Genomic DNA, 57,671 nt, shown 5'->3' on the forward strand with positions numbered 1-57,671 from the left:
TCCCCGGTCTTCCTGTGCCCGGTGTTCGTGTCTCCGTTGTTGCCGCTGCCTGAGTTGTGGTCGCCGATGTTTCCGGACCCGGAGTTGTAGTTGCCGGTGTTGGTGTCACCGGAGTTGCGGTCGCCGGTGTTGGTGTTCCCGGAGTTGTGGTCGCAGCGGTTGGTGTTGCCCGAGTTGGCGTTGCCGGTGTTGGTGTTCCCCGAGTTCAGGTCTCCGGTGTTGGTGTCCCCGGAGTTGAGGTGGCCGGTGTTGGTGTTCCCCGAGTTCAGATTTCCGGTGTTCGTGTTGCCAGCGTTGAAGTTCCCGGTGTTGGTGCTGCCGGAATTGTCGTGGCCGGTGTTCGTACCACCGGAGTTGTAGTCACCGGTGTTCGTACCACCGGAATTGTAATGGCCGGTGTTCGTACCACCGGAATTGTAGTCACCGGTGTTCGTACCACCCGAGTTGTAACTCCCGGTGTTGGTGCCACCGGAGTTGTAACTCCCGGTGTTCGTACCACCGGAGTTGTAGTCACCGGTGTTCGTACCACCGGAGTTGTAGTCGCCGTAGTTGGTGCCACCGGCATTGCGGTTGCCGGTGTTGGTGCCGCCAGCGTTGTAGCTTCCGGTGTTGGTCCCGCCGGCGTTGTGATGGCCGGTGTTGGTGCCGCCCGCGTTGTAGTTTCCGGTGTTCGTCCCGCCCGAATTGTGCTTGCCGGTGTTGGTGTTACCGGAGTTGGAGAAGCCCGTATTCGTGTTGCCCGAGTTCCAGCACCCGGTGTTGGTGTCTCCCGAGTTGTAGCAACCCGTGTTGGTGTTCCCTGAGTTCCAGAATCCGGTGTTGGTGTCACCCGAGTTCCAGAACCCGGTGTTCGTGTTGCCGGAGTTGTAGAAGCCCGTGTTGGTGTTTCCGGAGTTGTAGAAGCCCGTGTTGGCCTTCCCCGAGTTCCAGAACCCGGTGTTGCCGCTGCCCGAGTTCCAGAAGCCGACGTTGCCGTCACCGGAGTTGAAGAAGCCGATGTTGTAATTTCCGGAGTTGCCGAAACCGATGTTGCCGACGCCGGAGTTGCCGAAACCGATGTTGAAGTTTCCGGCATTGCCCAGGCCCAGATTGAACCACCCCGAATTGAACCCGCCGATGCCGATCAGGTTGTCGCCGACGAGGCCGATCCCGAAATTGTTGTTGCCGGTGTTGCCGAAACCGACGTTGTTGTTGCCCTTGTTGCCCAACCCGATGTTGTTGTTGCCGATGTTGCCCCAACCCGGGTTGGCATTGCCCGTGTTGCCGCCGCCCTGATTGTCGGCGCCGATGTTTCCCGAACCCTGGTTGCCGCTGCCGATGTTGCCGGACCCGGAGTTGCCGGAACCGATGTTCCCCGAACCCTGGTTGTTGTCACCGATATTGGCGTGCCCGGAATTGTCGCCGCCCTGGTTGGCATGTCCTGTGTTGTCGTTGCCGATATTGCCCGAACCCGAGTTGCCGCTGCCCTGATTGCCGCTGCCCGAGTTGTTGTCCCCGCCGCCCAGGCCTGTGCCGCTGTTGCCGCTGCCCGAGTTGTTGTCGCCCTGATTCCCGTGACCGGTGTTGTGGTCACCGATGTTTCCGCTGCCGGAGTTGTCATCACCGCGGTTGCCGCCGCCGGAGTTGCCGCTGCCCTGGTTGCCGCTGCCTGAGTTGTGGTCGCCGATGTTTCCGGACCCGGAGTTGTCGTCTCCGATGTTTCCGTCTCCGCCGTTTCCGTCGCCGATGTTTCCGGACCCGGTGTTGTCGTCGCCGCGATTGCCGGACCCAGTGTTGTCGTCTCCCGTATTGCCATGGGCGCCAGGCAGATTGTTGTCTCCGATGTTGCCGTCACCCTGGTTTCCGCTGCCGGAGTTGCCGTGCCCCGTGTTGGTGTTTCCGGTGTTGCCGTGCCCGGTGTTGCCGTCACCGTCGTTGCCGGACCCGGTGTTGTGGTCACCGATGTTGCCGTCGCCGGCGTTTCCGGTGCCGGTGTTGCCGTCGCCCGCGTTGTTGTGTCCCTGGTTGCCGTCACCGGTGTTGCCGCTGCCACTGTTGCCACTGCCGGAGTTCCCGCTTCCGGCATTGCCGGAACCTGTGTTGAGATCGCCGGCATTGCCTGAGCCGGCGTTGTTGTCGCCGATGTTGCCGTCGCCGGCGTTCGTGCTGCCCTGGTTCCCGTGGCCGGTGTTCCCGGTGCCGGAGTTGCCGTCGCCGACGTTGTCGTCGCCCTGGTTGCCGTCACCGGCGTTCCCGTTGCCGGTGTTGCCGTCACCGACGTTCCCAGTGCCGCTGTTGCCGTCACCGACGTTGGCGTTGCCGGTGTTCCCGTGGCCCTGGTTGTCACCACCCTGGTTACCGTCGCCGACGTTGCCCGCGCCTTGATTGCCGCTGCCGGGGTTGGAGTCCCCGGTGTTACCGTCGCCGGCGTTGCCCGTGCCCGTGTTGCCGTCGCCCGCGTTGCCCACACCGGTGTTGCCGTCACCGGCGTTCCCGTTGCCGCTGTTGCCGTCACCGACGTTGGCGTTGCCGGTGTTCCCGTGGCCCTGGTTGTTGCCACCCTGGTTGCCGTCGCCGATGTTCCCGCTGCCGGTGTTGCCGTTCCCGTCGTTGTTGTTGCCCGTGTTGCCGTCGCCGGCGTTGCCGGTCCCCTGGTTCCCGTTCCCGGCGTTGCCGTCACCGATGTTCCCGTCGCCACCGTTGTTGTTACCCGTGTTGCCGCTGCCGGTGTTGCCGCTGCCCTGGTTACCACCGCCGACGTTCCCGCTGCCGATGTTGCCGAGTTCTGGGTCGTCCTCGGCGACATAGGCGTTCGCGAGTTGAGCCGCGGCCTGCGCGGTGCTCAACATCGCGATGCTGTTGATCTGCTCGGCGATCTGACCGCGCTGGTGGGTGTCGGTCGCGCGTGTCACCCCTGCCGCCGTGAGCGCGTTCTGCCGCCGCGTCCACGCCAGCAGCACCAGGTCCAGAGGCGCCTCTGTGGGCACATCGGGATTCGGCGTCGCGCCGAAGGGGCGTAGGCCGATCGCACCGCGCAGCTGTGACCAGACGCTTTCCGCCCTTTCACGAGGCGGTGACGCGGTGGGGGTGGCCGTCGAACTGGTCAACGACTCCCTGGCCGGCGCCGACTCGGCGGGGACGGACGACGGTGCAGCGGCCGCTGCCGTCACCGATGGACGGCCCGCCTCGAGCGGGTGCCTGCCGGGCCCAGAACGCTGGGGCCGCATCTGGACATCCGATCGCTCGGCCTCGACGTCACGCAGGTGTCGGCCGGGTCGCTGCTGAGTCGGGCGCGCGTCGCGAGTCCGCGGCCGGCGGGGGTTCGAGTCCGTGTCACCGCGCTCAGTGTCGAGGCGGGCAAGTGCCTCTCTCACCCCCCTGGTCAGATGGTCGATCGAATCACGCACCGCCGCTGAGGAATCCGACCGATCCCGTGACCGCGGACGCTTTCCCGTACCGACGTCCTGCGCCGAGTCAACCGTGTCACGCGCTGCGCCAGAGGTTCTCGAGGGGCTGGATCCCGGCTTGGCTCCTGGCGACGCGTCGCCACCCCCACCGGGGCCGGCGTCCGCCTGTGAGGGTTCGGCCCATGCCGTCCCGGGAGTCGAGGCGACTGCGGCCCCTACGCCAAGCGCGACCGCGAGCGCACCAATCCGTCCGACGAATCTGCCAGCATCCATCACGCATCCCTTTGGGGCTCCGTGCGCCGGCCGAGGTATGCCGCCGCCATCAGCACACCTGTGACTTGTATCACACGCACTGTGGGAAACGTGGCGGTTTGGGCCGCACGTGAGATTAGCTTCGGCAACCAAGTGTCATATCACGACGAGATACCCGTGCCGGGGGACTTTCGGTCCGAACCCGCACTCAGCCGCGCAGCACCGGCTCAGACCCGGTCCATCACGCCTATCCCAGTCGGCGATCGGCCCCTGATGGCAAACCAGAATCATTAGCCGCGTGAATGACCTCGCCGGCGCCACTTCGAGCGGCCGAGGTTGCGGAGTGACTCGCCACAGTGGCCTCAGCCGTCGGACGACTCCGCGGTCGCCTTCTGACTCGATGACGCCCCGCCCGCCATGATGGTCGACATCCTGGCCTTCATCTCGCCATAGGTGATGGCGTGCACGCCGGGTTTCGGAATCCGATCCACATCGACCTTCGGTGTGGACAACCCCTTACCTTCGACTCTTTGGCGCAGTGCGGCAACGGTGCAGTTCTCCCGACCGAGCCGCTCAACTCCGCGATAGCCGAATGCCCGCGCCGCGTTCCGCCACGTGATCGCCTCGACTTCGTCGGCCGAGCATCCGTCGAGTTCGGCGGCGAGCTGTTCGGGAGCGTCCGGCCAACTCGAATCCGAGTGCGGGTAGTCCATCTCCCAGCAGATTGTCTCGACTCCGATCCGATGCCGGTTCTCGATGCCGACGCGGTCGCGGATGAAGCACGACAAGAAGTTCCTCCGGAAGACATCGGTGGGGGTGTTCCCGTCACCGAGGTCGTCGCCGGTCCAGGCGCGCTGCCTGCCGTAGACATCCTCAAATCGCTCCAGCAGGAAAGGAATCCAGCCGATACCGCCCTCCGAGAGAGCGAACGTGATCGTCGGGAAATCCTTCAGGACACGCGAGAAGAGCAGGTCAGCCGTGAACCTGCCGGTGTCGAGTGCGAGCATCGCGTTGTACGCGAGGTAACTCGTCTGGTCCGAGGGAACCGGCACCCCGCCTCCGGTGCCGATGTGGATGTTGACGACCGTGTCGTTCTCGCAGACGGCCTCCCACAGCACATCCCAGTGGTTGTCCTGCCATGGTGGCTGCCCGTAGTTGCCGATGTGCTGGGGCACGGTCACTGCGTGGCAACCCACCCCCGCCAGTCGGCGGACCTCGGCGGCCGCCTGCTGCGGATCCCACAGCGGAAGGATGCCCATCGGGATGAAACGGTCCGGGTGCGCACCGCACCAGTCTTCGACGTGCCAGTCGTTGTACGCCTTCACCATCACGCCGGAGATCTGCCTGTCTCCGCGAAAGGTGAACAGTGCGCCCGAGATCGTCGGGAAGGAGGGGAAACACACCGAGGCGAGGACTCCGGCCGCATTCATGTCCTCGACGCGGGCATCGATGTCGTAGCACCCCCTGCGCATGTCCTCGAACCGCGACGGCTCGAACCCCCACTCGTCGTTGGGCCGGCCGGCCACCGCGTTGAGACCGATGTTGGGCAGCTTCATGCCGTCGTAGACCCAGGCGACCGAACCGTCCGCGTCCTCGACGATCCGCGGGGCGTCATCGAGATAACGCGCCGGCACCCTGTCGACGAACATGTCCGGCGGCTCGACGGTGTGGTCGTCAACGCTGATCAGTACGAGATTGGACGGATCAATCAACGGAGGCTCCTTGCACCCTGGACGGGACAGATGTACACACTGACGGGAGTTCAGCTGCGCCGCAGCAGCATCATGGTGGTTCCGCTGTTGGCTCCACCGACGCCGCACGCAGCCAAGGCGGCGCCGTCGACCTGACGTTCCCCGCCCTCCCCGCGCACCTGGACGCAGGCCTCGTGCAGGTGCCCAAACCCATGCAACCGGCCACCGGAAAGCTGTCCGCCGTCCGTGTTCATCGGCAGTTCCCCTCCGAGCGAGAATCGCGCAGGATCGGCCACCCACTCCCCCGACTCGCCGAACCCGCAGAAGCCGAAATCCTCGAGGAAACACAACACGAAGACACTGAATCCGTCGTACAGCGAGGCGCAGTCGACGTCCGAGGGCGTGAAATCGGTGCGCTCCCATATGGTCGACCATCGAGAGTTCAACCGCGCGACGTCCCGACCGCCCTCCCACAGGAACCTGTCGTGATGCGCGCAGTCGAGAGCCTCCACCACGACACCGGGGTGGTCCAGCGCCGCGGCATGCTCGGCCCGGGAGATCACGAAAGCCGTCGCACCGTCGCAGGCGATGTCGCAGTCATACATGCACAGCGGCTCCGACACCATCCGCGCCGAGAGATAGTCGTCGAGGACGATGGGGTCGGTGTACACCGCCTTCGGGTTCAGTTTCGCGTGGGCACGCTGCACGATCGCGATCTGCCCCAGCTGTTCTCGAGTGAGCCCGAAACGCTCCATGCGAGAACGAATTTGAAGCGCCGCGAGACTCGCCGCCGAGGCGCCGTACGGCAGTTGCCAGCTGAGTTGGCCCGCCGCGCGCGAACCCGCCGGAACACTGTATCCCCGCCGGCGGTCACCCCCCTGGGCGGTGCCCTCCCAGATGCTTCGCCAGCACAGCACATGGTCTGCCATCCCACCGGCCACCGCGAGCATGGCGTCCACCACCGCGCCGAGCTGACCGGGGTACTCGACACCACCGGCCACCCAATTGGGCCGAAGACCGAGCGCATCGTGCAGTTCTCGCACTCCGGCACCGGAGAATCCTCTGCCTGCCATCGACGCACCCGGATAGGTGGTGAGCCCGTCGATGTCGGCAAGGGTGAGGCCGGCGTCCTCGACCGCGGCCACGCATGCGTCGACGGTGAGTTCGAGGGGATCCCGCCGCAGCCGCCGCCCGATGTCGGATTGGCCGATGCCACTGATGATCACGTCATCGGTCAGGGGGCCCGCCATCACCGCTCCGGGGTGAACATCGGCAGGTACACGTCCTCATCGACACCGTCGGAGCCGAACTCGAACGTCACTCGCACCGGCATGCCGGCATGGATCCGCTCCGGATCGACGTCGACGAGGTTGGTCAGGACACGCACCCGCGGGTCCTCGACGGGGTTGACGAACGCGATGACATACGGCGTCGGAATCCCGGGGAAGAAGGGATGGTGATTGACGGTCCAGGACTCGACGGTGCCCCGGCCCGACAGCGCCACCCACTCGGGAACGGCATGGTCGTGCTGACAGCGCAGCGCCGGCGGATGGATCAGGCGCTCGCAGTCGGGACAGCGCTGCAACCGCCACACCCGGTCGGCGCCTGACGTCCAGTACGGCCGGTTCAGGGCGGTCAGCGCCGGCAGTGGGCGGCCGCCGACCGCAGCGTCAGCCATCACCGACACCGCCCGCCTCGACCCCGAACAGGAAACGGTCGGCGATCGCGTGCTCGTTGCGGATCGACATCTCCTGCGCGGTGTTCAGCCAGAGTCCGTCGAATCCCCGCGAATGCATTCCGGCGTGAATGGCGTCGATGTTCTTCAGGTCCTGGGTGGGCAGCTCGCCCCAACCGTCGTGGTCCTGCCAGCGCTCGACCTCCAGCCAGCTGGTCTCGGGCACTTCACCGGGAGCGAAGTGTTCCAGCGAGAACATCTCGAACACACAGCGATTGGGATCTTCGGCATCGGGAAGCATGCGATACCCGAGCACACACGACTTCTCCACGAGGATCACCAGGGTCGGGAACACGTGCCAGTCGCCGTTGCCTGCGAAGTACTGCTCCATCGACATCTGCGGGAAGTCGACGCCGTCGGCGAGCGCCAACTCCTCGCAGATCTGGTGATACAGCACAAAGGGCGGGGTGTCGCCGCAGTCCATGGTCGCCAGCTGCTGCGCTGCACGGAAGTCCCGTTCGGTGACCAGGGAGCCCACTTCGAGGTAGTTGTACTGCATCGCGTTCGCGAAAACCTCGGGCCGGGCCGCCTGCGCCTTGCGAGCGCTGTCCCGGTCACCGGTGTCGGGGCGCGCGGTGTAGACGAAGCGTGAGTGATTCCGGTACGGAATTGTCGGAGTGTATGGCGCGTAGACGAACTCCTGAGGAAGCGCGGGCTCGGCGGATGGGCGCGGCCCCTGCGCGGCGCGCAGTGTCTGGGGATGAGTGCCCGGGGTGTGGTAACCCTCGATGAACGCGTCGATGACCGTCTTGTAGTTGGCGGCCAGCCTGGTGCGTTTGCGCCACCGGAAACGCATGTCCTGCAACCGGAACGGCTCCAGCGCCGTGGGCAACGGGTCCAGCCAGTCCAGCAGTTCGGGTGGGTTCTCCGCCATGCTGATGAACACCCATCCGCCCCAGGTGCCCACGGCCACCGGCCGCAGTGACCACTGATCCCTGGGCCGGTTGAGAAACTCATCGCGGGACGGAACGAACGATGACCGACCGTCGAGCGCGAACCGCCACCCGTGGAACTCACATCGCAGCTCGCCGTTGACGGCACAGCCGGATCCGCGCGCCAGCTTCATACCGCGGTGCGTGCACGCGTTGTAGAAGGCCTTGATGGAGTCGTCCTTCTGGCGGACCACCATGATCGACTGCCTGCCGATGGTGTACTCGTAATAGGCTCCCGGGTCGGGAATCTCCTCCTCACGGCATGCGGGTTGCCAGACCTGGGTGAACAACCGGTCGAGTTCGAGCTGAAGGAACTCCGGATCGATGTAGCGGCTCTTCGGTACGAAAGTGTCGCCGCAGGCGTAGCGGGGCGGCACCTTCCCGGTCGCCGCCGATTCAGTCGGATCGTCGATGGCGGTCATCGCACACCCCTTCCGGTGTCTCAGCTGGCAGGCGGCTTATCGAAGATGTTGGGGTAGAGCACGGCCTCCTTGAACGACGTCTCGATCTCCGTGAAGGCGGTGGGAACGTCCCAGGTTCCCGACGCCGAGACGATCTCGCGTTCCACCACGGGATTCGACATCAGGCTGATCCGCCCGTTACCCGCGAAGATGACGCGGCGGTTGAGCCATTCCGACTGCTCACTCGCCAGATAGACCACCGGCGGCACGACGTTCTCGGGCGCCAGCCGCCTGTTCTCCGGCGAGTAATCCATGCTGCCGCCACCCTTGATGCCCTGAGTCATCCGGGTGCCCGCAATGGGTGCGATGGCATTGGAGCGCACGCCGTACCCCTTGAGGGCGTTGGCACAGGAGAATGTCAACCCGACGATGCCCATCTTTGCGGCAGCGTAATTCGGCTGGCTCGGCGCACCCTGCAGTCCCGACATCGAGGTGAAGTTGATCAGCCGATACTGACCACCCCGGTTCTCCCGCCACCAGGCGGCGGCATGCCGGGTCAGATTGAACGTGCCCTTGAGATGGACTTCGACCACTGAGTCGAAATCCTGCTCGCTCATCTTGAAGACCATGCCGTCGCGCAGGATGCCCGCCGCGTTGACCATGATGTCGAAACCGCCGAGCGTGGTGGCCGTACGGTTGATCAACTCCTCACAGGCGGCGAAGTCGGTGATGTCGGTGGTGTCGGAGAACGCCTTGCCCCCGCGTTCGTTGATCGCCGCGGCCACCGTCTCGGCCGGTCCCGCATCATGGCCGCTGCCGTCGACAGCGACACCCGCATCGGAGACCATGACGGTTGCCCCCTCGGCAGCCAGCCCCTCCGCAACGGCGGCGCCGATTCCACGGCCACCACCGGTCACCAGTGCTTTTCGTCCGTCAAGAACACCCATCGTCACTCCCAAGTCGGCGGCGTCGCCTCAGCCTACAGAACACTTAGACACTACCTGTTTATCTGACTATTCGAATCCCCACTCGGCGTACCGGCGCTCAAGTTCTGCCATCGCCTCCCGGCCGCCGCGCGACGTCCGCTCCTTCATGAAGTTGAACTCGTCGTCTCGCCAGGACAGATTCGTGAACACGCTGTGCCCCATGGGAACCCAGTCGGCGAACTGCGCCATACCGACCGCATTCCAGAACGTGATCAACGCATGCTTCCCGATCATCAGACCGTCTGCGGAATGGTGAGCGATGGCGCGCGCATACCGCATCGCCTCGTCTCGCAGTCCGTCCACCGGCACCACCGATGCGGCAACGCCCCACTCCTTGAGTTCGGCGGCACGCACCTTCCTGCCCGTGATCATGGCCTCATAACCGCGGTTGGGCCCGAGCTTGAGCAGGGCCAGCGGCATCGCCGTCGAGAACCCGGCGAACCCGATGCGCGCCTGCGGCCTGGCGAGGTACATGTCCTCCGAGACCACCAGAATGTCCGCCGCCAGCGCCAGGTTCATCCCGGCCCCCAGCGTGGCGCCCTGACAGGCCGCGATGACGGTCTTCGGAAACTCCAGCCAGTTCGTCAGGTGGCGGTGCAGCCGCCGCGCGTTCCCCAGTCGGGCCGTCTGCGGCAGCTTCTTCCCCCTGGTCAGCCCGGCCTGTTCGACGGGCAGCCTCCGCACGTCGTCACCACTGGAGAAGTCTTTCCCCTCGGCGAGCAGTATCACCACCTTGACGTCGTCGTCAGCCTCGGCGCGATCGAGTCGCTCCTTGAAGAGCACGTGCATGTCCGGGGACAGGATCGCGTTTCGCCGGTCCGGCCTGTTGATCGTGATCACGGCGATATGCGGCTCGACGACCTCGTAGCGAACCCACTCCTCGTCGATCTCGAACTCGTCGGCGCCCTGCGGACTGTCGCCCATGCCTCATCGCCTCCCGTCCCGAACAGAACTGAACACCGGAACACTATCCGAATAATTGTTCACCCAGCTGCTAATGTGCGTCCATGCCTCGAATCGTGATCGCCAAAGAGGTCGAAGCCCCGGTGGGGACGGTCTGGGCGCTGCTCGCTGATTTCGCCGATGTCAGCTGGATACCGGTGGCCGGCCGCGTCGATGTAGACGGGTCGGGAGTCGGCATGCGCCGAGCGATACACGGCGCCGGGGATCGCCCGGTGGTCGAGACTCTGACCCACCTGGACGGCGACCGGATGGAGCTCGGGTACTCGATCACCGACAATCCGCTGCCGGTCTCGCGATTTGAAGCGCTGGTCTCCGTGCACCCGTCGCCCGGTGGCGCAGCCGAGATCACCTGGACCGTGGACTACGACCCCGCGGGCCCGGCAGAGGCCGACGCCGACGCCGCGCGGCAGGCCATCGAAGCCGTGTACGGGATGATGGCGGGGTGGCTGGCCGACGCCGCGACCCAGGCCCGCACATGACCGACCGCGCCTACGGCGTACCGCTGTCGGCCGACGACCGCCGATTCCGCGACGAAGTCGTCGGTTTTCTGGCATCCGCACTCACACCGGAGATCCGTGCCGGCGCAGACACTGATGCCGGCCGGCTTCACCGAATGCGACTGTGGCAGCAGCGCCTTCATGAAGCCGGACTTGCGGCCATCTCCTGGCCCACCGAGTTCGGCGGCCGCGGCGCCACACCGGTGCAGCAGCTGATCTTCAATGCCGAGATGGCTGCGGCGCGCACCCCCGAGCCGATCAACCGAAGCGCCATCAATCAGCTGGGGCCGACGATCATCCAGTGGGGCACGGCCGAACAGCGCGCATACTTCCTGCCTCGCATCCTGTCGGCGCAGGACGTCTGGTGCCAGGGCTTCAGCGAACCCGACGCCGGCAGCGACCTCGCCGCACTGCGTACTCGCGCTGTCATCGACGGTGACGATCTTGTGATCACCGGACAGAAGGTGTGGACCTCGAAGGCGCACTACGCCGACCGGATCTATCTGCTGGTCCGCACCGACCCCGACGCCGAGCCGCGCGCGGGAATCAGCTATGTGCTCGCCGACCTCGACGCCGACGGGATCGACGTGCGGCCCATCAAACAGATCACGGGCGGCGCCGAGTTCAGCGAAGTGTTCTTCGACGGCGTACGCGTGCCGCTGTCCCGGGTGCTCGGACCACTGCACGACGGCTGGCGCGTGGCCAAGTCGACGCTGGGGTACGAGCGGGTCGGCCAGAGCCGCACACACCGGATCGAGCGCAGGCTGCGTATCCTCGTCGACCTCGCGAAGGAGCCGAACGCACTGAGCACCAGTGGGTTGGAGGACGAATACGTGGCCGACAAGCTGGTGGGTTTCGCCGCCAGGGTCGAGGCGCTTCGTCAGATCGCCTCCCAGGCGACGGCGGCGGGTGTGCGAGGTGTCAACCCCGGACCCGAGGCCTCGATGGCCAAACTGCTGACCTCCGAGGTCGATCAGGAGATGGCCAACTTCGGCCTCGACCTGGCGGGGCCGGAAGGCGCGCTCGAACACGGCTCGCCCTCTGCCGCCAAGAACGGCAGGGTGGCCGAGAGTTACCTCCTGATGCGCGCCGCCACCTTCGGTGCCGGCACCTCCGAGATTCAACGCAATGTCATCGCCGAGAGACTGCTGGGGCTGCCCCGTGACCCGTGAGCCCGAACCATCGCTGGACGACATCGCCGACACCGCAGCAGAACTCGACCGCCTTCGGCGCACCGCCGACGACATCCTGAGCCAGGCATGGGCCGTGGAGCGAACCCGGAAGCTCCTCGAGGGGCCGGGCCCGGCCTTCGACGCGCAACTGTGGAGCACGGTCCTCGATCTGGGCTGGCCGGATGTACTTGTCGACGAGGGGCGTGGCGGCGGTGGGGTGGGACTCCGTGAGTTGTGCGTGCTCACCGAAGCCGCTGGGGCGGTGGCGCTCCCCGTGCCGCTGGCCTCCGCTGCCGCCGCCGCGTGGTGTGAGCAGCAGTGCGCGACCGGGCTCACCCTGGTTCTCGACGATGTGGGCGCGGTGGTCACTGCGGGCCAGGCCACGGGTGCGTGGTCGGCGGTCCCGTTCGGCGCCGCCGCGGATCGACTGGTGGTGCTCGCGCGCCAGGGCGGCGATCCGGTGCTCGGCGTCGTCAGCGCCACGAGCCCGGCGGTGCGACGCGAGGCCGAGCAGCCTCTCGATCACAATCCGGCCGCGAGCATCACCGCCAGGGCCGCGCCGATTGACGTCTTCGCGACGGGCGAGGATGCGCTCGTGCGATATCAGGCGGCTCTGAACAGAAGCCGACTGGCCACGGTGGGCGAACTGATCGGCATCGCGTCAGCGGCCAACCAGGCTGCCGTCGAATACGCAAAGGTGCGCGTCACCTTCGGCCGCCCGATCGGCGCCAGGCAGGCCATCAAACACCGTCTGGTGGACCAACGTTCGGCGATCGAAGTCGCACGTGCACTGGTGAACCGGGCCGCGGACGCCACCGAGCTGTGTCACCCCGACACCGAAGCCCTGGTGTCGCTGGCCGCCTTCTGGGCCATCGACTCTCTGCGTCGGGTTCCCGAGGGAGCCACGCAGGTGTTCGGCGGCGTCGCCTACACCTGGGAACACGAGGCACACGTCCACCTGCGCCGCGCCGCCACCCGCATCGCCAGCCTGGGCTCACGTGACCACCATCGCCGAGTGGTGTCGCGGTGGCTCGCGTCGCGGTGATCGACCGGCCCGACGGCCGCAGATGTTATACATATAATCATTGTGTGTTCTACTGTGTAGCGTGATGTCGGGGTCGATGAAGCCCACAGCCGAGGGAGGCGGAATGACATTGGGCGGGGGCGCCAGCCACTCCGAATTCGGCACCGCCGAGTGCCGCACTCTTCATGCGTGAGTCCGTCGTCCGCCCGCTTGCCGGTCTGGCGACGGTCACGGCCATCGCCGCGGTCATCGCCGGAAGCGTGGCCTTGTTCCGGGGGGCGGGCACAACATCGACACCGGTGACTGTCATCTCGCCCCGCGCCGGCCTGGTGATGGATGTCGGCGCCAAGGTCAAGCTTCGCGACATCGTCGTCGGGCGGGTCGCCTCGATCTCGCCCCGCCCCGACGGCACCGCCGCCCTGGAGTTGGCGATCGAACCCGCCCAAACGCGGTACATTCCGGCGAACGTCGCCGTGGGAATCGCGTCGATCACGGTGTTCGGAGCGAAATACGTTGAGCTCCAGGTGCCTTCCGAGCCCTCCGAGGAACGCATCCGAGCGGGACAGGTGCTGCAGGGCTCGCGCGTCACCGTCGAAGTCAACACGCTGTTCGAGCAGCTGACCACCACTCTCCGGGAGATTGAGCCGGCGCACCTCAACGAGACACTCGGCGCCCTCGCCGAGGCGCTCAATGGTCGCGGAGAACGATTCGGTCAGGTGCTCAGCAATCTGCACGCATTCCTGCAGCGCGTCAATCCCAGCCTCCCAGCGCTGAGTCACAACCTGGAGGTGCTTCCGGGCGTGGTCAACACCTACGCCGACGCCGCGCCGGATCTGAGCTCGATCGCACACAACGGATCAGTGCTGAGCCAACTGCTCGTGGACCAGGACCGCGATCTGGACGTTCTGCTCATCAGTGCCATCGGTCTCGCGCGAACAGGCACCGAGGTGCTCGACGATCACGGCACCGCGCTGTCGCACCTCTTCGAGCTCCTGGTTCCCACCACCAGCCTCCTCAGCGAATACAGCCCCGCCATCAACTGCGGCATTGCGGGCATCCTGCCCTTCGCACAAGGAGCTCCTCAGCAGGATCCCGGAGTGACGACGTCCATCGGATTCACGCTGGGTGTGGAGCGTTACCGGTATCCGCATGACCTGCCGAAGGTGGCCGCGCGTGGCGGACCTCAGTGCGCTTCTCAGTCTCTGCCCCTCGTGCCCCCCGGCGTCAGGCCCCCGTTCGTGGTGATGGACAACGGCTCCAACCCGGCCCAGTACGGAAACCAGGGCATCCTGCTGAACTCGGATGCTCTGAAGCAGCACCTGTTCGGGCCCCTCGACGGCCCGCCCCGCAACACGGCTCAGATCGGACAACCGGGATGACGGGATTCTCGCGGGCGACAGCGGCGAAACTGACGGTCTTCGCGACAGTCATGGTGCTGTTGACCATCTCGCTGTTCCTGGTGTTCGGCGATCACCGGGCGGGCAGCACCACACCGTATGCGGCGGAGTTCGTCAACGTCTCCCGGTTGAAGGCGGGTGACACCGTCCGCGCCGCCGGAATCCGCGTCGGCACGGTCAGCAGCGTTCGGCTCGGTGCCGACAACGTCGCGCGGGTCGACTTCGACGCCGACCGATCGGTACCCGTGACCACGGGAACCACGGCAACGGTCAAGTACCTCAACCTCGTCGGCGATCGCTACCTCGAGCTCGCAGAGGCACCCGGTGCGCATGAACGGCTCAGGGCCGGGGGCCTGATCCCCACGGAGAGAACGGTGTCCGCGCTCGACCTGGATCGGCTCCTGGGCGGGTTGAAGCCCGTCCTGCAGGGCCTGGACCCCGCGGATGTCAATGCACTGACGTCTTCGCTGCTGCTGGTCCTGCAGGATCAGGGCGGAACCATCGAGTCACTGATGTCCAGCACGTCGTCGTTCACCACGACACTCGCACGCAACGGTGAGGTGATCACCGACCTGATCGACCGGATGAACGAGGTCGTGCAGACCCTGGCCGACGACGGCGGCCAGCTGTCGGCCGCCATCGATCGATTCGAACAGCTCGCCACCGGCTTGGCCGACGACCGTGACGTCATCGGCGAGGCGATCACGTCACTGAGCGCAGGCACCGCCTCGTTGTCCGACCTGCTCGTTGCCGCACGGCCGCCCCTGTCGGCGACCGTCGACGAGCTGAACCGGCTCGCCCCTCTGCTCAACGACGGCAAGGTCCGCATCGACGCCGCGCTGCAGAAGGCACCCGAGAACTACCGCAAGCTCATTCGTGTCGGCTCCTACGGAGCATTCCTCAACTACTACATCTGCGGCCTTCAACTGCGCGTCACCGACCTGCAGGGGCGAACTGCGGTGTTTCCCTGGATAAAGCAGGAAAACGGCCGCTGTGAGGAACCGTGATGCTGAAGTACCGCGGAGCAGCTCTCATCCGATCGGGCGTGATCGGCTGCATTCTCGTCATGCTGATCATCGCTGTCGGCCTCAACTCCGAACGCATCGTGGAATGGGCCACCTCGGTGCGATATCAGGCGATCTTCGCCGAGGCCGGCGGGCTCACCGTCGGCAACGATGTCACGGTCGCGGGGATCAAGGTCGGCTCGGTGGCGGAGACGCGCCTTCACGACGGCACCGCGCTCGTCACCCTGACGGTCGACGGCACCGTCAGACTTGGATCCGAGTCCACCGCACACATCCGCACCGGGTCACTTCTGGGTGAACGCCTCGTGGAGATCGTGCCGGCAGGACCCGGGACGCTTCCCCCGGCCGCAGTCATCCCGGTGGAGCGGACGTCGTCGCCCTACTCGCTGCCCGACGCGGTGGGCGATCTCACCACGAACGCCGCCGCGACCGACACCACGACCCTGAATCAATCGCTGGACGCACTGTCGTCCGTCATCGACCAGATCGCACCGCAGATCGGACCCACATTCGACGGCCTGAGCCAACTGTCCCAGCAGCTGAACAGCCGCGGTGAGCATCTGGGGCAACTGTTCTCGGCCACCGGCGATGTCACCCAGATCCTCGCCGAACGCAGCCAACAGCTGAACAGGCTCATTCTGAGCACCGACCAGATCCTCGGTGTGCTGACGGAGCGACGCCAGGCGATCGTCGATCTGCTCGCGCGGACATCGACACTGACACGTGAGCTCTCCCAGCTGGTGGCCGACAACGAAGCCGAACTGGCACCGACGCTGCAGCGGTTGAACGAAGTCTCAGCAACGCTCGAGAAGAATCGCGACAACATCTCCAAAGCGCTGCCCGGCCTGGCGAAGTACCAACTCACCCAGGGCGAGATTGTGTCCAACGGGTACTACTACGACGCGTTCATACCGAATCTTGTCCCGGCGCAGATCATTCAACCGTTCCTCGATTACGCATTCGGCTTCCGTCGCGGCGTCGATGCCGGACAACCACCGGACAACGCCGGACCGCGAGCCGAACTCCCGCTGCCCTTCAACGGAATCCCAGGGGGATGAGTTTGCACAACATCAGGATTCATCCAAGGATGGCGCTGGCGACCGCACTGGTCGCCATCCTGGTCGCCGCCACGGCCGTGCTCGTCCAGATCAGCTGCTTTCGGCCACACACGCTGACCGCCCTGTTCGGGTCGGTGACAGCGATCTACCCCGGCGACGAGGTCCGCGTCGCCGGCCTCAAGATCGGGACGATAACGGCCGTCGACCCCGACGGCGACCACGTCAAGGTGACCATGAGGATCGACCGCGACGTGCCCATCCCCGCCGATGCCTCCGCCGTGATCGTCGCGCAGAACCTCATCTCCGCCCGTTACGTCCAACTCACGCCCGCATACCGTCCCGGTGACGGGCCGACGCTGCCGGACGACGCGACGATACCGATCGAGCGCACGGCCGTCCCGGTGGAGTGGGACGAGGTCAAGGAGCAGTTGACGCGGCTGGCCGCCGAACTCGGTCCCCGAACGGGCGTCTCGACCACATCGGTGTCGACCTTCATCGACACCGCGGCAGGTGCGATGGAGGGCAACGGCGACAGGCTGCGGCAGACGCTCAACCAGTTGTCCGGGCTCGGCAGGATTCTGGCCAACGGCAGCGGCGACATCGTGCAGATCGTCAAGAATCTGCAGACCTTCATCAGCGCGCTGCGGGACAGCAAGATTCAGGTGGTCGCGTTCAACGATCGCCTCGCGACGCTCACGCGCGCTCTCGACGGCAGCCGTTCAGATCTCGACGGCGCCATCTCAAACCTGGCGCAGGCCCTCGGCGACGTTCAGCGGTTCGTTGCGAAGAACAGAGATGCCACAGCAGAACAGTTTCAGCGGCTGTCCAACATCACCCAGACGGTCGTCGAACAACAGAATGCCGTCGAGAACATCCTGCATGCGGCGCCGAACGCCTTCTCGAACGCGTACAACATCTACAACCCCGATATCGGCAGTCCTCTGGGCCAGTTCGTGCTGAACAACTTCTCCAACCCCGTCGGGTTCATCTGCGGCGCCATCGGAGGCGTCGAGAACGTGACATCCCCGGAGACCTCGAAGCTCTGTGCTCAGTACCTCGGGCCGGCCCTGCAGACAGTGAACTTCAACTATCTGCCGTTCCCCGTGAATCCGTACCTGTCGAAGTCGTTCAGTCCGCACAATCTGGTCTACACCGATCCCGCCCTGGCGCCGGGGGGCGAAGGCGCTTCCCCCGGGCCGCCCGAGATCGCACCGTCGGTGTCGGCATACACCGGTCTGCCGGACTCCCCGTACCCCGCGCCGATACCGCCGCCCGCACCCTTCCCACCGGGACCGCAAGCGCCCGACCACCTTCCGGCACCGCCATCACCGGCCCTGTATCCGGGCGCCCCGGTGCCGGCACCGGGTGGCGCCAACCTGGACGACATGCTCCTGCCCGCAGAGGCACCATCGTGACCGGCCGGCTGCGTCGAGCATTCGCGGTGATCATGTGTCTGTCGGTGACGGTCACCGGATGCTCGTTTCAGGGCGTCAACTCGCTGACCCTCCCCGGTGTCGCCGGTTTCGGCCCCGGCGCCGCGACCTATCACGTCGAGATCGCGAATGTGGGTACGCTGGAACCGAACTCACCGGTCATGATCGACAATGTCGTCGTGGGCAGCGTCGGCGCGATGACCTTCGACGCGTGGCATGCCGATGTCCAGGTGTCGGTCCGCCCAGGCGTCACTGTGCCCGCGAACGCTGTTGCGTCCGTCGGCCAGACAAGCCTTCTCGGGTCGATGCACCTCGCGTTGGACCCGCCGCTCGGTGAAGCCCCACACGGACACCTCGAACCCGGTGCCACCCTGCCGCTGAACCAGAACTCCCGGTATCCCTCGACCGAGGAGACGCTGGCAACGCTGTCGACGCTGGTGAATGCGGGCGGTCTCGGCAAGATCGGGGACATCGTCCACAATCTGGGCGCAGCGCTGTCGGGCCGCGAGAACGAAGCGCGCGAGCTGCTCGGGCAGATGCGAGATCTGATGGGCACCCTCGACACGCAGCGCGACAACATCGTTTCCGCCATCAACGGCCTGAATCGCCTCAGCACGAAGTTCGCCGAGGATCGGGACATCATCTCGGATGCCCTCGACAAGGTCCCCGCCGCCCTGGACATCCTCATCGCACAGCGGCCGCGAATCACCGAGATGTTGCGCCAATTCGGCTATTTCAGCGACAGCGCCACCAGCCTGATCAGCCGTTCTCAAGACGACATCGTGACGAACCTGCGAAACCTGGAGCCAATCCTCAAGGCACTGGCGGACATCGGGCCCGATCTGGATCAGGCCCTGGCCTACCTCACCACCTTCCCCTTCCCACAGAACGTGATCGATCGGGGCATCCGCGGCGACTACCTCAACCTCTTCGCCCAGATGGACCTGACCATCCCCCGCCTGAAGAGCACACTGTTCCTGGGGACGAGGTGGGGCCAGGAGGGCGCGGTCCTGGTTCCCGCGCCCGGAGAACCCGACTTCCGTGCCTACACCTACGATCCGCTGACCGTCGGTGTCGACCCGCCCAGTCCCTCAGACGCGCCGGTGCCACCGGAGTCGAACGTGCCGGCGGATCCGTCGGCCCCCAACGGGGGTGGCTGAGATGCTCACCCGTCTGGTGCGGATCCAACTGGCCGTCTTCGGCGTGGCGTCCCTCGTGGGTCTGGCGATCATGGCATCGACCTATCTGCAGATTCCCACTCTGCTGGGCGTCGGCCGAGTCACGGTGACCCTGCAACTGCCTGCGGGCGGTGGACTCTACCGGTTCTCCAACGTCACCTACCGCGGAGTCGAGATCGGCCAGGTCACCTCGATCTCGTTGACGGAATCTGGTGCCAAGGCGACGCTTTCGCTCGATCGCTCGCCGAGGATTCCCGCGGATCTGGATGCCGAAGTCCGCAGTGTCTCGGCGGTGGGTGAACAGTATGTCGACCTGCGTCCCCGTGCCGCCGCACCGCCCTATCTGCGCGACGGAGACGTGATTCCGGCCGACCGGGTGACGATCCCGCAGCGCGTCGGCCCGATGCTCGATCAGGTCAGCGCCCTGATCGGAAGTATTCCGAAGGACAGGCTGAACCTGTTGACCGAAGAGTCCTTCCGGGCTTTCAACGGCTCAGGGTATGACCTGGGTTCACTGCTCGACTCGTCGAAGACCATCACCTCCGATGCGTTTGCCGCCGCCGACCAGACCGCGACCCTCATCGAGGACAGCGTTCCCCTCCTGGACGCCCAGGCCGAGACGATCGGCTCGATTCGGGACTGGACGCGCAGCCTGGCCGATGTCACCGATCAACTCGTCTCCGACGAGCCGGACATCCGGACGATCCTGCAGACCGGACCGGGAGCGATCCAGGAAGCCCATCGGCTGCTCGATCAGGTGAAGCCCACGCTCCCCGTGCTGCTGGCCAATCTGACCAGCCTCGGCCAGGTCGGCGTGGTGTATCACAACTCACTGAGGCAACTGCTGATCCTGCTGCCTCCGTACACGGCGAGCACACAGTCCTTTGCGCTGCAGCAGAACAATCCGACCGGACTTCCGCAGAGCGCCTTCGCGATGGCGATGAGCGACCCGCCCGCGTGCACCGTCGGCTTCCTTCCACCGTCGGCGTGGCGCAGCCCAGCCGACACCACGACCATCGACACACCGGACGGCCTGTACTGCAAACTGCCGCAGGACTCCCCCATCTCGGTGCGCGGAGCGCGTAACTACCCGTGTCAGGAGGTCCCCGGCAAGCGCGCGCCGACAGTGGAGATGTGTCGCAGCGAGCGCCCGTTCACTCCGTTGGCGCAACGCCAGCATGCGCTCGGTCCGTATCCGATCGATCCGAACCTCATCGCCCAAGGAGTCCCGCTCGACGACCGAGTTGACGGTGAACGAAATCTGCAGGGACCCGTGCAGGGCACCCCACTGCCTCCCGGCATCCCGGTGCCGCCGGGTCCGCCCGCGGCCGCAGGTGCACCGGGGGTGGCGATCGCACAGTACGATCCGGGCTCGGGACGATTCATGACTCCGGGGGGCGAGGTTCTCACCCAGACCGACCTCGGGGCCGGTGGACCAGCGCGAACCTGGCAGGACCTGCTCACGCCCGGTTAGCCCACGGGTGGATCAGTCGATCCGCTCCAACCGCAGCGGCATCCGGATCACCAGCGACTGGTTCCGCCCGCAGCTGCCGGACGGACTCTTGGTGATGTCCTCTCCTGCAAAGACTCTCGATGTCAGATCGGGAAATCCCTGGTCGTCGACCGGGTAGAACTTGAACGTCTGGAGACCGGGCGCCCCGGTGCCGTCCGGGCACGGCTGCCACGCCGGGATCTCGTGCTTGATCACCCACATTCCGTTGGTCGTGGAGATGTCAGCGGCCCACCCCTGGTCGCTCGTCACGCGACCTGCGCAGTCGACGAAGGACGTGCAGGTGGTGCTGATGGTCCACGTCGCGCGAACGGGCGGCACGTCGGAATACCGGTCATTGATCTTCGCGTATGCACCATTCGATGCCGCGACAAAGGTCCCGTTGATCGCCGGCAGCTCGTCATCGGCGACGCCATAAGCGGCACCCAGGACAACCGACAGTGGAGAGACGACGGCGACGCAGACCCCCGCGGCGAGCGCCGGTCGCAGCGTTCGTGCCCGGGACACCACCCTGCCGCCACTCCTCATGCGACCGTCACCGATAGTCGAGGGTGACCGGAAGGCGGTCGAAGGTGTGCACCAACGCCGAGGGACGTGCGACGGCGTCTCCGGTGACTCGCAATCCCTTGGCCCGCTTGATCACTTCATCAAGTACGACCCGCGCCTCTCGGCGGGCCAACGCGGCACCCATGCAGAAGTGCTCGCCGACACCGAAACCGAGGTGGCCCGCGGCATCAGGGCGATGGACGTCGAACTGTTCGGCGGTCGGGCCCCAGTGTTCGGCGTCGCGGTTGGCCGACGAATAGGCCAACAGCAGACCGTCCCCGCGCCGGATGTGCGTTCCGCGGATCTCGACGTCTTCGGCCGCCTGACGGGCCATGCTCATGACGGGCGTCCACCACCGCAGCACCTCCTCGACGGCGTTGTTGCCCACCTCAGGATCGGCGAACGCCTGTTCCGCCTGGTCGGGGTGCATGTCGAAACAGGCCGCTATGCCGGCGATCAGACTCTGCGTCGTCTCGCTGCCGGCGGCGAGCAGCGTCAGCGCATAGGTCAAGACCTCGACCTCGTTGAAGGGCTCGCCGTCGATCCGCACCTGGGAGAGCATCGACAGCAGATCATCGGTGGGTGCAGCGGCACGTTCGGCCACCAATGCCATGAGGTACGGCGCAACCTCGCCGAAGATCGTGTCCATATCGCCGTCATCGGCGACACCACTGCCGACCTTGGCAATCGTGGTGGCCCACCCCGCAACCTTCGCCCAGTCCTGCTCCGGCACTCCGAGAAGATGCGCGAACACGTACACCGGGAACGGTTCCGCGACGCGCTCGATCCAGTCGAACTCCCCCGCGGGCAGCTCGTCGAAGATCGAGGCGATCACCTCCCGCACACGGGCCTCGATCTTTGCGACCGCCGACGGTGTGAAGCGCACGCCAATCGCCTTGCGGTGCGCCCGATGCCGGGGCGGGTCCATGAACAGGATGCCCCGGGCGCCGTAGTTCTGCGGATCGCGGCCCTCGCGGTGGGCGATCAGGTCCATCATGATGGCGATACGCTCGGACGTGAACTTCTCCGGCCGCGCCGAGATCGCCTTGATGTCGTCGTACTTCGTGATCACCCAGAACTTGCCCTGCTCGTACCAGTGAACCGGATCGGTCTCGCGCAGTCGACCGAACGTGGCGTTGGGGTCACCCAGATAGAACGAGGCTTCGTCGAAGCGGGCCTCGGAGAGTGCTGCGATGGTGGCCATGCCATGAACAATAGAACATCTTGTGTGAATCTGTGAATGACGGAGCCCAGCGTCGCAGGTGGACACCAATCGAACGAATGTTGTTCAATTGTCTCGTCCGACACCATTGCGACGGCAGGAGCTGCGAAGGGTGACCACCGACTCACGGCCCCCGGAGTTCCTGGCCGGCCTCCGGGTGCTCGAGGCCGGAGACAGCATCGCCGGTTCAGCGGCGGCAGCGTTGCTCGCCTTCCTGGGCGCCGAAGTCACCCGGCTGCAGCCGGCTCGTCCCCTGCGGGCCGGACCGGTGGTCGACACCGCCTCGGGCCCGGCCGCCGCAGTCGATCTCGTCCTGGACCGGCTGAAGCAACCAGCCGCCCCGGGAAAGGTGCCCAATCACGCCGATTTCGACATCGTCTTCACCGACGGACCGGATCCGATGGCGGAGCCGGTCGACGGTGTGGTGCTGGTCAGCATCTCCCCGTTCGGCGCGGACGGTCCGCACAGTCACAGACCGGGCGGGGAGGTCATCGCACAGGCCGAGGGCGGCCTGCTGGCGACCATCGAGGACGACCAGCAGACGCCGGTGCCCGCACCGGGCTATGTGGCGTCCAAGGCGGTCGGTGCGGTCGCGGCCCTGGCCGCACTGAACGGCCTCGACCGCCGGAATCGTGGCGGCGGCGCGGTGGAGGTCGAGGTCTCCGCCCAGGAGTCGGTGATCTTCACCGCCGCACTTCCCGAATGCGCCCATGCCCTCTACCGCTGCCCGGGGCGCGCAGGCAGCGGCCGGTACCTCGCCCCGTCCGGTGTGTTCACCTGCCGCGACGGACTCGTCCGGATCACGGCGGTCGAGAACCATCAGTGGAAGGGCCTGCGAGCAGCGCTGGGTGACCCCGAGTGGTCCGCCGGACTGGATGAGCGGCCGGCTCGCATCGAGCACGCGGATCTCATCAACGCCCGCGTCACCGAATGGACCTCCGGGCTGCTGAAGGCGGAATGCGCTGCGCTGCTGCAGGCCAATGGCGTGCCGTCCACACCCGTGAATCACCCCGGCGAGCTTTTGATGTCGCCCCAGCTCGCCCATCGCGGGTCACTGTCCTCGGCACTGCTGGCCGATCGCCCCGCCACCGTGCTGGGACCGCCTTGGCTGGTCTCCTCCGCCGCACGCCCCGGCCGAGGAGAGCGCCGAGGCATCGCCGGACTGCGGGTGGCAGAGCTGACGCACGTGCTGGCCGGGCCGATCGTGGGGGCTCTGCTGGGCGCGATGGGCGCCGATGTCGTCCGAATCGAAGACCCCGACCGGCTGGACATCTACCGGCGCAGTGGACCGTTCGCGGACGGGGTGCCCGGCCCGGAACGCGGCGCCTACTTCGCGGTGGCCAATCACTCCAAACGCAGTGTGGCCGTCGCCTCCGAACATGCGGGCAACGACGTCGCCGCGATCCTCGCCGAAAGCGACGTCCTGATCGAGAATGTCGGATCGAGTCGCCTGCGACGGCTGGCGGTCAACACCGCCGAGCTGGCCGAGTCGGGACTGCTGAGCCTGCACGTCTCCGGGTTCGGCTCGGATGGACCGCTGGCCGGATACCGGGTGTACGCCAACAATGTCCAGTCCTACGGAGGGCTGGCCGGACTCACCACGGCCACTGACGGCAGCCCGGCCCGGCTGGGAACAGTGCTCGCCGATCCGCTCTCGTCCGTGATCGGCGCGGTCGTCATCGCGGCCTGGGCGCTCGGCCCCCACCGCACCACCGGCGCCGTCATCGACCTGTCCATGGCCGAAGTGGTGGCGTCGACGGTTTCTGAATACCTGACGGCGGCATCGTTCGGGCACCCGACGGCGCAGGGACCCGTGCGACGCGAACTCCATCGCGCCACCGACGACCGGTGGGTGGTCGTCGAACTGCGGGGTGACCAATGCGAAGCCGCTTCCGCAGGCCGCGTCGCCGCGTTGATCACCACCAACCGCGCGCAGGACGCCGCGTTCAAACTGCAGGCGGCCGGCATCGAGGCAGCGGTGGTACGCGGAGCAGGCGAGCTGATCGCTGATCCCCATCTGAATCAACGTCAGTTCTTCCCCGAGATCGACCACCCGGACCCGGATCTGGGCCGCGAACGCCTCGTCGGGCTGCCGTGGCGGTTCAGGGGCGAGGGTCCCATACCCCTGGCTCCGCCCCCGGCGCTGGGAAGCTCCAACCCTGACCATGAGAGGACCGTCCATGCCGACGTCGCACCATGATCGCACCGCGACGGTGTGGTCCTCGACGTTCATTCCCACGAAGTCGCCATTCTCAGACTTCGGAGCAGAGGGCTACAGCGTGGCGTGGGTCGACGTCGAGCAGGGCAGACTGCAGGTCCTCGTCGACGGCGACCGCCCGGTGCCGGGAACCGTGGGACGCCTCGTCGTCCGGAGCCTCGACGGCGTGCCGGTGGACCTGTTCACAGCGGATCCGCGATGACGGGCACGCATATCGCCGGAGTCGGCGTGACAGAGTTCGGGAGACACTCCGACACGCCACTGGCCGAGCTCGGGGTCACGGCGGCGCGGAAGGCTCTGTCGGATGCCGATATCGACTACGCCGAGGTCGGAGAGGTGTTCACCGCGTCTGCGTTGGCGCCGCCCCAGACCGGCATGCGGGTTGCACTGAGTCTGGGCCGCACGGGGATTCCGGTCACCGCGGTCGAATCAGCCTCGGCGGGTGGGCTTGTGGCGCTGCGTCACGCGGTGCTGGCGGTCGCCTCGGGACGATGCCGCACGGCGATGGCCATCGGCTACGAGAAGACGACGGCACTGGAACCCGGCGGCGTGGTACCCGCCGCGGTCGGCTTCTGGGACCGTTTTCCGCCCCAGACGCACTACGCGATCGAGGCGGCCCGGCTGCTGCATGACACAGGCTGCGGCCCGGAACTCATCGCGGCCGTGGCGGCGAAGTCCCACAACCAGGCACGGATGAATCCGCTTGCGGCGCGGCAGAGCCCGCACCCCGTGTCGGTCGATGACGTCCTCGGCGCCCGCTTGGTCGCTGATCCGTTGACGAAGATGATGTGTCACGCCTCGGTGGACGGCGCCGCTGCGGTCGTGGTGACCTCCGATCCACGGCGCCGGTCCATCTCGGTCCTGTCGACTGATCAGACGAGTTGGCCGGCTGATGAGACCTGGCCGCTGATCGGCCCGGTCGTCGGTCCCCCATCGCAACTGACTCTGACCGCCAAGAACGCCTACGCCGCGGCAGGCGTTGAACCGTCAGACGTCGATGTGGTCTCGCTTCACGACATGTGCGCCAGCGAGGAGATCACGGCCCTGATCGCGATGGGGCTCACGGACACCCGTGGGGCGGTTCGCCTCGCCGAATCGAATGGATTCGGCGGCGACGGCGTCCTGCCCACCAACACCGACGGTGGCTGCATTGCCCGGGGCCATCCCATCGGGGCGACCGGACTGGCCCAGGCCGCAGAGGTCGTGACACAACTTCGTGGCGAGGCCGGTGCGCGCCAGGTGCGCGATCCCCGTATCGGATTGGTTCAGGCCGTCGGCGGCGGGGGGTCCTGCACCGCTGCCATTTTCAGTGCCTGATCAGGCGATGGCGCCACTCTCCTTGAGCGCCATGATCCGATCCCAGTCCCCGCCGAGGCCAAGGATGACCTCCTCTGTGTGGGCGGCGAACTCCGGCATCGGCCGCAGCGTCAAGGGGGTTTCGTCGTAGAGCACCGGACTGGCCACGAGTTCGAAGGCCTGACCGTCATCCTCGACTTCGACGATGTTGCCGTTGGCACGCACCTGCGGGTCCGCGGCGACCTCCGCGGTGTTCTGCACCGGCGCCCACTGTCCGTCGAAGCCGTCCAGCGCCTTCCGCCAGTGCTCCAGCGGTTGTCCCGCGATCACCGTGCGCAGAATCTCGATCGCGGCCGGTGCGTTGGCGGCCAGCGCCTGATGGCTGCCGAAGCGTTCGTCCGCGGCGAGCTCGGACACTCCCACCCGGCGACAGAACTCCGCGAAGTAGCGATATCCCTGCAGCATCGACAGTCCGAGGAAACGGCCATCGGCGGTGCGGTAGAACCCGACCAACGGATTGTTCGGTGTGACATTTGCGCCGGCGGGATTGGTCTGCCAGGGCTCACCGCTGACCAGCGCGGCGTTGATGGCCACCCCGGAGGCCCACACACCGATCCCCAACAACGAGATGTCCACGACTCGAGCGCATCCGGTGCGCTCACGCTCGAAGAGCGCTGCGGCGATTCCCCCCGCGATGGTCATTCCGCCGATGGAGTCCCCGTATGCGGGGCCGGGCTGGGGCACCACGCCGTCGAGGTCACTCGGAGTGGAGCCGGCGGCGCCTGCAGACCGGCTCCAGAAGGCGGTCATGTCGTATCCGCCGGTGCCGGCATCAGGCCCGAGCGGACCGTAGGCGCTTCCGCGGGCGTAGATGATGTCGGGGTTCACCGCTCGGATGTCATCGACGTCGATGCCCAGTTTGGCGCGGGCGTCCGGGAGAAAGTTCGTGAGGAAGACGTCACTGGACCGGACGATGTCCATCAGCAGTTCGTGACCATCCGGCAGGGACATGTCGAGGGCGACCGAACGTTTGCCCCGATTCGCGTGTTCCATGACGGGGTTGCGGTCACCCGCTATCGCGATGTGGCCCAACTGTCGTAACCCACGCTGGGAATCACCGGTCTGCGGATGCTCGATCTTGATGACGTCGGCGCCCCAATCGGCGAGCACCGCCCCCGCCGCAGGAACGAACGTCCATTGGGCGACTTCCAGGACACGCACACCCGACATCGGTCCGCTCATGGACTTCCTTCTCCTCCGCTCGCACATGTCCGGTCCGGCGACCGGGTTGGGCGGTGCGCCGCCGCCCCGCTTGAACAATAGAACACAATTTGTCCATCTGCGATATTGTCGGTGTCGTGACGGGCGCATTGTCACACCTTCGGGTGTGCGATCTGAGTGGACAGCTGGCGGGTGCCGGCGCAACCAAGATTCTGGCCGCCTGCGGTGCGCAGGTGATCCGCGTCGAGGACCCCGTCACCCGGGGGCTGTGGGATGCCCTGCGCGGCGTGGGACCCTACGTCGACGAGCGCCGGGGCGTGGACCTCGGTGTGGGCTTCAACAATCACAACGTCGGCAAGTACGGCGTCACCGTCAATCTCAGGACCGACGAGGGCCACCAGCTGCTGTCGGAGCTCATCGCGGTGAGCGACGTCGTCTGCGAGAACTTCGCCGCGGGAGTCATGGAGAAGCGCGGCTTCGGGTACGACGAGATGAAGAAGATCAAGCCGGACATCATCTACGTGTCGAACTGCGGATTCGGCCACACCGGTCCGTACCGCGATTTCAAGACGTGGGGGCCCATAGTCCAGGCGGTCAGCGGGCTGACCTTCACGTCGGGGCTGCCGGACACCGAGCCCGCTGGATGGGGCTTCTCCTACATGGACCACGCATCGGCCTTCTACATGACGATCGCGGTCCTTGCGGCCGTGCACCATCGTGACCGAACCGGCGAGGGGCAGCACGTCGACCTGGCGACGGTTCCCGCCGGTGTGTCCATGCTGTCGGCGGAGGTGCTGGACTGGACCGTCAACGGACGGCCAGCGACCCCCCACGGGAATCGGTCCGACTTCGGCGAGTTCGCTCCGCACGGCATCTATCCCTGCCGAGGTGAGGACCGCTGGATCGCGTTAACGTGCCGGGACGACCGCGAGGTCGCCCTGCTGGCGAAGGTGCTCGATGCGCCGGCCCTGACCGCAGACCGCTTCGCCACGCTGGATGGGCGGTTGGCCGCCGCGGATGACCTCGATGAGATCATCGCCGCCGTCACCGCCACACGCGACGCCGCAGTCCTGGCGGAGGACCTGATCGACGCCGGTGTCCCCGCCAGTGTGGTCAAAAGCCCTGCGGAACGGATCGAGGCCGACCCCGACCTCGCCCGGATGGGACTGTTTCCCACGGTCACGCACCCCGACATCGGACCGGTCCGCGTCGAAGGCGTGCCCATCACCTTCTCGGCCACGCCTTGGGTGATCGAGAGGAGCGCTCCGAAACTGGGGCAGCACAACGAGGAGATACTGGGCGGTCTGCTCGGACACGGCGAAGATGCGGTGAAGGACTGGGCACAGCGGGGTGTGATTTGAGCGCCCTGGCGGGACTGCGTGTCATCGAGATCAGCGACCAGTTCACCCCGGTGGCCGGCCGCATACTGGCTGAGCTCGGCGCCGACGTCATCGTCGTGGAACCCCCGTCGGGCTCCCGCCAGCGATTCCGCCCCCCGTTCGTCGACGACGAGCCACACGTTGACCGAAGCCTGCGGTGGTGGGCCGGCAACGCCGGAAAGCGCAGCATCACCATCGACCTCGATTCGGAACCCGAGCTGGACGCTCTGCGGAAACTTGTCGCAGCCGCTGATGTCGTGTTGGCGGGCTCCGACGAGATCCCCGGCGCCGCGATCAACTACTCCGACTCGGCCCGGGCGCATTCCGCTCTGATCTGGGTGACGATCACCCCCTTCGGACTCAAGAGTTCACGAGTCGGCGATCCCGTCACCGATCTCACCATGCTCTCCGGTGGCGGCCCAGTGTGGAACTGCGGCTACGACGACCACACCATTCCGCCGATACGGGGCCGCGGCGACCAGTCCGTCAACATCGCCGGGATGTACGGTGCCGTCGGGACGCTCGTCGCCCTCTCCCATCGGGATCACACCGGCCAGGGGCAGCTCGTCGACGTCAACGTCACGGCCGCGTGCAACGTGACATGTGAGCAGACCACCTACCACTGGCTCGCCAACCAGGCCACCTGCCTGCGTCAGACGGGTCGGCACGCGGTGCCAATCCCCAGTTCTCCAGTCCAGATTCGTTGTGCTGATGGTTATTTCGCGACTACGGGGGTACTGCCGCGCCGGCCGTCCGATTTCGCCCGGCTGGTCGAGTGGCTCAAAGAACTGGACCTCGTGGACGAGTTTCCGGAGACGGTCTTCCTCCAGATGGGTGCCGAACGCCGGGAACCCTTGGATCTCGCCGTGATCGGTGAGGACGATGAGACAACCGCGATCCTGAGCGCCGCCCGAGATGCGATCAGGCTCATCGCGTCCAGGCTTCCCGCAAAGGAGTTCTTCCTCACCAGTCAGCAGCGGGACTTCCCGGCCGGCGCAGTGCTCCCGCCCCATGAGGCGTTCGACGACCAACACATGGTCGCTCGCGGCATGCACGTTCAGGTCGAGCATCCCGAACTCGGTCGCACCGTGACCTACCCCGGGGCGCCCTATCTCTTCAGCGCGTCACCAGCCACGCCGCCGACTCGCGCCCCCCTGCTCGGCGAGCACAATCTCGACCTGGACGAGATGTCCCGATGACGCCGGGGCACCGGCTCACCCACGTGGGGCTGTGTGTTGCAGACATCGAGCGGTCCACGGACTTCTACTGCCGCGCACTCGGGTTCACCAAGCAGGCGTCGATGCGCTTCCAGGACGCGGCCACCGCTCGCCTGCTGGCCGTCGACGACCTGGTCCTGGACCTGGTCTACCTGGAACGTGACGGCTTCCGCCTGGAACTGCTCGGCTATGAACATCCCGGCACGACGGGAGACGCAGCACCGCGGGCCATGAATGCCCGCGGGTTCACCCACCTCTCGTTCCTGGTCGACGATGTCGACGAGCTGACGGAGACCATCGTCAAGTACGGGGGTCGACTCCTCGGTGACCGCACCGCGGTATTCGACGGCGGCAATCGTGGTGTGATGCTGACCGATCCGGACGGCAACCTGCTTGAGTTGATCGAACGCAGGCCGCCGGATGGAAACCGTCGGGAAAGCAAGTAGTCAACAGAGCATGATCTGTTCAGTTGTTCACAGGCGGTGATAGAGTGCGCGTATGCCCGCCACCAGCGAGTTGATCTACTCGCCCTTCTCGAAGGCGATTTTCGACGACCCGTATCCGGTGTACCGCCGGCTGCGCACGGAAGCGCCCGTATACCGGGATCCGGAGCAGCGTTGGTGGGTGCTGTCACGCTTCGACGACGTCGCGGGCGCCCTGCGGGACTGGCAGACGTACTCATCGAAACTCGGTCCGGCGCCGGAGAATCCGGACAACGACGGCCGCAAGTACTCGGTGATCTCCATGGACCCTCCGCGCCACGACCGCATCCGCGGGGTGCTGAAGGGATTCTTCACCCCACGCGCCGTCGAGGCGATGGAGGGAGCGCTGCAGGCGGTGGTCGATCACCACCTCGACAAGCTCAAGCTGGGCACCACGGTCGATGCCATGGAGGCATTCGCCTTCTCGGTGCCCACGGATGTCATCGGTGATCTGCTCGGTGTTCCCTCTGCCGATCGTGAACAGCTTCGAGTCTGGTGGGAGGCGTTTCTCACCCGGCACGAGGGGGAGGTCGCGATGCCACCCAGCGCCATCGCCGCCAACCGCAGAATCAGCGCCTACATCGGCGATCTCATCGAGGCCCGGCGTACAGATCCCGGTGATGACCTCATCAGCATCGTGCTGCAGGCCACCTTTCACGACCCCGACATCGGCGACGACCGTGCCCTCACGCCTCACGAAGTGCTGATGTTCTGCAACCTGCTCTCCGCGGCGGGTTCCGAGACGACACAGAAACTGATCTCGAACGGTCTCGTCGCCATGCACGACCACCCCGATCAATGGCAGCGAATCGTCAACGACCACAGCTTGATTCCGAGTGCGGTCAATGAAGCCCTGCGCTTCGACACTCCGAGCCACTGGGTGGCGCGGACCCTCACCCGGCCCGTCGAGTTGCACGGTGTGACCATGGATGCCGGCGACTGGGTGCTGCTCCTGTTGGGCAGCGCCAACCGTGACGAGCGACGGTACGACGACCCTGACCGGTTCATTCTCGATCGACCCCGCGGGACCGACGTGTATTTCGGTTGGGGCATCCACATCTGCCTGGGCCAGTGGTTGGCCCGCCGCGAGGCACAGATGGTGTTCGAGTATGTCGCAAGGAAGTTCCCCAACTACTCGATCGGGGCACACGAGCGTGTGTTGACCGCGACGGTCCGCGGATACACCAGTGTCGAGATGACCCTGCGCTGACCACCGCCAACCTGCCCTGGGCGTCAGACGACCTCGAAGACCTCATAGTGCAGGGACTCACCGAGGTATCTGCCCTTCGCCACGCCGAGGACGCGGGTCAACCACTGATACCGCTCATCCCCGGTCTCGAAGTACATCGAGGAGTAGACCTGGGCTGTCGCCGCATCCATTCGACCGGTGTAGCTGACGTAGACCACTGCCCCGTCGTCGGTTTCCAGGGTCACGCGCGCATCCACGAGGACTCGGCCCGATGGCTCGACGAATGCCCAGTCGGCCGCCGCTCGCCCCTTCAACGAGGCCCGCAGGCGCTCCCCCTCCCAGCGTGCTTCTGTGATCTCCCCGATCGTCCGGCCACCGCCCGGCCCTGACGACACACCGATGGGGTCGGCGAGTCGATAGGTGACATGGCACAGCGGACGCAGCTGCGCAACGATGGGATCCATCACGACCCTTCTAGTCCGGGACCTCGAGCTCAACGAACTCGAACACCGCGCCATGGCATGTCTGTGGGTCTGTGATCAATCGCCGTTTGTCACGCTCGGCGACTGTGACGCCGTGCGCGCAAAGGTGCGCCTCGACCGATGACAGGTCCCGGCACTCGAAGATGCAGGAGTGCATGATCTCGCCGTGTGACGCCAGATCACGACCTGCCACCGTGTCTGCGGCGGCCGGCACGATGAGTTCGACCGTCGTGTTCGTCCCCAGCCGCAGCCGCCGGCGCGTTGCGACCGTCGTGCTCTCCTCGCCGTCCATGGTCGCCCCGAGAGCGAGGTAGATGCGGGAGGCCTTGTCGATGTCCTCGACCACGACACCGACCCGCCAGCCCTCGATGGTCAGCGGATGAACCCGCCACGGGTCAACCGACCACCCGGGCAGGAACCGGGGGTCCTCCCATCGACCCGGAACACCGAGTGGACCTGGCTTGGCGTGCTGGAATGGCATGAACTCGAGCTGGCCCGCGGTGTCTCTCGGGTGGGTGAAGACCGGACTCATCGGCTTGTCCACCATCGTTGTTCGACCGGCGCCTCCGAGCCCGAAGCACCGCACCCCCTGCGCGGTGAGGGCGTCGAAGATCTCGGTCGGACCCGAGTCGACGAAGTAGGCTGCGGCGTGGAAGTGCGAGCCGAAACGACTGAGGAACTTCCCGAGCGGGAGGTTCATGGCCTCCTCGGCCGGCTCCATCACGTCGACGGCGAGGTCCCCTATCGCGACCATCGAGGCCCACCGCTTCTCCGCCTCCAACCAGTCGTCGGTGAACACGTCGACCGCACCGAACACGTCGCGGTACCACTGCGCCACAGCACGGTGGTCATCCGTGATGTGGTTGACGTGCCACTGCCTGCCGATCTGGATCATCACTGCCCGATCACGCGGGATCGGGTGTGAAATCACGCTTGGTGAAACGCCATACACCAGACTCTCGGATGAGTTGGTCACGGTAGACACCCTGCGCGATGACCTGAGTTCCGCTGCCGGGGGCCGACGAGAACACTGTGCAGTACGCCTGGTTCGAGGCCTCCTCGCCGGTTCCCTCGGACAGCACCGACGTGACCACGTGCCGAAGTTGGCCGGGTGCGCCCAGTTCACGGACATACGCGATCAGCGCGTCTCGCCCACGCGCCTGCTCATGTCCCATCAGCAGAAATACGCCGTCTTGGGTGAAGCAGTCGGCGAAGGCCTCGGCATCACCCCGATCAAGGGCGAAGTTGTATCGGCAGATCAACTGATCGATGTCGAACGCATCGTGAACCGAGATGGCCAATGATCCCCTCCTGACGAGTGGCCGACATCCTTGCGGGCCAGCAGAACACTACGACACTCACTGTGTTTCTGTGCCGTTTGACATCAACAACGCTGCGCAACACTCGAACAGATACTGTACAACTGGAACACGCCTGCCGGTGTGACGCGATGACCGAGGAGACGATGCCGCCCGTGACACCCACGATCGACGAGTCCCGAGAGCTTGCGTTGTTCCTCACAACCACCCGCGAGTTCCTCGACCGCGAGATGGCGATGTCGCGGGTGCGGGATCTCCACGCGGCAGATCGCCCGTATGAGCGTCAATGGTGGACGCGGGCGGCCCAACTCGGTTGGACGAGTCTCCTGGTTCCGGAGTCGCTGGGAGGCGGGTCCGTCTCGGACTCGGGTGTCAGCGACCTGGCCGCGGTCATGGCGCACGTGGGCCGAGCCGTCGCGCCCGGACCGCTGATACCCGTCAGTGTCGTGGCCGCGGCCCTCTCCAACGCCTCGAACGCGCCGTGGCACCAACACACGGTGAACGGACTGCTGGACGGTTCATGCGTCGCCGCGTGGGCCGTGGACGAGCCTGGTCTTCCCTTCGGCAGCGCGCCGGCAACCACGGCGATTCAGACCGCGCGCGGATATCGCATCGACGGAGTCAAGACGCAGGTCGAATCGGGTCTGCTGTGCGACGTTCTTCTGGTGTCGGTGAGCCTCCCGGAGGGCCAAGCACAGCTGCTGGTGCCGGCTGACGCCGAAGGAGTGACGGTGACCCGAACACCGTCGGTGGACCTCGTACGCGATTACGCGACGGTGCGATTCGACGGCGTACAGGTCGAGCCGACCAGCATCGTCGGCCGCGTTCCCGAAACACCGGCAGCACACGAGCGGCAGGCGCGGCTGGCCCAGGTGCTGCAGTGCGCGGAGACGGTCGGCGCCCTCGACGCCATGTTCGACATGACAGTGGCGTGGGCGCAGACCCGCTACAGCTTCGGCCGGCCCCTCTCGTCCTACCAGGCCCTCAAGCATCGCTTCGCAGACATGAAGATGCAGCTGGAGTCGTGCCGCGCAGCGGTGGCCGCCGCATGCCGCGCGTTCGCGCACGACCCCGACACCGCGGGCCTGGCCGTCAGCGCGGCCAAGGCCTACGTCGGCGAGTACTCCATCGCGATCGCGCAGGAGTGCGTGCAACTGCACGGAGGGATCGGGGTCACCTGGGAACACGACCTGCACGTCTATCTCCGTCGTATCGAGGTGAATCGGGTCCTCTACGGTACGACCGAGGAGCACCAGGAGAAGGTGTACGTTCTGGCCAAGCAGGGAGCAGTCATCCGATGAACGACTCTGCACTGGAGGCTCGCGGCGAAAGCGTGGAGGAGTTCCGCGCACGAGCCTCCGCATGGCTGGCCGCCAACATGCCCCGTCTGGGTCCGAACACTGCACCGCCGGACCGCGATGACGAAGCCACCTGGCGGCGCGCACGACAGTTGCAGCGCCGCCTTCACGACGGTGGGTTCGCGGGAATCTGCTTCCCCCGCGAATACGGCGGCCTGGGACTTGATTTCGCCTATCAAGCCGCATTCAACGAGGAGGCGGTGCCCTATGAGATGCCCGTCGTTCTCAACATCCCGAGCCTCACCATCTGCAGCGCCACACTGCTGGACGTCGGGAGTGAGGAGCAGAAGAGCCACCACATCGGCGCAGCGCTGCGCGGAGATGAGGTGCTCTGCCAACTCCTCTCCGAGCCGAGTGGAGGCTCCGACCTGGCCGGGGTGGTCACCCGCGCCGAACGCCGTTCCGGCGGTTGGGTTCTCAACGGGGCGAAGACCTGGAGCAGCAGTGCCTTCGCCGCCGACTTCGGACTCTGCCTGGCCCGGACGGATTGGAACGTACCCAAGCACGAAGGGTTGACCATGTTCCTGGTCCCGCTCGGGGCACCGGGGCTGACCATGCGCAGGATACGACAGGTCAACGGCTCCAACGAGTTCTGCGAGGAGTTCTTCGACGACGTCGAACTGTCTGACGAACACGTCGTGGGAGAGGTCGGCGGCGGGTGGACGGTGGCCTCACGTCAGCTTTTCCACGAACGCCGAGCAGTGGCAAAGGGTTCCGAGTTCGCAAACTGTGCGGCCACCGAAGGAGGCCGAGGCGGGGCCATCGACGTCGTCGCGCTTGTCGACTCCACCGGGCAGGGCGACGACCGGTGGGCGCGTCGCCTGGCCGGGCGGGCGTTGACACACCGCGTGGTGGAGAAGGCACTGGGCGACCATGTGTTCCACGGTGTTTCGACGGGTCAGATGCCGGCTGCATCGGGTTCGCTGAGCCGGCTCTTCTACGGAACATGCGAGAACCTGGTGCTCGACACGGCGTTGGCCCTCACCGGCTCCGCGGCGGTCGTCGGGGATGACGCGACGATGCTTGCCGTCGGCCAGAAGCACCTTTCTCGACAGTCGGTCTGCCTCGGGGGTGGCACCACCGAGATCGCGCGCAACATCATCGCCGAGCGTGTCCTCGGTTTTCCCCGCGAATACGCGGCCGACCGCGGAGTGCCCTTCAAAGACGTCCCCCGCAACGGAGGCCACCGATGACCGACTCGATGATCACCGAACGACTCGCAGCCGTCATCGGCGTCTGGCACGACCAGGGGACGCCGTCGTTTCCCATCGAGCGATCCGAGATCCGGCGTTGGGCGATCGCGACGTACTGGCCCGAGCAGCCGCCCCGGCTCTTCTGGGATGAGGACTACGCACGAACGACCCGATGGGGCGGCATCATCGCGCCCGATGATTTCAATCCGTTCGCCTGGCCGATCGAACCCCTCGACGCCGGACCAGCCGCCTACGCACTTCCCAGCCCAGGCGAACCCGGACAGCGGATGCTCAACGGGGGCGTCGAATTCATCTTCGGGAAACCGATGCGGCCGGGTGATGTGATCACCGGACGATGGCGCATTCAGGACGCAACCGAACGCGACGGCAGGATGGGCCGGATGCTCTACCTCAAGCTCGAACGTGAACTTCGCAATCAGCACGACGAAGCGGTTCGCACCCGCATCGACACCGTCATCCGATACTGAGACAGAGGAAACGCTACGTGTACATCGAAGGCGAGTGGAGACATGCGCTGTCGGGCAGGACATTCGACAGCATCAATCCCGCCACCGGCGAATTACTCGGGGCAGTGCCCGACGGGGACCGCGACGATGCCCGGGCGGCGATCGACGCCGCCGCCGCCGCGCTCCCGGGGTGGCGCGCGAAGACGGCGTACGAGCGTGCCGATGTCCTGATCGAGGCCCACCGACTCATGCTCGAGCGCCGGGACGACCTGGCCACCCTGATGACAAGGGAGCAGGGGAAGCCGCTGCGGATGGCGCGCACCGAAGTCGGCTACGCCGCCGATTTCCTGCTCTGGTTCGCCGAGGAGGCCAAACGTGTCTACGGCGAGGTGATTCCGTCCGCCCGCGCCGATCAGCGCTTCCTGGTTCTGCAGCAGCCGGTCGGCGTGTGCGCGGCGATCACGCCGTGGAACTATCCCATTTCGATGATCACCCGCAAGATCGCGCCGGCGCTCGCAGCGGGCTGCACATCGGTGCTCAAACCTGCCGAACAGACCCCGCTGTGCGCCATCGCGACGTTCGGCGTCTTCGCCGACGCCGGCGTCCCGCCGGGCGTGGTGAACCTTGTGACCTGCTCAGACCCCGAGCCGGTGGCCGCCGAAATCCTCGGAGACTCCACGGTGCGCAAGATCAGCTTCACCGGCTCGACCGACGTCGGCAAGCTGATCGCGGCCCGCGCCGGTCAGACGATGAAACGGGTCTCGATGGAACTCGGTGGCCACGCCCCATTCCTGGTGTTCGCCGACGCAGACCCGGAACACGCGGCCAAGGGTGCGGCACTGGTCAAATTCCTCAACACGGGTCAGGCCTGCATCTGCCCGAACCGGTTCATCGTCCATCGATCGATCGCCGAGCCGTTTCTGGCGACCCTGCGCGCAAGGGTGGAGAAGCTGGTGCCCGGCGACGGACTGCGCAAGGACACGACGGTGGGACCGCTGATCGACGACACCGCCATCGAGAAGATGGAGCGTCAGGTCACCGACGCCACCAGCAGGGGCGCGCAGGTGGTCCTCGGCGGAACTCGACTGCGGGGTCCGGGATTCGATGGCGGCTGCTTCTTCGCACCCACGATCCTGTCCGACGTCCGCGCGGACATGCTGATCTGCGCGGAGGAGACGTTCGGGCCGATAGCGCCCGTGATGGTGTTCGATGAGGAGGCCGAAGCGATCGAGCTGGCGAACGCGACGAGTTACGGTCTGGCCGGCTACATCTACACCCGAGACATCAGTCGCGCCATCCGGGTGGCCGAAGCACTGGACTTCGGGATGATCGGGATCAACGACATCAATCCGACCTCGGCCGCGGTCCCCTTCGGCGGAATCAAGGAGAGCGGACTGGGCCGCGAGGGCGCGCGTGCGGGACTGTCGGAGTACCTCGACACCAAGGTGTTGGGGATCGCGATATGAGCCGGGCACCAGACTATGACGCGATCAACGTCGGTGACCGGATCCCGGAGTTCGTCCGGACGACGGGCTTTGCCGAATGGAACCGCTACGCGGCGGTGAACGACGAGTTCATTCCGATCCACATGGACGACGAGGCCGGCCGCGCCGCGGGGAATGAGGGCGGAGCGTTCGGCATGGGCAACCTGAGACTGGCGTACTTGACGAACATGCTGCGCTCCTGGATGGGCGACGACGGCGAGATCCTGTCCCTGAGCGCAAAGTACAGAAGCATGAATCAGAAGGGCGACGAGCTGCGCGCGGTCGGTGAAGTGGTCGGCAAGGAGCTCATCGACCAGCCGGAGGGCCGGATCGCGCTCGTCCACCTCAAGGTGGACGTGATCGACCAGAACGGAACCAGCACCACCCCCGGACAGGCCACGGTCGCACTTCCCGGGCCGGCCCGGGACTGATCCGCTACGTCAGGGCGGCGAGGTGGCCGATTCCGCCCGGCGCCGTCAACACCGGTTCGAGCAGCAGCATCTGGCGCATGCACCTGCGGTGCAGCAGCGAGATCAGGTTGGCATCGTGTTCAGGGCCCGCCGCTCGGACGAAATCCTCCAACACCGTGTCGCCGGCGAACCTGTCGACCGGCCGATCCCCGGTGAGCGTGGCGATGTCGTCAAGGTCCGCCGAGACGATCGCGGGGTGCAGCTCATTGACCCGATCACAGAAGCGTGCCACCGACGCCACTGTGCCACGGTGGTACTCAGCGAGCCCTGCGGCGACGTCGAGTTCCTCGATCATGGTGGCCAATCCTCGTACCACACCGGTGTATTCGTGCGTGGTGGACACGGGCGACGCCACGGGCTCGAGTTGGACACCGGCCTGACGGGCGATGGATTCGATGGCGTGCAACGACAGCTGGTGGAACCACTCGACATATTGCAGTATCTCGGGACGCGTCAGGTCGAGATGCAGCGCGGCCACCAGACCCAGAGGGGTGCACAGGGCGAACTTCGCGGTGTGGAACTCGATCGCTGCCACGTCCAGCGGTTCTCCGGAGACCGACTCGTAACGCGCCAGCACCCGGCTCAGGTCCCCCATCGGCTCGGTGACACCGCGCAGCCGAAGCCCCGCAAGGTCATGGGCGACGTCGCCGATATGCGCCAGTTCCACGTCGAGAAGTCCGGTGATTCTGCGGTTCTCGAACATGAACTGCCCAGAGTCACCGAGCACGAAGCTGGGCCGGCTCGCCCGGCTCGGCACGTTGCGGCGAAGCCACCCGATCGCGAATTCCAACAGAGGTTCCGGTCGTCGCTTGAAGCTGCGATAGCGGGTCACAAAGCCTTCGAAGAAGTCCAACGCCATCGCCTCACGCGTCGCAGGCACGGCCATCCCGAGGCCACCGAACGCCTGCGGGTCAATCCGGTGCACGGCCACCAGAGCGTCGACATAGTCGTCCATCACCGCGTCGATCTCACCCGGATCGGTGACGACGCCGAGATTCGATTCACCGGCCAGCCAGTCCATCACCACCACGGCGCCGTCACCGATCTCGGCATGAATGTGCGGGACCGGGATCGAATGCGCCTCCATCACCTTCAGAATCAACGCCTCACGAGCCACGTCCATCGAGCCGAAGCCCTCGCGATCACCCCTGGCGTAGAGGCGAACGGGCCTGCCCGCACGGCTGGCGACGACAAACCACGCCGGCCGCCAGCGATGCTGCCGGTCGAAACTGCGCACCTCCCCGACATTGGCGGTCACCCAGTCCCGGACGATGTCGTCAAGCGGGTGCGTCAACGGTCGAAAACCCCCGGCGACTTCGAGTAGTCGACCGTGGACAGCTCAGTCATCCCACCGTCGATGTGCAGCACGGTTCCTGTCACGAACGCCGCATCCGCGCTGGCCAGGAATGCCACCGCCGGTGCGATCTCAGTGTCGGGGTCCGCCCCCCTTCTCATCGGCGATGCCTCCGCCGTCCTGGTGTAGTTGTCCCACTCCGTGCCGATCATGTCCCGCTGCACGTCCGTCAGCGCGAACGGGCACACCGCGTTGACCCGGATTCCCTGCGCCGCCCACTCGTTCGCCGCCACCTTCGTGAGCGCACCGATGGCTCCCTTGGCCGCCGAATACGGTCCGGTGTAGGCGATCCCCGCAAGTGCCGATCCCGAGACGAAGTTGATCACCGAGGCGCCGCCGGCCGCCTTGAGGAAGGGATGCGCGATCTGCATGAAGCGGAAGGTCGCCTTCGGGCCGGTCGCTTCGGACAACTCCCAATCCTTGTCGGAGACCAGTTCGAGCGCCTTGGGCATCGCGAAGTACTGCGCCGCGTTGACCAGCACATGCAGCACCCCGCCTGCGGCCGCCTGTTCCACCGCACCGGCGATCTCCTCGCGTTTGGCGACATTCGCCTTCACGAAGCCCGCCGTGCCGCCCGCCTGCTCGATGAGTCCGATGCATTCCGCGGCCCTGTCCTCGTTCAGGTCGACAATGGTGACGCGTGCGCCCTCGGATGCCAACCGCCGGGAGATCGCCCGGCCGAGTCCCTGAGCACCTCCGGTCACCAATGCGTTGTGGTTGTCGAGGCGGCCCATACGATCCTCCCGGCGTAACAGTTGAACAGATATCGTTCTATCATCCAGTATCATGACAGACCTCCGAGCCGGCGTGACGAAGGGGTACCGAATGCGGGTTGAGGTGGATCGCGACCTCTGCGAGTCGAACGCTGTCTGCGTGGGGATCGCACCCGACATCTTCGAACTCGGCGCCGACGATCTGGTCACGGTCCTCGGTGAGGACGTTCCCCCAGCGCGTAAAGAGGCTGTGCGCGAAGCAGTTACACTGTGCCCCAAGGTCGCTCTGACCCTGCACGAGAACGACTGACCGCCGCGATGTACATCGGACTCACCGAGGAACAGGACCTGCTCCGTGACACCGCGGCACGGCTCGCTGGGTCGCTGGCCTCCTCGGACCCGGGAAACATCGCGTCTGCGGAGGTGCTCGACGCTCAGTGGCAACGCATCGTCGAACTCGGACTTCCCGCGCTGCGAGCGCCGCAGACATGCGGACTCGACGCGAGTGGCGTCGAGACCGTCGTCGCACTGGAGGAACTGGCCCGTCGACTGGCCGCCGTGCCAACCCTCGGCCAGGCGGTGCTGGCCACCGAGCTGCTGAACGCCGCAGCGGCGGACAAGGAGGTCGAGCTGGTCACCGAGGGGGCCCTGCGAATCTCCCCGGTGCTCGCAGACGACCTGTTGGACTTCGCCGACGGTACGGACTCGGGCGTCGCCATCGACGTCGCGGGTGCGAGTCACGTCCTGTTCTCGGTCCGCGAGAACGACACCCGGCGCCTGGTCTCGGCGGAGCTGGCGGCGCCTGTCACCGACAGCGTCACCGGACTGGACCTGACGCGGTCAGTGCGGGTGCTGACGGCCACGGACCTGCAGTCCCCCACGTCGATCGGTGACCCGATCTCCGCCGAGCGATGGACCCGTGTCCGCGCCACGGCCCTGACCGCCGTCAGCGCAGATATGGTCGGCGTGATGGCAGGGGCCCTGGACGATGCCGTGCGCTACGCAGGAGAGCGTGTCCAATTCGGGGTCAGAATCGGTGGCTTTCAAGCGATTCAGCACCTGCTCGCCGACGCGCTGGTCCGGGTGGAGGGTGCACGCAGCTGCCTGTGGCACGCGGCATGGGCCGTCGACCACCTGCCTGCGGATCAGGCGCTCCTGGCCGCCCGCACCGCGAAGGCCTACGCATCAACCGCCGGCCGAGAGGTGGTCGAGACCGCCATGCAGGTGCTCGGCGGCATCTCCATCACCTGGGAACACACGGCGCATCTGCGCTTGCGGCGAATACTGCTGAACCGCAGACTCTTCGGCGACGAGAGCGAGCAGTACTCGGCCATCGCCGACATGCGGATCGCCGATCGAGAGCTCGACTGAGCGGGGATCATGGACTTCACCGATACACCCGAGGAAGCCGCATTTCGGATTCGGCTGCGCACCTGGCTCGCCCAACACGCGGCGCAGGCCGTCATCCCCGATGATCCAAGCGCCCGGGCCGATGCGGCCAATGCCTGGCACCACACGATGTACGAGGCCGGTTACATCGGGCTGTCGTTTCCCACCGAGTACGGCGGTCATGGACTCTCCCCCATCTACGAAGCGATCCTGAACGACGAACTCGGCCGCGCGGGCGCCCCACCCATCGAGGGCGTCGGTCATCTGTCGAATGCACTTCGGTTGTTCGGATCAGACCGCCAGCGCACCGAGCTGCTGCCCGGCCTGCTGTCCGGCGCGGTGCGGTGGTGCCAGGGATTCAGCGAACCGGAGGCCGGGTCGGACCTCGCCAGCCTAAAGACCAGAGCTGAGGCCGTGGAGGTGGCCGGCAACCCCATGTTCCGGGTCAACGGCCGCAAGATCTGGACCAGTTTCGCCGCGGTCGCAGATTGGTGTTTCCTGCTGTGTCGGACCGAGCCCGATGCCGCCAAACACGACGGAATCTCGGTCCTGCTGGTGCCCATGTCGACACCGGGCATCGAGGTGGCTCCGATCGTCAATGCGGCCCGCAACCGCGAATTCGCCGAGGTGACCTTCTCCGATGTCGACGTCCCCGCCGAGAACCTCCTCGGCCAACGGGGCCAGGGCTGGTCGATCGCGAATCAACTGCTGGCCTACGAACGTGGGCCCAGCGACATCAACTGGATCAGTCGCCTTGCCGTCCAGCTTCGCGACCTGGAGGACGACGTCCGAACCGGTCGCCTACCCGACACACCGGCGGCACGACTGCGGCTCGGCGAGGCGTACACGGAACTGCGAGCGCTGCAGGTCAAGGTTCAACGCTCGTTGACCGATCGCCTCAACGGCGCCCTGCCTGGCGCCGAGGGCTCGGTCGACAAGCTGCTGATGGCCCGGGCCGACCAGACGTTCGGCCACACGATGATGGATCTGCGCGGGAGCGCACCGGTGCTGGCCGAGGGATTGGCGTGGGACATCTATGTGTGGTCACGGGCCGCGGGAATCTACGGCGGCACGACACAGATCCAGCGCAACATCGTCGCTCAACGGGTTCTGGGCCTTCCAAGGCGATGACCGCCGCCGTCGTCGGCGCACGTGAAACGCGCCGTCGCGGATCACTCGTTCCGGTAGTGCTTGAGCGCTTCCTTCATGCCCGCCAGGCGGCGCTCCATGAGTTCGTCCCCTTGTCCCGCTTCGATTCTCCTGGTCACCTCGGCGATCTCCTCGATCAGCCGCCCGGCCGCTTCACTCCGGGTGAGCAGGTCCTGGTCAACCCAGTCGTCGAGCGGAATTCGATCGGTGGGCTCCATGCTCGCCACCCTTTCCAGCCAAGCTATAGTGGATAGTCAGATAGGCATATATTGTTCCACTGTACCGCCGCGTGAAGCTTATCAGTCACCATCGAGAGGGTTCGACGATGCCGCTGCAACCATCCATGAAGCTCCTGTCCGTCGACGACCACCTCATCGAACCACCGCACGTGTGGAGCGACAGACTGCCCAGGAAGTACCTGGACGCCGGGCCGCGCATCGTCGAGTTTCCCCGCGAGGGCAAGCCTCCGATGCACCAGTGGGTGTACGAGGGCCGCGCCTACCCCAACATCGGCCTCAACGCGGTCGCCGGCAAGTCGCCGGAGGAGTTCGGAGTCGATCCGGTGCGCTACGACGATATGATCCCCGGCTGCTACGACCCGAAGGCCCGGCTCGCCGACATGGACATCGACGGCGTCCACGCCATGTTGTGCTTCCCGTCGTTCCCCCGGTTCTGCGGCACCGTCTTCCTGGAGGGACAGGACAAGGATCTGGCCCTGCTCGGCGTACAGGCGTGGAACGATTTCTCGCTCGATGAGTGGTGCTCTTCCGACCCGGCCCGTTTCATCCCCATGATGATCAGCCCGCTGTGGGACGTTCAGCTGATGGTGGCCGAGATTGAGCGCAACGCCGCCAAGGGCTGCCGAGCCGTGGGACTGCCCGACAACCCGATGAACCTCGGGCTGCCCAGCTTTCACACCCCGCATTGGGATCCCGTGTGGTCCGCCCTCGAGGAGACGAACATGACGGCCGTCATGCACTTCGGGTCAGGCGGCATGCCGCCATCCACCGCTCCCGAGGCACCGTTCGCAGTGATGGTGACGCTGATGGGAACGACCTCGATGGCGGCGGCCGTCGAACTGGTCTTCTCCCCCGTCTTTCACAAGCACCCGAACTTGAAGGTGGCGTTCTCCGAAGGCGGCATCGGCTGGATGCCCTATCTGGTCGAGCGCGCCGACTACGTGTGGCGCAAACACAAGTACTACCAGAACATCCACCCCACCGTCGCCCCCTCAGAACTGTTCCGGCGCAACATCTCCGGGTGCTTCATCGAGGACGAGGTCGGTGTCGCGATGCGCCACCAGATCGGCATCGACAACATCACCTGGGAGTGCGACTACCCGCACTCCGATTCGTTCTGGCCCAAGAGCCGGGCGCGCGCCGAGGAGATGCTGGCCACCGTGCCCGACGAGGACGCCCACAAGATCGTCGAACTGAACGCTCGGCGCTGGTACGCCTTCCCGGAGGAGGGGTTCAAAGCCTCCACCGCCGACAGTGGCTGGCGGCCCAACAATGGCGAACCGCCCGAGTATGACTACGACCTGGTGATGTCCGACCACGGCGGAGTCGGGTACGGGGCGTTCATCGAGAACCTCGCCAATCAGATGGCCAACAAGGAACAACGGGACAACTAGTCCCTCGGCCGGGTCGTCACGACGGGTGGGCCGACAGCGCCGAACGCCAGTCGTCGATCGCCACCAGCCGGCCCGAGGACGCCAGGGTCAGGTACAGCGTGCGTTCGTCCGCACTCAGGGCGAGGTTCGTCGTCATGGGATCGTCGAGGGGCAGCGCACCGAGAAACTCCCCGGCAGCCGAGAAGGCGGTGAGCCCGCCAGCGCCCAGGGTCGCCACCAGGACCGTCCCATCGCGTGCCACGCACAACCCGTCCGCACCGCCGATGTTCAGCACACCGCCGCTGGGTACGGTGGCCAGGCCACGCCCGCGGACTACGGTTCCTGGCCCGGATACGGTGAACTCCCAGACCCGGCGGGTCCGTGTCTCGGCGACGTACACCCGGCCACCGTCAGGTGAGATCGCCACCCCGTTGGGCATCTCGAGTGGATAGACGACCTCGTCAAGGTGACCGTCGACCGTTCCGTACAGCAACCCGGTCATGGTCCTGGTGCGGTCTCCTGTGGTGCCCCCGTCAGTGACATAGAAGCCGCCGTCGGCGTCGACACAGATGTCGCTGGGCCGGACCAACGGAACCCGCCGCCCACCGCGGGCGACGAACTCGGTGGCCAGGGTGCTGACGGTCCCGTCGAGTCCGACGATCTGCAGCTGAGGCGTCACCGGATCCTCGGCCGCCCCGACCGGGCGAAACAGCTGTGCGCAGCCGTCGAAGTCGTAGGGCCAGAAACCGATACCGAATGTCGAGCCGCCGTTCTGACAGACCACGAGACGACCGTCCGGAAGGAGCCCGACTCCGTTGGGTCCACCACCCACCTCGGCGACGACTTCGGTGGATCCCTCCGGCCGCACCCGGGTGATCCGTCCGGCCGCCATCTCGGAGAGCACGACGCTGCCGTCCGGGTACACGATCGGGCTTTCTGGAAACGCGAGACCTTCTGCCAGACAGCGCATGTCGATCACCGCAGTGACCTCCACCAGGCGGCGAACTCCGGATCCGCGAGCGGGATGTCGCCGACACCGATCTGACGTCGCGGCCACTGCGCCGCAGGCTGCTCGAGCGGCGAGGGCGTGTGAGCCGCTCCGTACCAGAGCCGGTGTCGGCGATGGGCGAACAGCCATCGCCCGTCGACCTTCTCGTATCTGTCGTCGTAGCGGATGAGCTGGTCCAGGAATCCCTCCGAACGCGCCTGGGCATAGCAGTGCGCCCACACCTGCCCGGTCGCGTGGGTGTCGTCGTGCAGGTCGATCAGATGGTTGGCGACCAGGATCACGGCGAACAGACTGCCCTCGAGACTGTCTGCCATCAGCGCGCGCAGCCCGGCGGGCCCGTCGCCGTGTTCACCGAACCGGGCCCGAGGTGAGAACAGGTCCGCCATGGCCTCGACGTCTCGCGCTTCGATCGCCGCTGCGTATCGAAGCGGAAGTGCCCTGATCTCGTCTCGAGCCAGCAGCGCCGCTGTCCGACCGTCATCGCTGTCGATGTCCACTTGTCAACCCCCCGTCACAGCGATGTCCTGGCCGGTGATCGCCGATGCCGCCTCTGAGGCCAGCCAGATGGACACCTCGGCAACCTCCTCGGGCTGCACCAGCCGACCGAGTGTGTTTAGCGCGGCCAACTGCTGACGCAGTTCACCGGGATCGAGCCCGTCCCTGCTCGCGCGGCGCGCCACGTAGCCGTCGAACAGTTCGCCCGCGACACTGCCGAGCACGAGTGTGTTGACCCGTATTCCGAGAGGGCCGACCTCAAGCGCCAACGTCTGGGTCAGTGCCGACAGACCGAGCTTCGCCGCCGCATAGTGAGCCTTGCGTGGTTGCACCTTGCGCGCAGCAGCCGAGGAGACGAACTGAACATTGCCGCTGCGAGCTGGAATCATGGCCGCAGACAGTGCTTCCCGCGTCAGGACCACCGGAGCGAGGAGGTTGGTGACAAAGACGTCACGCCAATTCGCGACGGTCGCCTCGCTGACAGCCTGGTCGATCCCCGGCACCGCCGCGTTGTTGACGAGCACATCCAGACGTCCCCACCGAGACATGATGGAGGACACGACATCCCGGCACTGGTTCTCGTCACGGAGGTCGGCCACGTGTACCGAGGCCCGGCCTCCCTCACGTTCGATCATGTCCTGGGTCACCGCGAGTTCGTCCGGCCGTCGGGCGACGAGCCCCACCGACGCACCGCACCGCGCGTACCGCCGCGCGATCACCCGACCGACCCCGCCACTGGCGCCGGTGACGACGACCACTCGATCCGTGAATTCCGCGGGCATCGGCGCTAGCCGTCCAACAGCATCTTCGCCATCGGGGTGCCTGCTGGGAACACGCCGGTGATCCCCGCGCTGAGATACCCAGAGTCAGTCACCATCGTGATGCCCGTGACGACCTTCGCCGCGTCGCTGCACAGGAACAGCAGTGGATACGCCTGTTCCATCGGGGTCGCCGCGGCGACCCCCACGCTCTCGCGGTAGTCGGCACCGAAATCCAGCCACAGTTCCGCATTCGCCTGGGCCAGCGGAGTGTCGGTGGGACCAGGGCAGATGGCGTTGATCCGGATACCGTCCGCCATGAGAGCCATCGCCTCACGCGCGACATAGGCGCACACCGCCTGTTTGGTGAACATGTAATGGGCGCAGCCATTCTCGACGGCCCACGCGGCGGCGGCATCGAAGTCGGCGATATCGAGGAACTCGCTGACCTGAGCGAAGTTCGAGCGCCAGGCCAGGCCGGCAGCCGACGATATGAAGCCGATCGCCGACCCGCGCGCAAGCATGGCCTCAGCGCGCAGACGTTCGATGAGGTGTCGGTGGCCGACGAAGTTGATCCGGTCGATACCCGGTCCATCGGCCACGCCGGCACACGCGAACAGCGCGTCGACGCTGCCCCCACACTGCTCCACGGCGGCGTCGATGCTGTCCTTGTCCGCCAGATTCACCGGGATCGCGGTCACGCCGGCCAGTTCGCACGGCGCGTAATCCATCACCACGACGTCGGCCCCGGCATCTAAGGCAAGCCGAGCGGTCGCGTTCCCCATTCCGGTCGCTCCGCCTACGACGAGGACACGTTTTCCTCGGTAGGAGAAGGCGTCGAACAGACTCATTGGCAGAGCCCTCCTTGTCGGTGATGACCTGTGTCGGACGGAGCTATCAACGGCCTCGGAAACGCGGATCCCGCTTCTCGGTGAACGCGGCGACCCCCTCCGCGGCGTCTTCGCTGCCCGCGACCTGCTCCACCAACAGTGCCTCGGTGTGAAACGCCGCTGCGCGGTCGAGGTCGAGACCCTGGTTGAGCATCATCTTCGCGGCGGCGATCGCCCTCGTGGGACCGGTCGCCAGCCGGTGCGCCCACTCGGTGGCCGTGGCGATCAGCTCGTCGCGGTCCGCCACAACCTCGTTGACCAGACCGATACGGTGGGCGTCATCCATCGAGAGTTCCTCGCCGAAGAGGATCAACTGCTTGGCGATGTTGAAGGGCACTTTGCGGGTGAGCAGATAGGCGGCGCCGCCATCGGGCGCAAGGCCACGACGCACGAAGATCTCGATCAGGCGGGCGCTCCGTACGGCGATGACGAGGTCGCAGGCCAGCACCATGCTGGCACCGATGCCCGCGGCGACGCCGTTCAGTGCGCAGATCACCGGCTTGTCGCAGTCGAGCAGGGCTGACACCACGGCCTGTGAACCGGTACGGAGTATGCGGGCCGCATCGCCGGCGATCCGGTCCTGACTGGGGCGCATATTGGGATCGCGCAGGTTCGGTCCCGTGCAGAAATGCCGGTCCCCGCTCGCGGTGAACACGATCGCGCGGATATCCGGATCACTCGATGCGGCAACCAGATTGTCGATGAGTTCGCGTTGCATGGCGCGCGTCACCGAGTTGCCCACCTCCGGCCGGTCCAGCACCAGCCACCGCACGCCGTTCTCGGTGCGGGCCGACAGGCCGGTGCTCACAGCGCGACGGGCACGCTGGCCGGCCCACGGACGGAGTTGGTGTGGACATACGACACGTTGGGCTCGTCGACAGTCCACTCCGGGAACCGTTTGAGGGTCTCCTCCAGCGCCACCCTGGCCTCCAACCGGGCCAGCGCGGCACCAAGACAGAAGTGTGCGCCGTGGCCGAAACTGATGTGCCGGATACCCGTTCGGGTCACGTCGAAGGTGTCGGCCCGCTCGTACTGTCGCTCATCGCGTCCCGCCGAGCCGGTGAGCAGGGCCACCTTCGACCCGGCCGGGATCAGGGTGTCGTGGTATGTGGTGTCGCGCAGCGCGAAACGCCCCTGGATCGGCGACGGCGCGTCGTAGCGGAGCAGTTCCTCGACGGCACCGCCGATGAGGCCGGGATCGTCGACCAGCTTCGCGCGCTCATGCGGATTCCGGGCCAGTGTCAGCGCCGCCCAGCCCAGCAGGCGCGCCACCGTCTCGTTGCCCGCCACGTTGACCATGGCAATGAAGACCAGGAGCTCACCGTCGTCGAGCCGGCGTGGATCGACGTCTGGCACGACGAGATCGGAGTCCATGAGATCGCTGACGATGTCGGACGTGCGGTGTTGCCGGCGCAGCTCGATCTGCTGCCGGTAGTAGGAGAACAGATTCGCCGAGGCCTGATCCCCCGCGGCACTGCGCTCAGGGTTGCCCTCGTCGCGGTGGACCTGCGCGTCCGACCACTCCCGCAGATTGTCGTGGTCCTCCTCTGGGAAGCCCAGCAGGGAACTGATGACCATGACGGGCAGCTTGGCCGAGAAGTCGCGCACATAGTCGAAGCCGTCGGCACCGACGTATCGATCGAGGTATCCGCGGCACAGCTGGCGAACGTAATCCTCCAGTCTGGCGATCCGGCTGCGGAAGAACGTGCGGTTGACCATCTTCCGCAGGTGGGTGTGGTCGGGCGGATCCATCATGATCATCGCCTTGGGATCGCCCCACGGATCCGGGGTGATCATGTCGAGCGTGATGCCGTGCTCGGACGAGAAGGACTCGGTGTCCAGTGATGCGGCCATGACATCGTCGAACCGGCTGAGTGCGTAGAAGTCGAACTCCGGGTTGTGATAGACGGGCGATTCGTCACGCATCCTCTTCCACACCGAGTACGGTTCGGCATGCAGGGCGCGGTCGAATGGGTCCCAGCGGAGATCTGTTGTCGTCATCGGCACCGTCCTTCCAGGTGGAACACTATTACAAATAATGTCTAATTGCACCACAATGCGCTAACATGCAGACGCCAGAGCCATCACACCGAGGAGGATCACGGGTGGAAACGCGCGAACTTGACCACGTCATCTATGAGAAGGACGGCGCGATCGCTCGGATCATCCTGAACAATCCAGACCGCGCCAACGCCCAGACCTCGGAGATGGTGCACAGCGTCAATGAAGCACTCGACGATGCGCAGTACGACTACGACATCAAGGTCGTCATCATCAAGGCCAATGGCAAGGGGTTCTGTTCGGGCCACATCCCCGATGGGAGCTACCCCGAATTCAAGGCGGAAATCGAAGCCGCAGGCAAGGTTTGGCGCTCGGCAGCCCAGCTGTTCCTCTGGCCGGTGCTCAAACTCTGGGAGTTTCCCAAGCCGGTCATCTCCCAGGTGCACGGGTACGCGATCGGTGGCGGCACCACCTGGGCGTTGATTCCCGAGATCACCGTCTGCAGCGATGATGCGTGGTTCCAGATGCCGCTGGTACCCGGTTTCGGCCTGCCCGGCTCGGAGACGATGTTCGAACCCTGGGTGTTCATGAACTACAAGCGCGCCGCCGAGTACCTGTACACCGCGCAGAAGATCACCGCCGAGCAGGCCCTCGAGTTCGGTCTGGTGAACCGCGTGGTGCCGCGCGAGCAGCTCGAAGAAGAGGTCGAGAAGCTCGCCGCACGGATCGCGCAGGCGCCGCTGATCACGCTCCAGGCGACGAAGGCCGGAATCCTGCGGGCGTGGGAGAACATGGGGTTCCGGACCCACCAGCAGGCGAGCAACGACCTGCAGGCGGTGGTGACGGGTTCCAGGGAGTTCCAGGAATACATGGCCGCACTGATGCAGAAGGCCGCCATGCCGGCCGACCGGGTCTGACTGTGCCGCTGGCGCCCATCGTCCGGTTCGGCGGCGGGTCTGAGGTCGACCGGCTGCGAACGCTCCTGCGGTCCTGGCTCGATGACCATCTGCCCGACGAGTTTCGTCGCACCGCGGCTAATCCCGACTATCTGCCCCGGGACGCGCACGAGCGCGCCGTCGACTTCTGCCGCCTGCTGCACCAGCAGGGGTGGTTTGTGCCGCATTGGCCGACGGAGTTCGGAGGTGGCGGTCTCGGCGTGGTCGAGCAGGTCGTCATTCGGGAAGAACTCGCGTATGCCGGAGCACCGATGGTCAACACCAACGGCGTCAACATGCTCGCTCCGGTGCTGTTCCGCTTCGGAACTCCCGAACAGCAGGCCGAGCACCTGCCCAAGATCGCACGGTCCGAGCGGATGTGGGCGCAGGGCTATTCCGAACCAGAGGCGGGCTCAGACCTCGCGTCTCTGCGGATGACGGCGCGGCGCGACGGCGACGACTACATCCTCGACGGGCAGAAGACCTGGACCAGCAACGGCGTGTTGGCCGACTGGATCTTCGTCCTTGCCCGGACTTCACCGCGCGGCGAGAGGCGACAGGCCGGCATCTCGTTCTTCCTGGTCGATCTCGAATCCCCCGGCATCACCCGCAGACCGATCCGCTCGATGACGGGCTACCCCACCTTCGCCGAGGAGTTCTTCGACGGCGTCCGGGTTCCGGCAGCCAACCTGGTCGGACGCGAGGGTGAGGGGTGGACCGTCGCCAAAGCCCTCCTCGTCGCCGAGCGCTCCAACGTGACGCGTGCCGCGCAGGCACAGCGTTACCTCGACGAGCTCACCGACTGGTGCCTCGATCAGCGCGGGACGTCACACGATCCGCTGGCCGACCCCGCCAACCGGATGGCCCTGGCCCGCATGGTCGAACGCGTCGAGGTCGGCCGTGCACTGTCCTACCGTGTTGCGCATCAACAGTCCGCTGGACGACTCGATCCCGCGCTGCCATCGCTGTCGAAGCTCTACCACTCCGAACTCACCGCGCAATTGCGCCAGCTTGGCGCCCAGATCCTGGGCCCGGCCGGCGCCCTGCTGCCCGACGACCCGGATGCGGTTCTGCACGGCCACTTCTCCGAGGGCCTGTTGTTGTCACTGCTGCACACGATCGGCGGCGGCACCAGTGAGATTCAACGCGACCTGATATCGACTGCCGGACTGGGACTTCCACGCTAACCGAACTCGGCACGCCCTTGGGCGGCGGCAGAACGCTGTTGCGCGACGGTCGCCACGGCGAGCTCCAGCGGATGAAAGGACGCCAGCGCTGCCGACTCGACCGACGAGATGAGGCGCTTGGTCAACTCCACCGCACCGGGGTCGGCCGCGGCGAGTTCATGAGCCACCGCGAGTGCCTCGTCGACCGCTGCGCCGGGCTCGGCGACCGCGGTCACCAGTCCCAACCTGAATGCCTCGTCGGCAGGCAACCTGTTGCCGCGCAGCAGCAACGACGACGCGCGGTGCCTGCCCAGCTGCTGGGTCAACCGCCAGGCTAGACCGCCGTCGGGAACGACCGCGCGCGCCACGAACGGCGCCGAGAAGAACACGTCGCGCGCCGCGACCACCAGGTCACAGGCCAGCGTGAGGCTCCACCCGAGACCGACTGCCGCCCCCTCGACGGCAGCGATCGTCGGAACCGGCACCTGGCGCAACGTCGCCATGACCGCCTGCGCGTGTTCGACCCTGCCGGCCGGCCCCATCGGGCCGTCACCATGTGCTGGACCGGTTTTCAGGTCACCTCCGGCGCTGAAGAATCCGCCGTTGCCGGCAAGGACGATGCCACGGGCACCCTCAGCGCTGGAGAGCGCGACCGACAGCTCGGTCCAGGATTCGTACCGCAACGAGTTGCGTTGGGCCGGACGGTTCAGCAGGATCAGAGCGATCCCGTCATGGTCCTCGACGAGGACCATCGGCTCTTCGGACACCTCGGTCCCCTATCGATCGAGGAACTTGTCGATCGCCGCGCGGTGTTCCGGCGTGGTGAAGCACTCGGTCTCTGCCGAGATTCCGTACTCGAGGATCGCCGTCACCGCGCGCTCCGCATGCAGGTTCAGGGTGCGCTTGGTGTCCTGCACGGCCCGAGCGGGCAACGCCGCCAGCCTGTGCGCCAGTGCGAGTCCCTCCGCCTTGATGTCCGCATGCGCCACCACCCGATTGGCCAGCCCCAGTTCGACGGCCTTGTCCGCCTTGATCCGTTCTCCGAGCAGGAGGTACTCCTTGGCTTTGAGCAGGCTCATCAACAGCGGCCACAGGACCGATCCCCCGTCGCCGGCGACCAATCCGCTCGCCACATGCGTGTCTGCGAAGAACGCCCGGTCCGACATCAACACGATGTCGCTCAACACCGCGATACTGCAGCCGAATCCGACGGCCGGGCCGTTCACGGCGGCCACGATCGGCAGCGGGAAGTCGATCATGTCTCGGACGATGCGGCGAGCGTCGCGCATCCCCTCGCGGCGGGTCACCGGATTCTCGACGTGGGTGTGCAGCCATTCGACGAGATCACCTCCCGCGGAGAAGAAGTCACCGGTTCCCGTCAGCAGAACCGCACGCGCGTCCGCATCCTCTCCCAGCGTGCTCCACAGTCGAGCGAATGCGCCGTGCATGCGGTTGTTGACCGCGTTGGCGTTTCCGGGGTTGTTCAACGTGACGATGCGAACGGGGCCGTCGCTGGCCACCAGAATCTCGTCACACCCGGTCACCTCGGCAGTGCCACAGGGAAGTTCGGTCATCGGATGGCGCCTGCGAGTCGTTCCGCGATGATCCGTTCGGCATCCGCCACGATGCGGGTGACGACCTCACCGGCCGTCGGGATGTCGTCGATCAGACCCATTGCGGTACCGATCCACCAGATGCCGGCCTCCAGGTCGCCGGTCTCGTAGACCTTGACGCCCCGCTTGCCCGCCACCAGATGCGCGATGTCCTCGAACTGCCCCCCGCTGTTCAGGATTTCGACGACTTCTCTGGAGACCGTGTTGCTGGCGACCCGGCCGGTGTTGCGCAGGGTGCGGAAGATCAACTCCGTGCCCAACTCGTCACCTGCGACGATCGCCTCCTTCACGTTCTGATGGATGGGCGATTCGACCGTGCACATGAAGCGGGAACCCATGTTGATTCCGTCCGCGCCGAGGGCCAGTGCCGCCACGAGTCCACCTCCGTCGGCGAATCCGCCGGAGGCGATCATCGGGATCTCGATCTCCTTGGCCGCCGCGGGGATCAGCACCAGTCCCGGAATGTCGTCCTCGCCTGGGTGGCCCGCGCACTCGAAGCCGTCGATGCTGATGCCGTCCACCCCGAGGCTCTGCGCCTTCACGGCGTGGCGCACCGAGGTGCACTTGTGCAGCACCTTGATGCCGTTGTCGTGGAACATCGGCAGGTGCGGCGCCGGATTCGATCCGGCGGTCTCGACGATCTTGACACCCGAGTCGACGATGACCTGACGGTATTCGTCATACGGCGGCGGGTTGATCGTCGGCAGGATCGTCAGGTTGACGCCGAATGGCTTGTCGGTCAGGTCACGCGCACGGGCGATCTCGTTCGCCAGATCCGCGGGGGTCGGCTGCGTCAACGCGGTGATCAAACCCAGTCCGCCCGCATCGGACACCGCAGCGGCCAGTTCCGCCCGCCCCACCCACTGCATGCCACCCTGGACAATGGGGGCCTCGATGCCGAACGATTCGGTGAATTTCGTGGTGATCAAGAGGTTTCGGTCCCTTCGGGCAGGTCGGATTTCGGGATCCAGGACGGGCGTCGCGTGGAGACGAATGCCTCACGATCAGACGCTGTGGGCCAGTCCGGTGGTCTCTTCTGTAGGAAGGCGGTGAACGCCTCGATCTGCTCCGCGGTGCCCACCGACGCCCAGTAGCCCGAGACGTCGACGGCGGGAAGCGCGCGGGCCATCTCCCGTTTCATGGCCGCCCGTGCCGCGGGTCCGGTGTTTCGCACCCGGTCGAGAAGCGCCGCGGTTTCGGTGGCGAGATCATCGTGCGGCACCACCCTGCCGACGAGTCCGAGCCGTTCGGCTTCGGCGGCGTCGATCCAGTCATTGCCGTAGATCAGATGATTCGCCCGCAGAGTGCCGATGCGCTGGGGAATGCGTGCCGCCACAAATGCCTCGTACACCCCTCGGGTGAGGTCGGGCACCCGCATCCGGGCTCGATCGGAGGCGATCACCAGATCGGCGTACAGCGTCATGACGAGGCCGCCTCCGAGTGCCAGCCCGTTGACCGCACAGACGACGATCTTGGGAATCCTGCCGAGCGTCTCGAACGGCGTCCCGTCGTAGGCCTCGGTGAATGCATCCCACCGGCGGTCCGGATTGCCGACGGCGTTCATGTCCCCGCCCGCGCAGAACACGTCATCGGTTCCGGTGATCACCAGGAAGCTCAGGGCGGGCTCGTCGGCCACGATCATCGCGGCCTTCTTGATCCCGTGATATCCGTCCGCCGTCAGCGCATTGCGCTTCTCGGGACGGTTGATCGTCACCGTCAGCACATCACCCGAGATCGTCGCCGACAGTTCACCCGCGTCGAGGTCGACGCGGGTGGGCAGTGCCGTCACGAGATCACCGCGACGAGCACGCCGATGTCGTAGGTTCGCCCCTCGTCGACCTTCCAGGACACCGTGCCCGACGCGGGGGCCTCGATGTCCATCTCCACCTTGTCGGTGGCGATGGAATACAGCGGATCGCCTTCACTGACCGTGGCGCCGTCCTCGACGAGCAACTCCGTGATCTCCGCCTCGGTGATCGCATCGCCGGGTTTGGGGAGCCGAACCTCAGTCACTTGATCCTCCTGATCGCGTCCACCAACGCAGCGGCACCGGGCCGGCATGCCGCTTCCAAGGTCGCCGCTCGGGGCACCGGGGTGTACGTGCCCGCCACACGCTGAATGGGCGCAGTCAACACGCCGAACAGTTCCGTCCCCACCGCAGCGGCGATCTCGGCACCGGGCCCGCAGAAACCGACCGACTCGTGCGCCACCACCAAACGTGTGGTCCTGCGCACCGAATCGAGGACCGTGCCGAGATCCAGCGGCACCAACGTGCGCAGATCCACCACCTCAACCGAAATCCCCTCGGCTGCGAGCTCGTCGGCCGCCTGCAGTGCGGAGTGCACCATCACTCCGTAGGTCACCACCGTGACGTCGGAGCCCTGCCGTTTGACATCGGCCTGGCCGAGCGGGATGGCGTAGTCCGCCACCGGAACCGGCCCCTTGCCGCCGCCGTAGTAGAGCTTCATCGATTCGATGAACAGACACGGATCGTCGTCGGTCAGGCAGGTGTTCAGCAGGCCCGCAGCGTCGGCCGCGGTACTGGGCCACACGACCTTCAATCCTGGGGTGTGCATGGCCCACGCCTCGAAGGCCTGCGAATGCTGCGGCCCCGCAGCCATTCCCACCATCGTGCGGATCACCAGCGGGGCACCCGTGCGTCCGCCGGACATGTACCGCACCTTGGCCGCGTGATTGGCGATCTGATCCATCGCCACCCCGAGGAAGTCCATGAACATCAGTTCCGCCACGGGCCGGAGACCACCGAGCGAGGCACCGATGGCGGCACCGATGATCGAAGACTCGGCGATCGGCGTGTCGAGGACGCGGTCCTCGCCGTATTTGGCCGACAACCCGGCGGTGACTTTGAACATGCCGCCACCCGAGCGGTCACCGATGTCCTCACCGAGAAGGATGATCGAGTCATCCGCGGCCATCGCCCTGTCCAGGGTCCGGTGCACAGCCTGCACCAAACCCATCTCCTCGGTGTCCCCGGGCGGCAGACCGGTCCGCGCCTGCGCACCAGCCGCGAGGTGAGACCCGTTGCCTGCGAACACGTCTGTGCTGAGTTCGGTGGCATCGGGGGGCAGCGAGGCGACCGCGGCGCCGAAGGCCTCGTCCAGTTCCGATGCGATGTCGGCATCGATGGCGGCCAGGGCGTCTTCGGTCGCGGTACCGTCCTCGATCAACCGTCGTCGAAAACGCGCGAACGGTGGGTCGGCCCGTTTGGCGGCCAGCTCCTCCTGATCGGCGTACGCCATCGCATCACCGAAGTAATGGCCCTGCAACCGGTATGCGACAGCCTCGATGAAGGACGGGCCCCGGCCCGAACGGGCACGCTCGACGGCGGCGGTGACCGCCTGATACACCAGGTACGGGTCGGTGCCGTCCACCGTCACGCCCGGCATCCCGTAACCGGCGGCACGGTCCGACAGCCGTTCCGTGCGCGTGTAGCGCTGATACGCCGTCCCCTCGGCCCAGGAGTTGTTCTGGCAGAAGAAGATCACCGGCAGTGACCACAGCGCCGCCATGTTCATCGCCTCATGGACGTATCCGATGCTGGTGGCACCGTCGCCGAAACTGACCAGCACAACCTGACCGCTGTTCCGGCGGTCGGCCGCCAGTGCGATGCCGTTGGCGATGAGTGGGCCCGCACCGACAATGCCCGTTGTCCAGGCGATGCCGTGGTCGGGATCGTAGATGCCCATCGCACCGGCCTTGCCCCGCGACAGCCCGTCGCTGCGCCCCAGGATCTCGGCGAAGTAGCCGCGCGGGTCGATCCCCTTGGCGAGCACGTCCCCGAGTCCACGGTAGGTGGTGACGAGCTGGTCATCGTCGGCGAGTGCGAGCATCGCGCCCGCCGACATGGCCTCATGGCCGTCCACCGGCCAGTAGCTCATGGCCGCTTCGCCCGAGGAGAGGGCCTTCCGAACGCGTTTGTCGCCGTGGTGGACCCTGCTCATCAACCGGTACAGGGCCAGTGCGCTGTCCCCCGTCGGCGACGACGGTTCGGTGTCCAACTGGGTCGACATCAACACTCCTCGACGGTCCTGCAGGCCAAACCTACAATATGACGATATTTGTTCAATCGTTCATCGAGCCTAACTTCTCGAGTTCCGCGGAGAACAGCATCCGGTCGAAATAGCACCGCTCCAGGATCAGTCCGTCGCCGTCGAAGCCGAACAGGTTGACGCTGAGCATGTCGAAGGCGGTGCCGGGACACGTCGTCCTGGTTTCGACGACCAGTCCATCGGCTGAATGGAAGATGCCCTCGGCCGTGTACTGCAGCCTCGGCAACTCCTCCCACTGCCGCAGGATCATCTGCCGCACCGCCTCATCCCCATCAAAGATCATTGCGGTGGGGACGATCTCGTACCGAGGACGGGTGAAGGTGGCCATGATCGC

Annotated in this window: 56 protein-coding genes (1 of these 56 running past the window's edge); 27 read left to right on the forward strand and 29 right to left on the reverse strand. The window is 66.1% G+C overall.

What is annotated here, in order from left to right; translation table 11 throughout:
- The 7 genes from A5727_RS09060 to A5727_RS09090 all read right to left on the reverse strand — a co-directional run.
- A partial coding sequence (locus A5727_RS09060; protein WP_502687667.1) for a beta strand repeat-containing protein occupies positions 1–3,086 on the reverse strand: 3,086 nt, incomplete at its 3' end.
- 914 nt (positions 3,087–4,000) lie between these two features.
- Entirely contained in the window at positions 4,001–5,350 is a 1,350-nt protein-coding gene (locus A5727_RS09065; RefSeq protein WP_068247942.1) for an amidohydrolase family protein, read from the reverse strand.
- A 50-nt stretch (positions 5,351–5,400) separates the two neighbouring features.
- Positions 5,401–6,579, reverse strand: a complete 1,179-nt coding sequence (locus A5727_RS09070; RefSeq protein WP_068247945.1) for a thiolase family protein — start codon at positions 6,577–6,579, stop codon at positions 5,401–5,403.
- Positions 6,579–7,007: a Zn-ribbon domain-containing OB-fold protein gene (locus tag A5727_RS09075; protein WP_068248104.1), complete on the reverse strand. Its 429-nt coding sequence runs from the start codon at positions 7,005–7,007 to the stop codon at positions 6,579–6,581. Before A5727_RS09075 ends, A5727_RS09070 begins: the two co-directional genes overlap by 1 nt.
- A complete protein-coding gene (locus A5727_RS09080; protein ID WP_068247951.1) occupies positions 7,000–8,418 on the reverse strand; it encodes an aromatic ring-hydroxylating oxygenase subunit alpha in 1,419 nt (472 codons plus the stop codon). The genes A5727_RS09075 and A5727_RS09080 overlap by 8 nt, the downstream gene beginning before the upstream one ends.
- 20 nt (positions 8,419–8,438) lie before the next feature.
- Positions 8,439–9,344 (reverse strand): SDR family NAD(P)-dependent oxidoreductase, encoded by a 906-nt coding sequence (locus A5727_RS09085; protein ID WP_068247956.1) that lies wholly within the window; start codon positions 9,342–9,344, stop codon positions 8,439–8,441.
- Positions 9,345–9,410: 66 nt separating this feature from the next.
- Positions 9,411–10,307 (reverse strand): enoyl-CoA hydratase/isomerase family protein, encoded by an 897-nt coding sequence (locus A5727_RS09090; RefSeq protein WP_068247960.1) that lies wholly within the window; start codon positions 10,305–10,307, stop codon positions 9,411–9,413.
- Positions 10,308–10,390: 83 nt separating this feature from the next.
- On the opposite strand from A5727_RS09090, the gene A5727_RS09095 reads away from it, so the two are divergent.
- The 9 genes from A5727_RS09095 to A5727_RS09135 all read left to right on the forward strand — a co-directional run bounded on the left by A5727_RS09095 (position 10,391) and on the right by A5727_RS09135 (position 20,604).
- Positions 10,391–10,825: an SRPBCC family protein gene (locus A5727_RS09095; RefSeq protein ID WP_068247963.1), complete on the forward strand. Its 435-nt coding sequence runs from the start codon at positions 10,391–10,393 to the stop codon at positions 10,823–10,825.
- Positions 10,822–12,015, forward strand: coding sequence for an acyl-CoA dehydrogenase family protein (locus A5727_RS09100; protein WP_068247967.1), 1,194 nt, complete (start codon positions 10,822–10,824; stop codon positions 12,013–12,015). The genes A5727_RS09095 and A5727_RS09100 overlap by 4 nt, the downstream gene beginning before the upstream one ends.
- Positions 12,005–13,060 (forward strand): acyl-CoA dehydrogenase family protein, encoded by a 1,056-nt coding sequence (locus A5727_RS09105; protein WP_068247971.1) that lies wholly within the window; start codon positions 12,005–12,007, stop codon positions 13,058–13,060. The genes A5727_RS09100 and A5727_RS09105 overlap by 11 nt, the downstream gene beginning before the upstream one ends.
- A gap of 164 nt (positions 13,061–13,224) precedes the next feature.
- Positions 13,225–14,418 carry an MCE family protein gene (locus tag A5727_RS09110; protein ID WP_068247974.1) on the forward strand — a complete coding sequence of 398 codons (1,194 nt, stop codon included), beginning with the start codon at positions 13,225–13,227 and terminating at the stop codon, positions 14,416–14,418.
- Positions 14,415–15,443, forward strand: a complete 1,029-nt coding sequence (locus A5727_RS09115; protein ID WP_068247977.1) for an MCE family protein — start codon at positions 14,415–14,417, stop codon at positions 15,441–15,443. Before A5727_RS09110 ends, A5727_RS09115 begins: the two co-directional genes overlap by 4 nt.
- Positions 15,443–16,519: an MCE family protein gene (locus A5727_RS09120; RefSeq protein WP_068247980.1), complete on the forward strand. Its 1,077-nt coding sequence runs from the start codon at positions 15,443–15,445 to the stop codon at positions 16,517–16,519. Before A5727_RS09115 ends, A5727_RS09120 begins: the two co-directional genes overlap by 1 nt.
- A 29-nt stretch (positions 16,520–16,548) precedes the next feature.
- A complete protein-coding gene (locus A5727_RS09125) occupies positions 16,549–17,934 on the forward strand; it encodes an MCE family protein (protein ID WP_068247983.1) in 1,386 nt (461 codons plus the stop codon).
- Positions 17,931–19,112 (forward strand): MCE family protein, encoded by a 1,182-nt coding sequence (locus A5727_RS09130; RefSeq protein WP_502687668.1) that lies wholly within the window; start codon positions 17,931–17,933, stop codon positions 19,110–19,112. The genes A5727_RS09125 and A5727_RS09130 overlap by 4 nt, the downstream gene beginning before the upstream one ends.
- 1 nt (position 19,113) lies before the next feature.
- Positions 19,114–20,604, forward strand: coding sequence for an MCE family protein (locus A5727_RS09135; protein ID WP_068248108.1), 1,491 nt, complete (start codon positions 19,114–19,116; stop codon positions 20,602–20,604).
- A 12-nt stretch (positions 20,605–20,616) separates the two neighbouring features.
- On the opposite strand, the gene A5727_RS09140 is transcribed toward A5727_RS09135, so the two are convergent.
- The gene (locus A5727_RS09140; protein ID WP_157521299.1) at positions 20,617–21,147 is read right to left on the reverse strand and encodes an Rv2253/PknI dimerization domain-containing protein; all 531 of its coding nucleotides are present in this window, start codon (positions 21,145–21,147) and stop codon (positions 20,617–20,619) included.
- Between the two features lie 28 nt (positions 21,148–21,175).
- On the reverse strand, positions 21,176–22,390 hold the full coding sequence (locus tag A5727_RS09145) for a cytochrome P450 (RefSeq protein WP_068247986.1): 1,215 nt from the start codon (positions 22,388–22,390) through the stop codon (positions 21,176–21,178).
- A 130-nt stretch (positions 22,391–22,520) separates the two neighbouring features.
- Between A5727_RS09145 and A5727_RS09150 the strand changes: the two genes are divergently transcribed.
- From A5727_RS09150 to A5727_RS09160, 3 genes are read left to right on the forward strand one after another with little or no spacing between them, the layout of a single operon-like run.
- Positions 22,521–24,608 carry a CoA transferase gene (locus tag A5727_RS09150; protein WP_068247988.1) on the forward strand — a complete coding sequence of 696 codons (2,088 nt, stop codon included), beginning with the start codon at positions 22,521–22,523 and terminating at the stop codon, positions 24,606–24,608.
- Positions 24,589–24,828 carry a hypothetical protein gene (locus A5727_RS09155; RefSeq protein WP_068247989.1) on the forward strand — a complete coding sequence of 80 codons (240 nt, stop codon included), beginning with the start codon at positions 24,589–24,591 and terminating at the stop codon, positions 24,826–24,828. Before A5727_RS09150 ends, A5727_RS09155 begins: the two co-directional genes overlap by 20 nt.
- A complete protein-coding gene (locus A5727_RS09160) occupies positions 24,825–25,943 on the forward strand; it encodes a thiolase family protein (protein ID WP_068247994.1) in 1,119 nt (372 codons plus the stop codon). Before A5727_RS09155 ends, A5727_RS09160 begins: the two co-directional genes overlap by 4 nt.
- Here A5727_RS09160 and A5727_RS09165 read toward each other — a convergent pair whose 3' ends face one another.
- On the reverse strand, positions 25,944–27,164 hold the full coding sequence (locus A5727_RS09165; RefSeq protein WP_068247997.1) for a CaiB/BaiF CoA transferase family protein: 1,221 nt from the start codon (positions 27,162–27,164) through the stop codon (positions 25,944–25,946).
- 116 nt (positions 27,165–27,280) lie between these two features.
- Here A5727_RS09165 and A5727_RS09170 point away from each other — a divergent pair, with 116 nt between their 5' ends.
- Genes A5727_RS09170 through A5727_RS09185 form a run of 4 tightly spaced genes read left to right on the forward strand, consistent with a single transcriptional unit; the run spans position 27,281 to position 31,431 of the window.
- Positions 27,281–28,504, forward strand: coding sequence for a CaiB/BaiF CoA transferase family protein (locus A5727_RS09170; RefSeq protein ID WP_068248000.1), 1,224 nt, complete (start codon positions 27,281–27,283; stop codon positions 28,502–28,504).
- A complete protein-coding gene (locus A5727_RS09175) occupies positions 28,501–29,721 on the forward strand; it encodes a CoA transferase (protein ID WP_068248003.1) in 1,221 nt (406 codons plus the stop codon). Before A5727_RS09170 ends, A5727_RS09175 begins: the two co-directional genes overlap by 4 nt.
- Positions 29,718–30,185, forward strand: a complete 468-nt coding sequence (locus A5727_RS09180) for a VOC family protein (RefSeq protein WP_068248006.1) — start codon at positions 29,718–29,720, stop codon at positions 30,183–30,185. Before A5727_RS09175 ends, A5727_RS09180 begins: the two co-directional genes overlap by 4 nt.
- Before the next feature lie 52 nt (positions 30,186–30,237).
- A complete protein-coding gene (locus A5727_RS09185; RefSeq protein WP_068248009.1) occupies positions 30,238–31,431 on the forward strand; it encodes a cytochrome P450 in 1,194 nt (397 codons plus the stop codon).
- A gap of 23 nt (positions 31,432–31,454) precedes the next feature.
- Here the strand turns inward: A5727_RS09185 and A5727_RS09190 are convergent, their stop codons facing one another.
- Genes A5727_RS09190 through A5727_RS09200 form a run of 3 tightly spaced genes read right to left on the reverse strand, consistent with a single transcriptional unit; the run spans position 31,455 to position 33,193 of the window.
- Positions 31,455–31,874, reverse strand: coding sequence for a DUF3237 domain-containing protein (locus A5727_RS09190; RefSeq protein ID WP_068248013.1), 420 nt, complete (start codon positions 31,872–31,874; stop codon positions 31,455–31,457).
- A 10-nt stretch (positions 31,875–31,884) separates the two neighbouring features.
- Positions 31,885–32,787 carry a VOC family protein gene (locus A5727_RS09195; RefSeq protein ID WP_068248014.1) on the reverse strand — a complete coding sequence of 301 codons (903 nt, stop codon included), beginning with the start codon at positions 32,785–32,787 and terminating at the stop codon, positions 31,885–31,887.
- A gap of 10 nt (positions 32,788–32,797) precedes the next feature.
- Complete coding sequence (locus tag A5727_RS09200) at positions 32,798–33,193, reverse strand: nuclear transport factor 2 family protein (protein WP_068248017.1); 396 nt, start codon at positions 33,191–33,193, stop codon at positions 32,798–32,800.
- Positions 33,194–33,342: 149 nt separating this feature from the next.
- Here A5727_RS09200 and A5727_RS09205 point away from each other — a divergent pair, with 149 nt between their 5' ends.
- Genes A5727_RS09205 through A5727_RS09225 form a run of 5 tightly spaced genes read left to right on the forward strand, consistent with a single transcriptional unit; the run spans position 33,343 to position 38,144 of the window.
- The gene (locus A5727_RS09205) at positions 33,343–34,512 is read left to right on the forward strand and encodes an acyl-CoA dehydrogenase family protein (protein ID WP_197507626.1); all 1,170 of its coding nucleotides are present in this window, start codon (positions 33,343–33,345) and stop codon (positions 34,510–34,512) included.
- On the forward strand, positions 34,509–35,762 hold the full coding sequence (locus A5727_RS09210) for an acyl-CoA dehydrogenase family protein (RefSeq protein ID WP_068248020.1): 1,254 nt from the start codon (positions 34,509–34,511) through the stop codon (positions 35,760–35,762). The genes A5727_RS09205 and A5727_RS09210 overlap by 4 nt, the downstream gene beginning before the upstream one ends.
- Complete coding sequence (locus A5727_RS09215) at positions 35,759–36,250, forward strand: FAS1-like dehydratase domain-containing protein (protein WP_068248023.1); 492 nt, start codon at positions 35,759–35,761, stop codon at positions 36,248–36,250. The genes A5727_RS09210 and A5727_RS09215 overlap by 4 nt, the downstream gene beginning before the upstream one ends.
- Before the next feature lie 17 nt (positions 36,251–36,267).
- Entirely contained in the window at positions 36,268–37,695 is a 1,428-nt protein-coding gene (locus tag A5727_RS09220) for an NAD-dependent succinate-semialdehyde dehydrogenase (RefSeq protein WP_197507627.1), read from the forward strand.
- Entirely contained in the window at positions 37,692–38,144 is a 453-nt protein-coding gene (locus A5727_RS09225; protein WP_068248029.1) for a MaoC/PaaZ C-terminal domain-containing protein, read from the forward strand. Before A5727_RS09220 ends, A5727_RS09225 begins: the two co-directional genes overlap by 4 nt.
- Positions 38,145–38,148: 4 nt before the next feature.
- Here the strand turns inward: A5727_RS09225 and A5727_RS09230 are convergent, their stop codons facing one another.
- Positions 38,149–39,477: a phosphotransferase family protein gene (locus A5727_RS09230; protein ID WP_068248032.1), complete on the reverse strand. Its 1,329-nt coding sequence runs from the start codon at positions 39,475–39,477 to the stop codon at positions 38,149–38,151.
- A complete protein-coding gene (locus A5727_RS09235) occupies positions 39,474–40,271 on the reverse strand; it encodes an SDR family NAD(P)-dependent oxidoreductase (protein ID WP_068248034.1) in 798 nt (265 codons plus the stop codon). Before A5727_RS09235 ends, A5727_RS09230 begins: the two co-directional genes overlap by 4 nt.
- A gap of 91 nt (positions 40,272–40,362) precedes the next feature.
- Here A5727_RS09235 and A5727_RS09240 point away from each other — a divergent pair, with 91 nt between their 5' ends.
- The 3 genes from A5727_RS09240 to A5727_RS09250 are packed head-to-tail and all read left to right on the forward strand — an operon-like array spanning position 40,363 to position 42,770.
- Positions 40,363–40,560: a ferredoxin gene (locus A5727_RS09240; protein ID WP_068248120.1), complete on the forward strand. Its 198-nt coding sequence runs from the start codon at positions 40,363–40,365 to the stop codon at positions 40,558–40,560.
- 8 nt (positions 40,561–40,568) lie between these two features.
- Complete coding sequence (locus tag A5727_RS09245) at positions 40,569–41,621, forward strand: acyl-CoA dehydrogenase family protein (protein WP_068248036.1); 1,053 nt, start codon at positions 40,569–40,571, stop codon at positions 41,619–41,621.
- Between the two features lie 9 nt (positions 41,622–41,630).
- The gene (locus tag A5727_RS09250; protein ID WP_068248039.1) at positions 41,631–42,770 is read left to right on the forward strand and encodes an acyl-CoA dehydrogenase family protein; all 1,140 of its coding nucleotides are present in this window, start codon (positions 41,631–41,633) and stop codon (positions 42,768–42,770) included.
- Between the two features lie 41 nt (positions 42,771–42,811).
- Here the strand turns inward: A5727_RS09250 and A5727_RS09255 are convergent, their stop codons facing one another.
- Positions 42,812–43,006 (reverse strand): hypothetical protein, encoded by a 195-nt coding sequence (locus A5727_RS09255; protein WP_068248131.1) that lies wholly within the window; start codon positions 43,004–43,006, stop codon positions 42,812–42,814.
- 107 nt (positions 43,007–43,113) lie between these two features.
- On the opposite strand from A5727_RS09255, the gene A5727_RS09260 reads away from it, so the two are divergent.
- Positions 43,114–44,421, forward strand: a complete 1,308-nt coding sequence (locus tag A5727_RS09260) for an amidohydrolase family protein (RefSeq protein ID WP_068248041.1) — start codon at positions 43,114–43,116, stop codon at positions 44,419–44,421.
- Between the two features lie 16 nt (positions 44,422–44,437).
- Here the strand turns inward: A5727_RS09260 and A5727_RS09265 are convergent, their stop codons facing one another.
- From A5727_RS09265 to A5727_RS09290, 6 genes are read right to left on the reverse strand one after another with little or no spacing between them, the layout of a single operon-like run.
- Complete coding sequence (locus A5727_RS09265; RefSeq protein ID WP_231992004.1) at positions 44,438–45,394, reverse strand: SMP-30/gluconolactonase/LRE family protein; 957 nt, start codon at positions 45,392–45,394, stop codon at positions 44,438–44,440.
- Positions 45,376–45,906, reverse strand: a complete 531-nt coding sequence (locus A5727_RS09270) for a nuclear transport factor 2 family protein (protein ID WP_231992005.1) — start codon at positions 45,904–45,906, stop codon at positions 45,376–45,378. The genes A5727_RS09265 and A5727_RS09270 overlap by 19 nt, the downstream gene beginning before the upstream one ends.
- A gap of 3 nt (positions 45,907–45,909) precedes the next feature.
- Entirely contained in the window at positions 45,910–46,686 is a 777-nt protein-coding gene (locus tag A5727_RS09275; protein WP_082949702.1) for an SDR family NAD(P)-dependent oxidoreductase, read from the reverse strand.
- A 5-nt stretch (positions 46,687–46,691) separates the two neighbouring features.
- Complete coding sequence (locus A5727_RS09280) at positions 46,692–47,513, reverse strand: SDR family oxidoreductase (RefSeq protein ID WP_068248043.1); 822 nt, start codon at positions 47,511–47,513, stop codon at positions 46,692–46,694.
- A 46-nt stretch (positions 47,514–47,559) separates the two neighbouring features.
- Positions 47,560–48,360, reverse strand: a complete 801-nt coding sequence (locus tag A5727_RS09285) for an enoyl-CoA hydratase/isomerase family protein (protein ID WP_068248046.1) — start codon at positions 48,358–48,360, stop codon at positions 47,560–47,562.
- Positions 48,357–49,553: a cytochrome P450 gene (locus A5727_RS09290; RefSeq protein ID WP_068248049.1), complete on the reverse strand. Its 1,197-nt coding sequence runs from the start codon at positions 49,551–49,553 to the stop codon at positions 48,357–48,359. Before A5727_RS09290 ends, A5727_RS09285 begins: the two co-directional genes overlap by 4 nt.
- Positions 49,554–49,618: 65 nt before the next feature.
- Between A5727_RS09290 and A5727_RS09295 the strand changes: the two genes are divergently transcribed.
- Complete coding sequence (locus A5727_RS09295; protein WP_197507628.1) at positions 49,619–50,470, forward strand: enoyl-CoA hydratase/isomerase family protein; 852 nt, start codon at positions 49,619–49,621, stop codon at positions 50,468–50,470.
- A 2-nt stretch (positions 50,471–50,472) separates the two neighbouring features.
- Positions 50,473–51,675 (forward strand): acyl-CoA dehydrogenase family protein, encoded by a 1,203-nt coding sequence (locus A5727_RS09300; protein ID WP_068248054.1) that lies wholly within the window; start codon positions 50,473–50,475, stop codon positions 51,673–51,675.
- On the opposite strand, the gene A5727_RS09305 is transcribed toward A5727_RS09300, so the two are convergent.
- The 7 genes in view from A5727_RS09305 to A5727_RS09335 are tightly spaced (at most 52 nt apart) and all read right to left on the reverse strand, a layout consistent with a single transcriptional unit that may run on beyond the window.
- Entirely contained in the window at positions 51,672–52,421 is a 750-nt protein-coding gene (locus A5727_RS09305; RefSeq protein ID WP_231992006.1) for an enoyl-CoA hydratase/isomerase family protein, read from the reverse strand. The two genes, A5727_RS09300 and A5727_RS09305, sit on opposite strands and share 4 nt — an antisense overlap.
- A 9-nt stretch (positions 52,422–52,430) precedes the next feature.
- On the reverse strand, positions 52,431–53,228 hold the full coding sequence (locus A5727_RS09310) for an enoyl-CoA hydratase/isomerase family protein (protein WP_068248058.1): 798 nt from the start codon (positions 53,226–53,228) through the stop codon (positions 52,431–52,433).
- Positions 53,225–54,196: an NAD(P)H-dependent flavin oxidoreductase gene (locus A5727_RS09315; protein WP_197507629.1), complete on the reverse strand. Its 972-nt coding sequence runs from the start codon at positions 54,194–54,196 to the stop codon at positions 53,225–53,227. The genes A5727_RS09310 and A5727_RS09315 overlap by 4 nt, the downstream gene beginning before the upstream one ends.
- The gene (locus tag A5727_RS09320) at positions 54,193–55,056 is read right to left on the reverse strand and encodes an enoyl-CoA hydratase/isomerase family protein (RefSeq protein ID WP_068248064.1); all 864 of its coding nucleotides are present in this window, start codon (positions 55,054–55,056) and stop codon (positions 54,193–54,195) included. Before A5727_RS09320 ends, A5727_RS09315 begins: the two co-directional genes overlap by 4 nt.
- Positions 55,053–55,280 carry a biotin/lipoyl-containing protein gene (locus A5727_RS09325; RefSeq protein WP_231992007.1) on the reverse strand — a complete coding sequence of 76 codons (228 nt, stop codon included), beginning with the start codon at positions 55,278–55,280 and terminating at the stop codon, positions 55,053–55,055. The genes A5727_RS09320 and A5727_RS09325 overlap by 4 nt, the downstream gene beginning before the upstream one ends.
- Positions 55,277–57,298, reverse strand: a complete 2,022-nt coding sequence (locus tag A5727_RS09330; RefSeq protein ID WP_068248143.1) for an alpha-ketoacid dehydrogenase subunit alpha/beta — start codon at positions 57,296–57,298, stop codon at positions 55,277–55,279. The genes A5727_RS09325 and A5727_RS09330 overlap by 4 nt, the downstream gene beginning before the upstream one ends.
- 52 nt (positions 57,299–57,350) lie before the next feature.
- A protein-coding gene (locus tag A5727_RS09335) for a nuclear transport factor 2 family protein (protein ID WP_068248066.1) crosses the window boundary here: on the reverse strand, positions 57,351–57,671 show its 3' portion. Its footprint extends 84 nt past the window's final position; 321 of the gene's 405 nt are visible here — the last part of the coding sequence; its start codon lies beyond the right edge, outside the window; it ends in the stop codon at positions 57,351–57,353.

Source organism: Mycobacterium sp. ACS4331 (assembly GCF_001667265.1).
GTDB lineage: Bacteria > Actinomycetota > Actinomycetes > Mycobacteriales > Mycobacteriaceae > Mycobacterium.

Coding starts and splice junctions, on each gene's coding strand:
- A5727_RS09210 (WP_068248020.1), top strand. CDS start 34,509: ATGAACGACTCTGCACTGGAGGCTCGCGGCGAAAGCGTGGAGGAGTTC.
- A5727_RS09160 (WP_068247994.1), top strand. CDS start 24,825: ATGACGGGCACGCATATCGCCGGAGTCGGCGTGACAGAGTTCGGGAGA.
- A5727_RS09085 (WP_068247956.1), bottom strand. CDS start 9,344: ATGGGTGTTCTTGACGGACGAAAAGCACTGGTGACCGGTGGTGGCCGT.
- A5727_RS09125 (WP_068247983.1), top strand. CDS start 16,549: ATGGCGCTGGCGACCGCACTGGTCGCCATCCTGGTCGCCGCCACGGCC.
- A5727_RS09255 (WP_068248131.1), bottom strand. CDS start 43,006: ATGGAGCCCACCGATCGAATTCCGCTCGACGACTGGGTTGACCAGGAC.
- A5727_RS09135 (WP_068248108.1), top strand. CDS start 19,114: ATGCTCACCCGTCTGGTGCGGATCCAACTGGCCGTCTTCGGCGTGGCG.
- A5727_RS09290 (WP_068248049.1), bottom strand. CDS start 49,553: ATGACGACAACAGATCTCCGCTGGGACCCATTCGACCGCGCCCTGCAT.
- A5727_RS09280 (WP_068248043.1), bottom strand. CDS start 47,513: ATGAGTCTGTTCGACGCCTTCTCCTACCGAGGAAAACGTGTCCTCGTC.
- A5727_RS09180 (WP_068248006.1), top strand. CDS start 29,718: ATGACGCCGGGGCACCGGCTCACCCACGTGGGGCTGTGTGTTGCAGAC.
- A5727_RS09165 (WP_068247997.1), bottom strand. CDS start 27,164: ATGAGCGGACCGATGTCGGGTGTGCGTGTCCTGGAAGTCGCCCAATGG.
- A5727_RS09295 (WP_197507628.1), top strand. CDS start 49,619: ATGCAGACGCCAGAGCCATCACACCGAGGAGGATCACGGGTGGAAACG.
- A5727_RS09100 (WP_068247967.1), top strand. CDS start 10,822: ATGACCGACCGCGCCTACGGCGTACCGCTGTCGGCCGACGACCGCCGA.
- A5727_RS09120 (WP_068247980.1), top strand. CDS start 15,443: ATGCTGAAGTACCGCGGAGCAGCTCTCATCCGATCGGGCGTGATCGGC.
- A5727_RS09330 (WP_068248143.1), bottom strand. CDS start 57,298: ATGTCGACCCAGTTGGACACCGAACCGTCGTCGCCGACGGGGGACAGC.
- A5727_RS09115 (WP_068247977.1), top strand. CDS start 14,415: ATGACGGGATTCTCGCGGGCGACAGCGGCGAAACTGACGGTCTTCGCG.
- A5727_RS09310 (WP_068248058.1), bottom strand. CDS start 53,228: ATGACCGAACTTCCCTGTGGCACTGCCGAGGTGACCGGGTGTGACGAG.
- A5727_RS09205 (WP_197507626.1), top strand. CDS start 33,343: ATGACCGAGGAGACGATGCCGCCCGTGACACCCACGATCGACGAGTCC.
- A5727_RS09190 (WP_068248013.1), bottom strand. CDS start 31,874: ATGGATCCCATCGTTGCGCAGCTGCGTCCGCTGTGCCATGTCACCTAT.
- A5727_RS09235 (WP_068248034.1), bottom strand. CDS start 40,271: ATGGGCCGCCTCGACAACCACAACGCATTGGTGACCGGAGGTGCTCAG.
- A5727_RS09260 (WP_068248041.1), top strand. CDS start 43,114: ATGCCGCTGCAACCATCCATGAAGCTCCTGTCCGTCGACGACCACCTC.
- A5727_RS09155 (WP_068247989.1), top strand. CDS start 24,589: ATGCCGACGTCGCACCATGATCGCACCGCGACGGTGTGGTCCTCGACG.
- A5727_RS09090 (WP_068247960.1), bottom strand. CDS start 10,307: ATGGGCGACAGTCCGCAGGGCGCCGACGAGTTCGAGATCGACGAGGAG.
- A5727_RS09110 (WP_068247974.1), top strand. CDS start 13,225: ATGCGTGAGTCCGTCGTCCGCCCGCTTGCCGGTCTGGCGACGGTCACG.
- A5727_RS09080 (WP_068247951.1), bottom strand. CDS start 8,418: ATGACCGCCATCGACGATCCGACTGAATCGGCGGCGACCGGGAAGGTG.
- A5727_RS09075 (WP_068248104.1), bottom strand. CDS start 7,007: ATGGCTGACGCTGCGGTCGGCGGCCGCCCACTGCCGGCGCTGACCGCC.
- A5727_RS09250 (WP_068248039.1), top strand. CDS start 41,631: ATGGACTTCACCGATACACCCGAGGAAGCCGCATTTCGGATTCGGCTG.
- A5727_RS09225 (WP_068248029.1), top strand. CDS start 37,692: ATGAGCCGGGCACCAGACTATGACGCGATCAACGTCGGTGACCGGATC.
- A5727_RS09275 (WP_082949702.1), bottom strand. CDS start 46,686: ATGCCCGCGGAATTCACGGATCGAGTGGTCGTCGTCACCGGCGCCAGT.
- A5727_RS09095 (WP_068247963.1), top strand. CDS start 10,391: ATGCCTCGAATCGTGATCGCCAAAGAGGTCGAAGCCCCGGTGGGGACG.
- A5727_RS09240 (WP_068248120.1), top strand. CDS start 40,363: ATGCGGGTTGAGGTGGATCGCGACCTCTGCGAGTCGAACGCTGTCTGC.
- A5727_RS09070 (WP_068247945.1), bottom strand. CDS start 6,579: ATGGCGGGCCCCCTGACCGATGACGTGATCATCAGTGGCATCGGCCAA.
- A5727_RS09195 (WP_068248014.1), bottom strand. CDS start 32,787: ATGATCCAGATCGGCAGGCAGTGGCACGTCAACCACATCACGGATGAC.
- A5727_RS09215 (WP_068248023.1), top strand. CDS start 35,759: ATGACCGACTCGATGATCACCGAACGACTCGCAGCCGTCATCGGCGTC.
- A5727_RS09145 (WP_068247986.1), bottom strand. CDS start 22,390: ATGGCCACCATCGCAGCACTCTCCGAGGCCCGCTTCGACGAAGCCTCG.
- A5727_RS09185 (WP_068248009.1), top strand. CDS start 30,238: ATGCCCGCCACCAGCGAGTTGATCTACTCGCCCTTCTCGAAGGCGATT.
- A5727_RS09245 (WP_068248036.1), top strand. CDS start 40,569: ATGTACATCGGACTCACCGAGGAACAGGACCTGCTCCGTGACACCGCG.